Origin of the sequence: Streptomyces sp. SID14515, assembly GCF_010548505.1 — a bacterium.
Lineage (GTDB): Bacteria > Actinomycetota > Actinomycetes > Streptomycetales > Streptomycetaceae > Streptomyces > Streptomyces caviscabies.
In genome coordinates this window covers 1-55,332 of the sequence record NZ_JAAGMH010000013.1, presented here as the reverse complement: position 1 = coordinate 55,332, position 55,332 = coordinate 1, and the positions used below count along the sequence as shown (strand labels likewise).

Below are 55,332 nucleotides of genomic sequence, written 5' to 3'. Positions count from 1 at the left end.
ACGGTGTACGCGTTCGCCAAGGAGCACGGGATCGAGTCCGCCGAGCAGTTCGGCATCCACCTCGCCCGGCACTTCGTCTCCTCGCAGGAGCCGATCCACCGCGCCCGGATCCGGATCGAGGAGTACAGCTGGGAGCGCATCGCGACCTCCGACGGCAACTCCAGGTTCATCGGCGCCGACGAGGTCAAGCACTCCTTCGTCCGCAAGGGCCAGGAGACCCGCGTCTCCCAGATCACCTACGACGGTGAGAACTGGGAGGTCATCTCGGGCCTCAAGGACCTCACCGTGATGAACTCGACCAACTCCGAGTTCTGGGGCTACGTCAAGGACAGGTACACGACGCTGAAGGAGGCGTACGACCGCATCCTGGCGACGGACGTCTCCGCGCGCTGGCGCTACAACTGGACCAGCGACGAGCAGCGCATGCCGAACTGGGAGAAGTCCTACGAGCAGGCGCGCAAGCACATGCTCCACGCCTTCGCCGAGACGTACTCCCTCTCGCTCCAGCAGACCCTGTACCAGATGGGTTCGCGCATCATCAACAGCCGCAGCGAGATCGACGAGATCCGCTTCTCGCTGCCGAACAACCACCACTTCCTGGTGGACCTCGAACCGTTCGGCCTCAAGAACGACAATGAGGTCTACTTCGCGGCGGACCGTCCCTACGGTCTGATCGAGGCCACCGTGCTCCGGGACGGCGTCGAGCCGAAGATCCCGGTCGACATGACCAACCTCTGACGCGGCACTGAACCGGCCGCCGTCCGCCCACAGCCGGGCGGCGGCCGGTCATCCCGGAGGGAACACCCATGGCACAGCCTGCAACGGGGCCGGCAGAAGGCCCGTGTAAATCCTCACCGACCGCCGCCGACACGGAAGTTCACCCGGTCGACGAGAAGCTTCCGCCCGCGCGGCTCGTCCCCGCCGCGCTCCAGCACATCGCCGCCATGTACGCGGGCGTCGTCACCCCTCCGCTGATCATCGGCCAGGCCGTCGGCCTGGACACCGCCGGCATGACCCGGCTCATCGCGGCCAGCCTCCTGATCGCCGGACTCGCCACGATCCTGCAGACCGTCGGCCTCGGCCGCTTCGCCGGCAACCGGCTCCCCTTCGTCAACGCCGCCTCCTCCGCCGGGATCGCGCCTATGCTCGCCATCGCCGAGACCAGCGCACCGGGCCACCAACTCCCCGCGATCTACGGGGCGGTGCTCGTCGCCGGAGTCTTCTGCCTGGCCGTCGGCCCCTTCTTCGGCAGACTGCTGCGCTTCTTCCCGCCGCTCGTCACCGGCGTGGTCATCACCCTCATCGGCGTCACCCTCATGCCCGTGCCGGTCGCCTGGGCGCAGGGCGGCGACGCCACCGCCGCCGACTTCGGCGCCATGAAGTACCTGGCGCTGGCCGCCTTCACGCTCGTCGTCATCCTGCTCATCCAGCGATTCGGCCGCGGCTTCCTCAAGCAAGTGGCCCTGCTCATGGGCATGTTCGTCGGCACGCTGGCCGCGATCCCGTTCGGACTCGCCGACTTCTCCGCGCTGAAGTCCGCACCGCTCGCCGCCCTGCCGACCCCTTTCGCCTTCGGCGCCCCGGAGTTCCACCCCGCCGCCATCCTCTCGCTCTGCATCGTCATGCTCGTCCTGATGACGGAGTCCTCGGCCGGAATGCTCGCCCTCGGCGAGATCTGCGACCGCCGCACCGACGGCCGTACGATCACCCGCGGCCTGCGCACCGACGGCATCGCCACCCTCCTCGGCCCGGTCTTCGGCGGCTTCCCCACCAGCGCCTTCGCCCAGAACGTCGGCGTCGTCTCGCTGACCCGCGTCCGCAGCCGGTACGTCGTCGCCGCGGCCGGCGGCGCCCTACTGGTCCTCGGCGCCTTCCCGGTGCTCGGCGCGGTCGTCTCGCTCGTCCCGATGCCCGTCCTCGGCGGCGCGGGCATCGTCCTCTTCGGCTCCATCGCGGTCAGCGGCATCCGTACGCTCTCCGAGGCCGGCCTGGACGACAGCTCCAACATCATCCTGGTCGCGGTGGCGCTCGGAGCGGGCATCATCCCGCTCGCCGCGCCCACCTTCTACGCCGGATTCCCGGCCTGGGCGCAGACCGTCCTCGGCTCCGGAATCAGCGCGGGAGCACTGGTCGCGGTCGTGCTCAACCTGTTCTTCCACCATCTCGGCACCCACAGCCGCACCGCTGTGGCACTCAAATCCTCCTAGGGTCCTGCCGTGCCCACATCGCCACAGAAAGAAGAAGGAAGCACCATGGCAGCTTCGGCAGACCCTCAGCGCATCGTCATCGAGAACTGTTCGATCGCCACCGTCGACGCCCACGACACGGAGTACGCGTCCGGGTACATCGTCGTGGCGGACAACCGCATCGAGTCCGTCGGCGCGGGCAAGGCCCCGGAGGGCCTGACCGGAGTCGTCCGCCGCATCGACGGCACCGGGCACCTCGCGACGCCCGGCCTGGTCAACACCCACCACCACTTCTACCAGTGGATCACCCGCGGCCTGGCCACCGACCACAACCTCTTCAACTGGCTGGTCGCCCTCTACCCGACCTGGGCGCGCATCGACGAGCCGATGGCCCGCGCCGCCGCGCAGGGCTCGCTGGCCATGATGGCCCGCGGCGGCGTCACCACCGCCATGGACCACCACTACGTCTTCCCGAAGGACTCCGGCGACCTGTCCGGCGCGATCATCGGGGCCGCCCGCGAGATGGGCGTACGGTTCACCCTCGCCCGGGGCTCCATGGACCGCAGTGAGAAGGACGGCGGCCTGCCGCCGGACTTCGCCGTCGAGACCCTGGAAGGCGCGCTCGCCGCCACCGAGGCGACGATCGACGCCCACCACGACGCCTCCTTCGACGCGATGACCCAGGTCGCCGTCGCGCCCTGCTCGCCGTTCTCGGTCTCCACCGAACTGATGCGCCAGGGAGCCGAGTTGGCCCGCCGCAAGGGCGTACGGCTGCACACCCACGGCTCGGAGACCGTCGAGGAGGAGCAGTTCTGCAAGGAACTGTTCGGGATGGGCCCGACCGACTACTTCGAGTCCACCGGCTGGCTCGGCAGCGATGTGTGGATGGCGCACTGCGTCCACATGAACGACTCCGACATCGCCGCCTTCGCCCGTACGGGAACCGGCGTCGCCCACTGCCCGTCCTCCAACGCCCGCCTCGCCGCGGGCATCGCCCGGGTCCCCGACATGCTCGCCGCCGGTGTCCCGGTCGGCCTCGGCGTGGACGGCACCGCCTCCAACGAGTCCGGCGAACTCCACACCGAGCTGCGCAACGCCCTGCTCATCAACCGCCTCGGCGCCCACCGCGAGGCCGCCCTGAACGCCCGCCAGGCCCTGCGCCTCGGGACCTTCGGCGGAGCCCAGGTGCTGGGCCGCGCCGACCAGATCGGCTCCCTGGAGGCCGGCAAGCTCGCCGACCTCGTGCTCTGGAAGCTGGACACCCTGGCCCACTCCTCGATCGCCGACCCGGTGACCGCGCTCATCTTCGGCGCGGCCGCCCCGGTGACCCTCTCCCTCGTCGACGGCAAGCCGGTCGTCGAGGGCAACCACCTCACCACGGTGGACGAGGACGCCATCGCCCGCGTCACCCGCGACGAGGCCCGCCGCCTCGCGCAGATCGCCGCCGGAGCCTGACCCCGGCGGTATCCCCGAACCGCCGGAGAGCCACTGACCCCGGCGGTATCCCCGACCGGCCGGTCGAGGGGGACGGCCCGAGACCGGCCGCCGTGGACCCGAGCGGGGCCCACGGCAGCCGGTCCGGCGGACGCACGCATGGTGCGCGTCCGCCGGACCGGTGATGAACGCTGCCCGCACACACCCCCAGTGCGCGCCCGCAACCCCCTCTGCACGACCTGCACCACCTGAGAGAGCCGCAAGCACCGCCGCACCACTTACGCATCACCTCCCTGACACCCGCGTCGCCGACGACGCGTAACCGACCGGAGGAACCGCCGTGGCCGCTAAGCCCAGGTTTCGCAAAGACGCAGACGCAGCCGCCCTCGACGCGACGGCCGACACCGCCGCGGAGACGGGAGACGACCGGAAACACCCGGTCGACGAGACCCTTCCCCCGCTGAAGATGTTCACCAGCGGCCTCCAGCACGTGGCCGCCATGTACGCGGGCGTGGTGGCCCCGCCGCTCATCGTGGGGCCGGCCGTCGGCCTCACCGCCAAGGAGACCGCCTTCCTGATGGGGGCGAGCCTGTTCACCGCGGGGATCGCCACCCTGCTCCAGACCATCGGCTTCTGGAAGGTCGGCGCCCGGCTGCCCTTCGTCAACGGAGTCTCGTTCGCCGGTGTCGCCCCGATGATCGCGATAGGCAAGGACCGGGGGCACGACGGGATAGCCGTCATCTTCGGCGCGATCATCGTCGCGAGCCTGTTGGGGTTCGTCCTCGCCCCGTACTTCGGCAAACTGGTCCGCTTCTTCCCGCCCGTCGTCACCGGCACCGTGATCACCCTGATCGGCGTATCGCTCCTGCCGGTCGCCTTCAACTGGTCGCAGGGCGGCAACGCCACCGCGGACGACTACGGTTCGATGACCAACATCACCATGGCCGCCGTGACCCTGGTGATCGTGCTGGCCATGCGCAAACTGCTGCGCGGCTTCCTCCAGCAGATCGCGATCCTGCTCGGTCTGGTCATCGGCACCTTGATCGCCATCCCGGCCGGCATCACCGACTTCGGCGCCATCAAGAACGCCGACGTCGTCGGCTTCCCGACGCCGTTCGCCTTCGGCGCCCCGCAGTTCGAGATCGCCGCCATCATCTCCATGTGCATCGTGATGCTGGTCTGCATGACCGAGTCCACCGCGGACATGCTGGCCCTCGGCAAGATCGTCGGACGCCCCGCCGACGAGAAGATCATCGAGGGCGGTCTGCGCGCCGACACCCTCGGCAGCGCCATCAGCCCGCTCTTCAACGGGTTCATGTGCAGCGCCTTCGCCCAGAACGTCGGCCTGGTCGCCATGACCAAGATCCGCAGCCGCTTCGTCGTCGCGGTCGGCGGCGCGATCCTGATCGTCCTCGGCCTCGTCCCGGTCGCCGCCTCGGTCATCGCCCTCGTACCGCTGCCGGTGCTCGGCGGCGCGGGCATCGTCCTGTTCGGCACGGTGGCGGCCAGCGGCATCCAGACCCTGGCCACCGCCGCCCTGGAGAAGGGCGAGAACGCCCTGATCGTGGCGGCGGCCGTCGGCATCGGCCTGATCCCGATCGCCGCGCCGCAGTTCTACCACGCCTTCCCCGAGGACCTGTTGGTCGTCCTCGACTCGGGCATCTCCACCGGCTGTGTGGTGGCGATCGTGCTGAACCTCGCCTTCAACCACTTCGGCCGCAAGCCGGACGCGGAGGACGAGGAGACGGCGAACGGCGAGCATGTCGTGCCCGCTGCCGCGGGGGTCGGTGTCCACTGACGTATCCGCCCGCCCTCCGGTGAAGCCCCGTGCGCCGCACGGGGCTTCGGCCGTGTTCCGGCGACGTCAGCCCTGAGGCGTCTCCGGCGATCGGCGGCGGACGCTCCTAGTCGATCCGGTAGGCGTCTCCGTACACCTTCCACCGCAACGGCGTCTCCAGCCCGAGCTTCCCCTCCCGTACGAAGACCCGCTGGGCGGTCTCCACCCGACTGGTGTCGGTGTGCGAGGGCTCCCGGCCGATCGCGGCGACCCGGGCGTCGAGGAACGCGTTCAGATACGCCTTCTCGTCGCCGCCCCGCGCGGGCGTCCGGGCCGCCGCCATCGCCTCGCGGCGCATCGTGCGGAAGCCGACCGTGCCCTCCGTGTCGCCCTCGCCGTGCATCACGTACGCGTCGTAGTAGATGAACTGGCCGAGCGCCCCGAGCCCGTCCCGCTCGGCCTGCCGCACCGCCGGGCCGAAGTACAGGGCGTCGCGCTCCGCGTCCTGCGCCGCGCGGAAAGCCGGGTCCTCGGCCGCCTTCGCCCAGGCCCGGGTGAACGGCCCGCCGAGCCCGGTGTGCGCGTCGCTGCCCTCCACCGCGCGCAGCGCCGGAAGGAACCGCTCCAGCGCATTGCCGGGGCGCGCCTTCGCGTACCGCTCCACGACCTCAGTCATGTCACCGGTGCCGGAACAGAACCCGATGATGCCCGCGGTGTACCCCCGGCCGTCGCCGATGTCCTCGATGTACGGGTACTGCGCCTCCCAGTCCAGCGAGGAGTTCTCGGCGCTGGAGACCAGCCGCATCGCGATCCGCTTCTTCGCCGGGTCGTTCAGCCCCTCGTCCGGAGCCTTCGACGAGGAACCGGAACAGCCGGTGAGGGCGGCGGCCGTGAGGAGCGCGGCGGCGAGAGGCAGGCGCAGGGCCCGGACGAAGTGCTTCACCCGCCCAGCCTGCCAGGCCGGGGCCGGAGGCAGGGGCCAGGGCCGGGCCGGGGGCAGGGAGCCGACCGGCGCCCGTCGGCTGTAGCGTCAGGGGCATGGAAGATCAGTCTGTTGTGGATGTCGGCGATGTGCGCCTCGCTTACCGGACCTGGGGCGACGCGTTCGGCTCGCCCGTCGTGCTGCTGCACGGCCTCGGCGGTTCGGCCGCGAACTGGGAGGCGGCCGGCGCCCTGCTGGGCCAGGAGTGGCGGGTCTTCGCCCTGGACCTGCGCGGCCACGGCGAGAGCGACTGGCCCGACGACTACGACCTCGACCTGATGGCCGAGGACGTCGTCGGCTTCCTCGACGAACTGGAACTGGACCGGGTCGGCCTCGTCGGCCACGGCATGGGCGGTGTCGTCGCCCGGCTGCTGGCCCAGGAGCACTCCGACCGGGTCGAGCGGCTGGTGCTGGTGGAGACCCCGGCCCCGTTCCCCGGCGACCCGGGTCCGGCGGGGCGGGCCGAGGGCCCGGTGGACTACGACGAGAACGCGGTGCCCGCCGTACGGGACCAGCTCGCCGACCCCGGACCGGACGCGGACGAGGCCCTCGGCGACATCGTCTCCCCGACGCTGATCATCACCGGCGGCCCGGAGAGCACGATGGAGCAGCACCGCCAGGCCGATGTGGCCTCCCTGATCCCGGACTGCCGGCTGGTCACGGTCCCGGGCGGCCACCGGATGCACGAGACCCGGGCCGACCAGGTGGCCGCGCACATCACGGAGTTCTTCACCAGCTGAGCGGCGCTTCGGCCACGCGTGGTGGTCAGGCGCGGATGATCCTGCGGACCAGTTCGGGCGTCCACTCGACGTACTCGATCTCCGCCCCGTCGGCGTGGCGGGCGTAGAGGAACCGTCCCGTGGGGCCGGCGGTCTCGGGGGTGGTGATCGTGGCGTCGGCGGACTTCAGGGTGGCCTGCAGAGCGTCGAGATCGTCGACGACGACCGTCGCGGAGGCATGACCGTACCGCGCACGCTCCTCGGCCGGTCCCGCGATGACCAGGAAGTTCCCGATGGCGGCGAGGCCGATCTCGTGGAAGGCCAGCCGCAGGTGGGGCGGCTCGCCGGTGAGCTCCTCCAGCAGCGGCAGTGCCTGGTCGAGGTCGTCGGTCCAGAGGCGTGCGTATGTCTTGAGGATGGTCATGAGGGCGCTCCCAGCGGTCTCTTCCCGTGTCCTGGAAACCGTAGGCGGGCAGGTCGACCGACGGGAAGAACGCACTTTTCGGTGAGAGAGGCACCTGAACGAAACCGTCAGGCACGCCGAGGCACGCCGACTCGGACGGGCCCCCGCCTTCGCCGCCCTCAGCCGGCCGGGGCCGCTGCCTCGGCCACCTCAGCGGCCGCCGCCCTCACGCGCCCGGCGGCCGCCAGTCCGGACGGCGGCCGCTGAGGCCGATCACCCGGTCCAGCAGCGGTGCGCCGTCCGGCACCGGGACCGGCGGCCCGAAGATGCCACCTCGGTCCGGGTCGTCCTCGTCCGGAGCGAGCAGGGCCGCGCAGGACCGCAGCTCCGCCTCGCCCGCCGCGTACGGCTGCCCCGTCGACCGGGCCAGGTCCCAGCCGTGGACGACGAGTTCGTTGAGCGCGACCGCCCCGGCCACCTCGCCGGGCAGCTCCACCCCGCCCGCCCGGGTCATGCCCGTCCAGGCATCGGGCGAGCGCCAGGCCGCCGCCACCTCCTCCAGCCGCCGGGGCAGCACCTCGCGCCAGTCGTCGTCGAGAACGGGCAGGGCGGCGTCCGGGGAGACGGCGGTGCTCGCCCCGAGGTCCTTGCGGGCGGCGTCGCGGAAGGCGGCGGTCAGCCCGGTGAGATGACCGAGCAGTTCCCGTACGGCGTAGTCGGGGCAGGGGGTGGGGCGGTCCAGCCCGCTGTCGTCGACCGGACCGAGCAGCCCGGCGATCCGCCGGGCGGCCGGCTCCAGATCCAGCGGGACGGAGGCCGACGCGGAGGTCTCATGCGTATCCATACAGGGCAGACCCCTCCACCACCGAAAACTCATCGGCCGACGGACCGCCCCCGGATCGCGGGGCGGGCGGCGCAACCCGGCATATAGCGGAAGGTTCCCGGCCGGACTCTTGTCGGAGGGCCCCACGCCATGTCATACAGGTCTGGACCATTGCTGTCCGGATGGAAGGCACCCCCGTGCAACGCCCCCACATATCTGCCGCGTTGGCCTGTTCCGCCCTGCTTCTCGCTCCCCTCCTCTCCGCCTGCGGTGGTACCGCCGAAGCCGACACCCAGCCCCCCGGCACCCCCGAGGGCGTGACCGCCCAGGCCAGCAGCTCCACCTCGGTGCACGTCATGTGGAAGGCCGCCTCCGACGACGAGAAGGTCGCCGGTTACGAGATCTACCGGGGAAAGGTCAAGGTCAAGAGCGTCCCCGCGACCAAGACCATGATCGACGTCGACGGGCTGACGGCCTCGACGGACTACACCTTCAGCGTCCGGACCAAGGACTCGGCCGGGAACCTCTCCGCGCCCAGCAAGGCCGTCCCCGTCACCACCCAGGCCACCCCGCCCAAGGACGACACGCCCCCCACCGCCCCGGCGAAGCTGGCGGGCCGCGCCGACGGAAGCCGCGCCGCCACCCTCACCTGGGGCGCCGCCAAGGACGACGTCGGCGTCACCTCGTACGACATCTACCAGGAGGACTCCCGGATCCACAGCGTCGCGGGCACCGAGACCACGGCGAAGGTGACGGGCCTGCGCCCCGGGACCGTCTACACCTTCACCGTCCGGGCCCGCGACGCCTCCGACAAGTCCTCGGCCGACAGCAACGCGTTCGACCTCACCACCGAGTCCGCCCCCGGCGCGCCCGCGAGCACCGCCCCCACCGGTCTGCGCACCGAGATCGGCAAGGAGGGCGCCGAGTTCACCCTCGACCTGTCCTGGGACCAGCCCGAGACGGGCGGGGTGATCCCCGCCTACGAGCTCCACCTGAACGGCAAGCTGACCACCACGATCGTCTGGGGCGGCACACCCCCCAAGGGTCGGGCCACCTACCGCCTGAACCTCCCCGACCCGGCGGGCACCCGCTATTCGGTCAAGCTCAGGGCCAAGCTCCCGGACGGCAAGTGGGGCGACTTCTCGGCCCAGCGGACGGTGGTCCTGACGGACTGACACCGGTCGCGGCATCCGCCTCCCAGGCGTGCGCCCCCGCACACCCTGTGGTCCATTGATCCCGGAAGGGCCGGCGGACCGAAGGGGCTGAGCCATGGACCGGGGAGACGACCTGAGCACACGGGCCGATGCGCTGATGGACGGGCTGATCGCCGACCTGGAACGGCTGACGGCCATTCCCTCCATCGCCTTCCCGGGCTTCCCGCCCGAGCCCGTGCGGCAGGCCCACGACCTGCTCGTGGAGCTGCTGCACGGCGCCGGAGCGGAGCGCGTGGAGCGGCTCGACCTCCCCGACACCGCGCCGATCATCGTCGCGGAGGTCCCGCCCCCGGACCCGGGCGCGCCGACCGTCCTGCTCTACGGTCACTACGACGTACAGCCGCCGGGCGACGAGGCCCTGTGGCTCTCGCCGCCCTTCGAGCCCACCCCTGTCGAGGGCGGGCTGCGGGCCCGGGGCATCGCCGACGACAAGTCCAACATCATCGTCCACCTGGGGGTGCTCCGCGCCTATGAGGGACGTCCGCCGGTCGGGCTGAAGATCGTGCTGGAGGGTCAGGAGGAGTACGGGAGCGCCTTCGACGACTATCCGCCCACCGACCCGGAGCGCTTCGCCTGCGATGCGATGGTCATCGCCGACATGGGCAACCTCCGCCCCGGCAGCCCCACCCTCACCACCGGGCTGCGCGGCGCGTCGGAGGTCGTCGTCGAGGTCCGCACCCTCGCCGAACCCCGGCACAGCGGCGAGTTCGGCGGCGCGGCCCCCGATGCCCTGCTCGCCCTCCTCAAGGCCCTGGCCACCCTGCACGACGTCCACGGCGACGTCGCGGTCGAGGGCCTGCGCCGGGACGCGTGGACCGGCACCACCTATACGGAGGAGGAGTTCCGCTCCCTCGCCGGAGTCCGGGAGGGCATGCCCCTCATCGGCTCCGGGAGCCTCGGCGAACGGCTCTGGAGCGGACCGGCCGTCACCGTCATCGGCATCGACGCCCCGAGCGTCGATCACGCCGCCTCCGCCGTGGTCCCGTACGCCCGCGCCAAACTGAATCTGCGCTTCCACCCCGAGCAGGACCCGAGGGAGGCGCGGGACCTGCTCGTCACCCATCTGGAGTCACTGCGCCCGTTCGGAATCCCTCTCACCGTCACGCCCGGCGACACGGGCCCCGGATTCGAACCCGCGACCGACGGTCCGGCCTACCGCGCCGCCCTCACCGCACTCCGGGAGGGCTGGGGGAGCGAGCCGGCCTTCGTCGCGAGCGGCGGCTCGATCCCGCTGGTCAACGGCCTGGCAAAGGCGGTTCCGGACGCCGAGGTCCTGCTCTTCGGCGCGCAGGACGGCATGTGCAACCTGCACGCCCCGAACGAGCGGGTCCTCTTCTCGGAGCTGCGGTCGGCGGTGATCGCGGAGGCCGCGTTCCTGAGGGAGTACGCGAAGACGTACGGCGACACCGCGAAGGGCGCCGATTCCGCCGGGAACACCGATGCGGCGAAGGCCGCCGATTCCGCCGGGAACACCGATCCGGCGGAGCGCGCCGACTCCGCAGGGGGTGCCGCATGAGCAGCGCGGCGGACACGAAACCCGCACCGGAGGAAGAGCCCCCGGCCAAGAAGAAGTTCACTTTCCCCAGCGCCCTCACGATCCTCGCGGTCGTCACGCTGGCCGTCTGGGCGCTGGCCTTCCTGATCCCGCCCGGGGCCTACGACCGCAACGAGGACGGCGCGCCCGTCCAGGGCACCTACCACCGGGTCGACTCCGACCAGAGCTTCGTCGACCGCCTGAACGACCTCTTCCTCTCCCCGGTCAACGGGCTCTACGGCGTCCAGGACGCGGAGACGGGCGAGGTCGGCCCGGATCTGGCCGGCGAACTGTACGGCAGCGCGGGCGTGTTCCTCTTCGTGCTGGCCATCGGCGCGTTCATCACCGTGGTGTTCGCCACCGGCGCCCTGGACCGGGGCATCGGCCGCCTGGCGCACCGGCTGCGTGACCGCGGAGCGCTGCTCATCGCGGGCGTGATGCTGGTCTTCGCCCTCCTCGGTACGGTCGAGGGCTTCGCGGAGGAGACGCTCGGCTTCTACGGCCTGATCATTCCGCTGATGCTGGCCCTCGGCTACGACCGCATGGTGGCCATCGGCACGATCATCCTCGGCGCGGGCATCGGCGTGCTCTGCTCCACGGTCAACCCCTTCGCCACCGGAGTCGCGTCCTCCGCCGCCGACATCTCGCTCGGCGACGGCATCGTGCTGCGCGCGATCATGTGGGTGGTCCTGACGGCGGTGACGATCGCCTACGTCGTCCGGTACGCGAACCGCGTCCGCAAGAACCCCGACCGCTCGCTCTCCGGCTTCCTCCCCGGCGACCGCGAACACAACGCGGCGGACGCGGCGGAACCCCCGGAGCTGACCGGGCTCCACCAGATCATCCTCGTCCTGGTCGCCCTGGTCTTCGCCTTCATGATCTTCTCGGTCGTCCCCTGGTCCAGCGCGCTGACGGGCGACGCCGACGCGACCCCGTACGGTTTCGAACTCGGCTGGTCCTTCCCCCATCTGGCCGCCCTGTTCCTGGTCGCGGCGGTCCTGGTGGGCGTCGTCGCCCGGTTCGGCGAGCAGCGGCTCAGCGCGACGATCATCCAGGGCGCGGCCGACTTCATCTCCCCGGCCCTGGTCATCGTCCTGGCCCGCGGTGTCACGGTCATCATGAACAACTCGCAGATCACCGATACCGTGCTGCACTCGATCGAGGGCGTGGTCTCGGGCACCTCCTCGGCGCTCTTCGCGGTCTTCGTCTTCATCGTCAACCTGCCCCTCGCCTTCCTCATCCCCTCCACCTCCGGCCACGCCACCCTGGCGATGCCGATCCTGGCCCCGCTCGCCGACTTCGCCGGGGTCTCCCGCGCCGTGGTCGTGACCGCCTGGCAGGCGGCGAGCGGCTGGATGAACCTCTGGGTCCCGACGACGGCGGTCACCATCGGCGGGGTGGCCCTGGCGAAGGTCGGATACGACAAGTACCTGCGGTTCGTCTGGCCGTTGCTGGCCGTCCTGTTCGCCCTGATCTGCGGGTTCGTGGCGCTGGGGGCGGTGTGGACGTGAGGGGGGCAGGGCCGGTGAGCCGTCCGGCTCAGGTACGGCCCCGGCCCTCTTCTCCGGTCGGCAACGGGAACAACCTGGCGACCACGGCCACCGCCATGGTGTCCGCCGGACGCTCGGCGGGTTGCCGGTCGCGTTCGCGGTAGGGAGCCAGCAGGGCGCGGACGGACGCGGCCAGTTCGGCCATCTCCCGCGGGGTGAGGTGGACCACGGCGTCGAAGGACTCCTCGGAGGGTTCCGGCGGCTCCTGCCCGGAGGGCCGGTCCGACGACTCCCAGCGAAGCCGCCACGGCCTGCGGCGCCCCCCGCTGTGCGGAGCTTCCTCGACCAGGCCGTGCTTGGCGAGTTGACGCAGATGGAACGAGCAGAGACCGGAGCTGTGTCCGAGGCGGGCGGCGGCCTGGGTCGAGGTGACCGTGCCCAGCTCGGCGAGCAGATCGAGCAGCGCCACCCGCACGGGATGGTCGGGAAGCGGCCGGCGGGCGGATGTCAGTGGACGGTTCTCATTAATCACTTTGCAAAGAGTGCTACTTTGCAAAGAGTTCGGTCAAGTCGGTCCGCAACGGACCGGTGCCCGGCCCGGATCGGGCATACGCGCACGAAAGGCGTTGATATTCCATGGGTGTTCGGCACGACGACTCCTCGCAGGACCGTCGGGTGCGGGTGCAGGGCCGCCCCGTCGATTCCTTTCCGCGGTTCGTGCCGGAGGCCGAACGGGGCACGGTGCGCCGCATCACCGTGGTCGGCGAGGACATCCTGCGACGGCGGTGCCGGGAGGTCACCGAGTTCGGCACGCCGGAACTCGCCCGGCTGGTCGACGACATGTTCGCCACGAACAGGGTGGCCGAGGGCGCGGGGCTCGCCGCCAACCAGATCGGCGTGGACCTGCGGCTGTTCGTGTGGGACATCACGGACGACTGGGGGGTGCGCCACGTCGGACACATCGCCAACCCGGTCCTGGACGAGATCCCGGCCGAACACCGCAGGCTGGTCGACGAATCCGAGGGCTGTCTGTCCGTGCCCGGCCCCTACCGTGTGGTGCCCCGCCCGGACCGTGCCGTCGTGCGAGGCCGTGACAAGGACGGCGAACCGCTGATCATCGAGGGCCGGGGCTACTTCGCCCGGTGCCTCCAGCACGAGACGGACCACCTGCACGGGCGCCTCTACCTGGACCGGCTCGCCCAGCGGGAGCGTAAGGCCGCCCTGCGGGAAATGGCGGAGGCCAAGGACGGGGTCTTCGCCCGACGCGCCGAGCGGGCGGCGCGGTTGGGCGCGTGACCCCGGCCGGGAACACCACCGCCCCCGGCGCTGTGCGGTGCCGGGGGCGGTGTGCGTACGTCGTGACGGGTCAGCGCAGCTGCTCGTACGCCGGCAGCGTCAGGAAGTCCGCGTAGTCCTGGTCCAGGGAGACCTGGAGCAGGAGGTCGTGGGCCTGCTGCCACTTGCCGGCGGTGAAGGTCTCCTCGCCGATCTCCGCGCGGATCGCGGCCAGTTCCTCGGCGGCGACCTTGCGGGCCAGCTCGGCCGTGGCGTGCTCGCCGTTCTCGAAGACCACGTCCGCGTTGATCCACTGCCAGATCTGCGAGCGGGAGATCTCGGCGGTGGCCGCGTCCTCCATCAGGTTGAAGATGGCGACCGCGCCCAGGCCGCGCAGCCAGGCCTCGATGTAGCGGATGCCGACCGCGACGGCGTTGCGCAGGCCGTCGTAGGTGGGCTTGGCGTCCAGCGTGTCGATGGCGATCAGGTCGCCCGGCGCCACCGAGACGTCCTCGCGCAGCCGGTCCTTCTGGTTCGGCTTCTCGCCGAGGACCGCGTCGAAGGAGGCCAGCGCGATCGGGACCAGGTCGGGGTGGGCGACCCAGGAGCCGTCGAAGCCGTCGCCCGCCTCGCGGTCCTTGTCCGCCTTGACCTTCTCGAAGGCCACCTTGTTGACCTCGGCGTCGCGGCGCGAGGGGATGAAGGCGGCCATGCCGCCGATCGCGTGCGCGCCGCGCTTGTGGCAGGTGCGGACCAGGAGTTCGGTGTACGCGCGCATGAACGGGGCGGTCATCGTCACCGCGTTGCGGTCCGGCAGGACGAACTTGGCGCCGCCGTCACGGAAGTTCTTGACGATGGAGAAGAGGTAGTCCCAGCGGCCGGCGTTCAGCCCGGCGGCGTGGTCGCGCAGCTCGTAGAGGATCTCCTCCATCTCGTACGCGGCGGTGATCGTCTCGATCAGCACCGTCGCCCGGACCGTGCCCTGCGGGATGCCGACGTAGTCCTGGGCGAAGACGAAGATGTCGTTCCAGAGGCGGGCCTCCAGGTGCGACTCCGTCTTCGGGAGGTAGAAGTAGGGCCCCTTGCCGAGGTCGATCAGGCGCTGCGCGTTGTGGAAGAAGTAGAGGCCGAAGTCGACCAGCGCACCGGGCACGGAGACGCCGTCCAGCTGGAGGTGGCGCTCCTCCAGGTGCCAGCCGCGCGGGCGCATGACGACCGTGGCGAGGTCGTCGGCGGACTTCAGCGCGTACGACTTGCCGGACTTCGGGTCGGTGAAGTCGATGCGGCGCTCGTAGGCGTCGGTCAGGTTGAGCTGGCCGAGGACGACGTTCTCCCACGTGGGGGCGGACGCGTCCTCGAAGTCGGCGAGCCAGACCTTCGCGCCCGAGTTCAGGGCGTTGATGGTCATCTTGCGGTCGGTCGGACCGGTGATCTCCACCCGGCGGTCGTTCAGCGCGGCCGGAGCCGGTGCGACCTTCCAGGAGTCGTCCGCGCGGACCGCCGCCGTCTCCGGCAGGAAGTCCAGCGTGGAGGTGCGGGCGATCTCGGCGCGGCGCTCACCGCGCCGGGCGAGCAGCTCATTGCGTCGCGGGGTGAACTGCCGGTGCAGTTCCGCCACGAACGCGAGGGCCGCGTCGGTCAGGACCTCTTCCTGCCGGGGCAGGGGCTCGGCATCGACGATGGCCAGCGTGGACGGCGCTGGTGCGGACATGAGCTGTCACTCCTTCAGCGGGCGGCGGCGTCATGGCCGCCGGGTCGCCTGATACGGCACGGCGTGCCATGGCTCCGAGATACGGCCGTGGGCGCCGTCTGAGGTTCAGAGGGCTTCTGACCAGTGGATAGTAGTTTCCTCATGGTGGAAGTTCAATGGTTTGTTGATGTCGAGATTCTCCGGGTCGACAGAAACGGGCCGGTGGCGGCGCAGCGTGCCAGCGCGGCCACGGACTGTTCCCGCTCCATTCCGTCGTTGCCGTCGTTCCCGCGTCGCCGCCGTTCCTCCGTTCCCGGCGAGCGGTTCCGTCCGGTCACTCCAGATGCCGCAGATCCTGCGAGGTGTCGATGTCGTACGCCTCGGCCACATCCGAACACTCCACGAGCGTGATCGCATCGCGGTGCTCCCGCAGATACGCCCGCGCGCCCTGGTCGCCCACCGCCCCCGCGGCGATGTCCGTCCACCGGTCCGCGCCGAACAGCACCGGATGGCCCCGCTCCCCGTCGTACGAGGCGGCCGCCAGACTCGCCCGCGAGCGGTACGCGAGACGCACCCGCGCCACCGCCTCCGCCCCGATCCCCGGCTGATCGACCAGGAGGACGAGCGCCGCATCCGCGTCCGTCCCGCTCAGGGCGGCCAGGCCCAGGCGGAGCGAGGAGCCCATGCCCTCCTCCCAGTCCGGGTTCACCGTCACCGCGCAGCCCGCGAGATCCGCGCGGGCCCGCACCTCCTCGGCCGCCGCGCCGAGCACCACGTGCAGCGGACCGCAGCCGCCGTTGCGCAGGGAGCGCACCGCGTGCTCGATCAGCGGGCGGCCGCGGTGCTCCAGCAGCGCCTTGGGCCGGCCGCCGAGCCTGCGGCCCCCTCCGGCGGCCAGCAGCAACCCCGCGACCTTGGGGTTCTTCGCCCTGGGGAGCGTGTTCGTAGCCATGTCCGTAACCATGGGGTCTGGATACCACTGAGCCCTTCGCACACGCGACACGCATGTCACCCTCAGGGGTAACCCTGATTTCTTTCCGTGGGCTGGCGCGCACTGCCTGTCATGGCGTTAACTTGCGGGCGAACCCGGGGACTTGGCCACCGCCCGGGATCGGGGGTCACACCGGCACAAGGACGTGCGAGGGGGAGTGCTGTGTTGCGAAGCATGGGGCAGAAGCGGCTGACCGGCAGCGGCGAGGACCCGAGGGTGGCCGAGCTGCGGACCGCCGTTTCCCGGCTCCGTCGGGAGCTGGCCGGGCTCCGGACCGAATTCCCCGACCGGCCGATCGCCGAGGACGAGCTGGCGGCCCTGGACGCGATGGCCGTCAGCGGCGTGCCGGAGATCCCCCGGATGCGCCGTTCCCTGCTGCTGATCGCGGGGGCGATTGGCTCGGTGAGCGCGGTGGCCGCCGCCCTGCGCGAGGTCCGCAACGCGGTCGACCTCTTCGGAGAGCCCCCGCGCGGGTGACCCGCCGGGCGTGTCCCGTCAGCGGCGGATGAGCCGGCGGGCCGTGGCCGCCTCCAGGCGATGCGCCACCTCTCCGGCGGCCCGGCGCGCGGCGCCCGCCGCCGGGCCCTGGAGCTGCTGGACGCGGTCGGTCTGGCCGACCGCGCCGACCGGCGGCCGCTACCAGCTCTCGGGCGGCCAGCGCCGGCGGATCACCATCGCGCGGGCCCTGATGAACGATCCGGCGGTCCTGCTCGTCGACGAGCCGACCAGCGCCCTCGACCACGAACGCGGTGCGGCCGTGCTCGACCTGCTGGTCACCCTGACCCGGGAGCGCGGCACCGCCACGGTGCTGGTCACGCACGATCTGGCGCACCTGGACCGGATGGACCGCACGGCGACGATGGACGACGGGCGGCTGACCGTCCCGGCCCGGGTCTGAAACGAGGAGCGGCGGAACCCGGTGCTCCGGGTCCCGCCGCTCCTCGTTCCAGCGGTTCAGCGTTTCAACCGCTCAACCGCTCAGCGTTTCAGCCGCCGTTCGTGCCGCTGCTCGCCAGGGCCTCGGACAGCTCGCCCGCGACCTGCTGGAGGATCGGCACGATCCGCTCCGTGGCCGCCTCCGTCACACGTCCCGCCGGGCCCGAGATGGAGATCGCGGCGGAGGTGGGGGAGTTCGGCACGGAGACCGCGAGGCACCGCACCCCGATCTCCTGCTCGTTGTCGTCCACCGCGTATCCGGCGCGGCGCACCAGCTCCAGGGCGTCGAGGAAGCCCTCCGGCGTGGTGATCGTCTTCTCCGTGGCGGCCGGCATGCCCGTACGGGCCAGGAGCGCCCGGACCTCGTCGGCGGGGGTGTGCGCGAGGAGCGCCTTGCCCACCCCGGTGGAGTGGGGCAGGACCCGGCGGCCGACCTCGGTGAACATCCGCATGGAGTGCTTGGACGGCACCTGGGCGACGTACACGATCTCGTCCCCGTCCAGCAGCGCCATGTTCGCCGTCTCGCCGGTCTCCTCCACCAGTCGGCTGAGGTAGGGGCGGGCCCAGGTGCCCAGCAGCCGGGAGGCGGACTCGCCGAGCCGGATCAGGCGCGGGCCGAGCGCGTAACGACGGTTGGGCTGCTGGCGTACGTATCCGCAGACGACCAGGGTGCGCATCAGCCGGTGGATGGTCGGCAGGGGCAGACCGCTGCTCGCGGACAGCTCGCTCAGCCCGACCTCGCCCCCGGCGTCGGCCATCCGCTCCAGCAGATCGAAGGCGCGCTCAAGGGACTGCACCCCACCGCTGGAACCGGAGGGCTTGGAGTCGGCTGTGCTGGCGTGGGACGGCGGCACGTCAACGGTCCTTTCGAAGCGGAAGGCAAGGCAGCAGCCTACCGGGCGGTTCCGATACGGCCCACAGCTGCCCGGTCGGCGTCCGTGCCGGTCAGGGCCTGTTTTGTCCGGGTGCCGCCGGTCGGTGCGGACGGCTCGGCGCCGTCTCTCCTGGCCCATGCTACGTTCCGCAGTTCGAAATCGGACTTCTACTTTGTGGAAACCTCCAGTCGGGTGATCGAGGTGGTCCGGCGGGTCCCGGTGACGAAAGGTGGGTCTTGACGAGGGCGATTCCCGAGTGAAGACTCCATCGAAGCTTCAACAGTTCGTTGAATTCCTGTTATGGATCAGTGGATCATCTGTTGTGGATCATTTCTGGAGTGAAGGAGCACGGGTGTCCGGTCCGGACGTGAACCTGGTACTGCGCTCGACGCGCGTCGTCACCCCCGAGGGGACCCGCCCGGCGGCGGTCGCCGTCGCGGGCGGGACGATCGACGCGGTCCTGCCGTACGACACCGAAGCGCCCGCGGGCGCCCGCCTGGAGGACTTCGGCGACGACGTCCTGCTGCCCGGACTGGTCGACACCCACGTCCATGTGAACGACCCCGGCCGCACCGAGTGGGAGGGCTTCTGGACCGCCACCCGCGCGGCCGCCGCCGGTGGCATCACCACGCTCCTGGACATGCCGCTCAACTCCCTCCCGCCGACCACCACCGTCGAGAACCTGCACACCAAGCAGCGGGTCGCCGCCCCCAAGGCGCACGTCGACACCGGCTTCTGGGGCGGTGCGATCCCGTCCAACGTCAAGGACCTGCGCCCGCTGTACGACGCCGGGGTCTTCGGCTTCAAGTGCTTCCTGTCGCCCTCCGGCGTCGAGGAGTTCCCGGAGCTGGACCAGGAGCAGCTGGCCCGCTCCATGGCGGAGATCGCCGGATTCGGCGGACTGCTCATCGTGCACGCCGAGGACCCGCACCACCTCGCCGACGCCCCGCAGCGTCCCGGCCCCGCCTACGCCGACTTCCTCGCCTCCCGCCCGCGCGACGCCGAGAACACCGCGATCGAAGGGCTCATCGCCCACGCCAAGCGGCTGAACGCCCGCGTCCACGTCCTGCACCTCTCCTCCAGCGACGCGCTGCCGCTGATCGCCGCAGCGAAGCGTGAGGGCGTCCGCGTCACCGTCGAGTCCTGTCCGCACTTCCTCACCCTCACCGCCGAGGAAGTCCCGGACGGGGCCACCGAGTTCAAGTGCTGCCCGCCGATCCGCGAGGCCGCCAACCAGGACGCGCTGTGGGCCGGGCTCGCCGACGGCACCATCGACTGCATCGTCAGCGACCACTCGCCGTGCACCACGGACCTCAAGACCCCGGACTTCGCCTCCGCCTGGGGCGGCATCTCCTCCCTCCAGCTCGGCCTGCCCGCCATCTGGACCGAGGCCCGCAGGCGCGGCCACTCCCTCGACGACGTCGCCCGCTGGATGTCCGCCGCCCCCGCCGCGCTCGCCGGGCTGACCCGCAAGGGCGCCATCGAGGCCGGCCGCGACGCCGACTTCGCGGTCCTCGCCCCCGAGGCGACCTTCACCGTCGACCCCGCCGAGCTCTTCCACCGCAACCAGGTCACCGCCTACGCCGGAAAGACCCTGCACGGCGTGGTCCGCTCCAGCTGGCTGCGCGGTGTCCGCATCGCCTCCGACGGCGTCCTCGCCGAGCCCACCGGCCGCCTCCTCGAACGCGACCACTGACCGTTCCCGAAAGGACCCCCCGACCATGACGGACGCCGCGATACCCCGCTTCACCGGAGACGCCCGCCCCTACGCGGGCGGCGACCCGTACGCCGACCACCGCACCGCCGACTTCCCCTTCAGCCACCTCGTCGACCTGGCCGACCGCCGCCTCGGCGCGGGTGTCATCGCCGCCAACGACGAGTTCTTCGCCGAGCGCGAGAACCTGCTGAAGCCCGAGCCCGCCGTCTTCGACCCGGAGCACTTCGGGCACAAGGGCAAGATCATGGACGGCTGGGAGACCCGCCGCCGGCGCGGCGTCAGCGCCGCCGAACCGCACCCCACCGCCGACGACCACGACTGGGCCCTCGTCCGCCTCGGCGCGCCCGGCGTCATCCGGGGCATCGTCCTGGACACCGCCCACTTCCGCGGCAACTACCCGCAGGCCGTCTCCGTCGAGGCGGTGTCCCTGCCCGGCTCCCCGTCGCCCGAGGAGCTCCTCGCCCCCGACGTGAAGTGGACGGTGCTCGTCCCCCGTACCGCGGTCGGCGGCCACGCGGCCAACGGCTTCGCCGTCGACGCCGAGCAGCGCTTCACCCACCTGCGGGTCAACCAGCACCCGGACGGCGGGATCGCCCGGCTGCGCGTGTACGGAGAGGTCGCCCCGGACCCCGCCTGGCTCGCCGCGCTCGGTACGTTCGACCTCGCGGCGCTGGAGAACGGAGGCCAGGTCGAGGACGCCTCCGACCGCTTCTACTCCCCGGCCACCAACACCATCCAGCCCGGCCGCTCGCGCAAGATGGACGACGGCTGGGAGACCCGCCGCCGGCGCGACCGGGGCAACGACTGGATCCGCTACCGCCTCGCCGCGCAGTCCGGGATCCGGGCCGTCGAGATCGACACCGCCTACCTCAAGGGCAACTCCGCCGGCTGGGCGAGCCTCTCGGTGCAGGACGGCGAGGACGGCGACTGGACGGAGATCCTGCCCCGGACCCGCCTCCAGCCCGACACCAACCACCGCTTCGTCCTGGCCGGGACCGTCCGGGCCACCCAGGTGCGGATCGACATCTTCCCGGACGGCGGCATCTCACGGCTCCGGCTGTTCGGATCGCTCACCGAGGAGGGCGCCGCCGCCCTGGCCGCCCGTCACCGGGAGCTCGGCGGCTGACGCCCGAAGGCGGACGGGGCCGGACGCACCGCGGTCGCAGGGGGATCGCGGTGTGCCCGGCCGGCCCCGTTACGTGAGGGTGTGTCACCCTGGTCGGGGTGCGGCGAGCAGGCCCCTGGGGCTTGGCGAACCGCACCTTCCGACGTCCTCGACCAGGAGACCCCCATGATCTTCATCGCCGTCAAGTTCACCGCCCTCGTCGCCGAGCGCGACAACTGGCTCGCCCGGCTGGAGGACTTCACCGTCGCCACCCGCAGCGAGCCCGGCAACGTCTTCTTCGACTGGTCCTACAGCGTGGAGAACCCCAACGAGTTCGTCCTGCTGGAGGCCTTCGCCGACGCGGCGGCGGGCGAGGCGCACGTGAACTCCGACCACTTCAAGGCGGCGATCGAGACGATGTCGGAGATGGTGGCCGAGGTCCCCGAGATCATCAACGTCGAGGTGGAGGGCACCGGCTGGTCCCGGATGGCGGAGGTCACCCCGCGCAACCGGTGACCGGGGAGCCCCGCGGGCGACGGGAGCGGTCGGACACCCCCTAGAACTCCTCGTGCGAATCCGGGTCGCCGCCGAACCGCCGCTGCCGCCCGGACGCGATCGTCGTCAGCTCCTGCGCCGTCAGCTCGAACCCGAACAGATCGAGGTTCTCGCGCTGCCGGCCCGGGTCCGCCGACTTCGGGATCGGCACCGCGCCCAGCTGGGTGTGCCAGCGCAGCACCACCTGGCCGGGGCTGACCCCGTGGTCCTCGGCGATCGCCACGGTCGAGGGGTCCTCCAGCACCTCGCGGCCCCGGGCCAGCGGGCTCCAGCTCTCCGTGACGATGCCCTTCGCCGCGTGCACCGCCCGCAACTCCTCCTGCGGGAGCAGCGGATGCATCTCGATCTGGTTCACCGAGGGCAGCACGCCCGTCTCCCGCTCCAGCCGCTCCAGGTGCGCGGCGGTGAAGTTGGAGACGCCGATGGAGCGGACGAGACCGTCCTCGCGGAGCCGGATCATCGCCTTCCAGGTGTCCACGTACTTGTCGACGCGGGGGAGCGGCCAGTGGATCAGATAGAGGTCGACGTACTCCACGCCGAGCCGGGCCCGTGACTCCTCGAACGAGGCGAGCGTCTCCTCGTACCCCTGATGCCGGCCGGGCACCTTCGTGGTGACGAGGACCTCCTCGCGGGGGACGCCGCTGCGGGCGATGCCCCGGCCGGTGCCGGTCTCGTTGCCGTAGTTGAGGGCCGTGTCGACCAGCCGGTAGCCCAGCTCCAGGGCCCCGGCGACGGCCTCCTCGGCCGCCGCGTCGTCCAGCGGATAGGTGCCGAGCCCCACCGCCGGGAGCCGTGTGCCGTCGTTGAGCGTGTGAACCGGTGTGCCGGACATGTGCTGGTCCTGTCCTTCCCGTCGCTGCCCCGTCCCGGCCAGCGTAGGGGCGCGGCCGGTACGGGGCAGCCGGACGGGGCTGCCGGGGGAGCGCGCCCCGGCGTACGCCCGGGCGGCGGCGGTGTTCAGGCCGCGTGGCCGCCGTCCACGACGAGCTCCGTGCCCGTGATGAAGCCCGCCTCCGCGCTCACGAGGTACGCGACGAGCGAGGCGATCTCCTCCGTCGTGCCGAAGCGGCCTAGCGCGTTCGCCGCGCGCTGGCCCTCGGCGAAGGGCCCGTCGGCCGGGTTGAGATCGGTGTCCACGGCCCCCGGCTGGATCAGGTTGACCGTGATCTCGCGCGGTCCCAGCTCCCGGGCGAGCGGCTTGGTCAGCCCGACCAGGGCGGACTTGCCGAGCCCGTAGAGGGTGGAGCCGGGCCCGCCCGTGTACCGGCTCAGGGCGGAGCCCACGGAGACGATGCGGCCGCCGTCGGCCAGCCGCTCCGCCGCCGCCCGGCAGGCGAGGAAGACCGCCCGTACGTTCACCGCCAGCGTCCGGTCCACCTCCGGCCCGGCGAGTACGCCGATCGGGCCGAGGACGCCGATGCCCGCGTTGTTGACCAGGATGTCGAGCCGGCCGAGCGCGTCCGCCGCCCGGTGCACGGCGTCGGCGGCCGCGTCGGCGTCCGCCGCGTCGCAGCGCAGGGCGATGCCCCGGCGGCCGAAGCCCTCGATCTTCGCGACGACCGCACGGGCCGCCGCCTCGTCCTGTACGTAGGTGACGGCGACGTCCACGCCGTCCTGGGCGAGCCGCAGCGCGATCGCGGCGCCGATGCCCCGGCTGCCCCCGGTGACCAGGGCGGCCCGGTGCGGAAGTCCGGTGGGAGCGGCGGCGGAAGCGGTGCCGGAATGTGTGCCGGAAGAGGTGCTGGAAGCGGTACCGGAAGAGGTGCTGGACATGGCTGTTCCTCGCTGGTGGGGACGCCGTCGCTCCGACGGCATCCCCCAGCAAACGCGCGCCGGGGCCCGCGCACCGGCGGGTATCGGACGCCCACGGCAGCCCGGGGCCGCCTACCGTAACGGCAGCAGCGCGGGGTCCGTCGCCGCCGCCCGCAGGCGGACCAGGATGGCGCGGGCGGCCTTGTCGTAGCCGAGGTTGTTGTTCTGGAGCACCGATTCGGCGTTGGCCAGCTCCAGCAGGGCGATCACCTCGAACGCCAGCTGGCACACGTCGGTGTCCCCGGCCAGCTCCCCGATGGACCTGGCCTCCTCGATCGTCTCCTCCACGAAGGTGACCCAGCCCGTCTGCGCGGACGCCAGGGCATCGTGGACCTTGCCGCTGCGGGCGTCGAACTCGGCGGTGGCGGCGTAGAAGAAGCAGCCGCCCCGGAACACCCGCTCGCGGGAGTACGCGATCCACGCCTCGCACAGCCGCCAGACCCGCCCGAGCCCCGGCGGCGCCGACCGGGCGGGGCGCAGCACATGGTCGACATAGACGGCCACCGCCCCCCGTACGGTGGCCAGTTGGAGCCCTTCCTTCGAACCGAAGAGCGCGAACACCCCGCTCTTGCTCAGCCCCAGCTCGGTGGCCAGCCGTCCCAGCGACAGGCCCTCCAGTCCTTCGACCGAGGCGATCTGCACCGCCCGCCCCAGAATCAGCTGCCGGGTCTGGTTCCCCCGCTCGACCCGTCCGTCCGCTCTTACCGACGCCATGTGACCACTCCGTGTCTCAGAGTTATCGAGGCGTCAGTCTAGGGAGCGGCGGCGCGGCCGACGGACCCTCCGCCGGCCGCCGGAACGGCCCGACCGCCTCTGACCACGGGCGATGCCCGGGAGGGATCCGACCGTTGAGACAGGTGTTCCTTTCCCGGGAGTCCGCCGGGCAGCGTGATCGTTCCGCGTGCGAGCCGGTGAGGTCTCCACAACACATTCCGTGGAGCTCCAGGAGAACCAGGTGTCCGCTGTCGCCGTGCCCGCCCTCGCGCCTCCGCGCCGCGCCTGGGTCACCGATCTGCCCGTGCCGGCGGTCGCCGTCGTCCGGGGCGCCAGCTACCTCGCGGCCAAGGGCATCACCACCAGCCACACCGTCATCGCCGTGCTCGTCCTGGCGGGCACGGCGTGGGGCAGGCGGGGCGCGGGCCGGGAGCGCGCCGGGGCGTAGAGCCTGTCGTTCGGATCAGGCCCTACGCCCTCATCAGGTCGTGATCGTGCCCATCAGCTCTTGATCGAGTCCGCGGCGATCATCACGGCCGTGCCCGTCACGATCAGCACGATGTTGACGAACAGCATGCGGTCGCTGAGGAAGTCGATGTGCCGCACCACCGTCCACAGCCGGAACCAACCCGTCCACTCGTACAGCAGCCCGCCCACACCCTGGGCGAAGACGAGGAAGCCGATCGTTTCGACGATTTTCTTCATGGCCCGAGCCTCCCGCCCGGCCCCGGCCCGCCGCGTCGGCCACCGGTCCCGTCCGCCGCGCCGAAAGTAGCTGGTCGTACGACTTTGGTAGCCGCCTGGCCCCGTGACGCCCCGCCGCGGCGAGGTGCTGCGTAACTTTGTCGACATGACGCGCACCGAGTACCGCTGGCTGCTCCCCTCGGCGATGGCCGATCCCGAGCTGCCCGACGACCGGGCCCGGAGGCGGCGGACCGTGCGGGACTGGGCCGTCGACATCACGGCCTTCCTCATCGCCGCGGGCATCGGCATGCTCGCCATCGGCGCGATCGAGGCCGATGACACGACGCCGGACCTCGTCGTGTTCGTGGACTCGGTGGTCGGCGCGATGGCCTGCTGCGCGCTCTGGCTCCGGCGGCGCTGGCCCGTCGGACTCGCCGTCGGCCTGACCGCCCTGTCCATCGTCGAGCCCGTGGCCTCGGGGGCCCTGATGGTGGCTCTCTTCAGCCTGGCCGTCCACCGCCCCTTCAAGCCCGTGGCGATCGTCGGCCTCGGCGCCCTGGCCGTCACCTGCATCCAGCCCGCCCTGCGCCCCGACCCGGCGACCTCGTTCCTCGCCTCGGTCATCTTCGGGGTCCTGCTGGTCCTGCTGGTGCTCAGCTGGGGCATGGTCGTACGTTCCCGGCGCCACCTCGTCCTCACCCTCCGGGAGCGGGCCCGTCGCGCCGAGGCCGAGGCGGAGCTGCGCGCCGAGCAGGCCCAGCGCCTGGCCCGCGAGGCCATCGCCCGCGAGATGCACGACGTCCTGGCCCACCGGCTGACCCTCCTCAGCGTGCACGCCGGGGCCCTCGAATTCCGGCCCGACGCCCCCGCCGCCGAGGTGGGCCGGGCCGCCGGCGTCATCCGGGACAGCGCCCACGAGGCCCTCCAGGACCTCCGCGAGATCATCGGCGTCCTGCGCGGGCCCGGCGACACCGACGAGGGCGACCGGCCGCAGCCCACCCTCGCCACCCTGGACGCCCTCATCGCCGAGTCCCGGCTCGCGGGCATGAAGGTCACCGTCGACAACCGGGTCGCCGCCCCCCAGGACGCCCCCGCCGCCACCGGCCGCACCGTCTACCGGATCGTGCAGGAGTGCCTGACCAACGCCCGTAAGCACGCGCCCGGCGCCGAGGTCTCGCTCACCGTGACGGGCGGCCCGGGCGAGGGCCTCACCGTCGAGGTGGACAACCCCGCCCCCGTCGAACCCTTCGAACGGGTACCCGGCTCCGGCCAGGGGCTCATCGGCCTCACCGAACGCGCCACGCTGGCCGGCGGCGCGCTGGAGCACGGCCCGACGAAGGGCGGCGGCTTCGCGGTCCGGGCCCGGCTGCCGTGGCCCGCCGCGTGACGCCCGCGGCGGTGATGCCGACCCGGGCGCGCGCGGCCGTGATGCCGACCGGGGCGCCCGCTTCCGTGACGTCCGCCCGGACGCCCGCCCTGTGGGCCCCGCGCCCCGGCTGGTTACGGTGGCCGTCATGAACACCCCGGCGTCCCCCGCACCCTCGCCCGGCCCGCCCGTCCGGCTGCTGATCGTCGACGACGACCCGCTGGTCCGGGCCGGGCTGACCCTGATGCTCGGCGGCGACGAGGGCATCGACATCGTGGGGGAGGGCGCGGACGGCGGCGAGGTCGAGGAGCTCGTCGAGCGACTGCGCCCCGACGTCGTCCTGATGGACATCCGGATGCCGGTGATGGACGGCCTCACCGCGACCGAGCGCCTGCGTCGCCGGCCCGGGGCTCCCGAAGTCGTCGTCCTCACCACCTTCCACGCGGACGAACAGGTGCTCCGGGCCATCCGGGCCGGGGCGGCCGGATTCGTCCTGAAAGACACCCCGCCCGCCCGGATCGTCGACTCGGTGCGCCGGGTCGCCGCCGGGGATCCGGTGCTCTCGCCCGCCGTCACCCGCCAGTTGATGGCCCGTGCCGCAGGCGGCGGACCCGATGACCGGAGCGGCCGTACCGACCGCGCACGCAGGCGTTTCGACCAGCTCGCCGAGCGGGAGAAGGCCGTCGCCGTCGCCGTCGGGCGCGGCGGATCCAACGCGGAGATCGCGGGCTACCTCTACCTCAGCGTCGCGACCGTCAAAACGCATGTCTCACGGATTCTCGCCAAACTCGAACTCAACAACCGTGTCCAGATCGCGCTGTTGGTTCACGATGCGGGACTCCTCGACACGGACGAGGAAGGCGGGGGCGGCCTAGGCTGACCGGAGCGGCCCGGACCCGGTTCACCGCGCCTTTCGAGAGGCCACAACGCCGTGACGTGCCGTAACTCCTCGAGAAGGGAACCGTGTTGACCACCGAACCCCTGGTCGATCTCGCCGCCCTCGGCGAGCAGTTCACCCGTGACCCCTATCCCGCCTACGCCGACCTGCGCGAGATGGGCCCGGTCCACCGGGTGCGGATTCCCGAGGGCGCGGACGCCTGGCTCGTCGTCGGATACGAGGCGGGCCGCGCCCTCCTCGCCGACCAGCGGCTCTCCAAACACTGGAGCCGGGCCTCGCCCGCGCTCGGGGTCAGCAAGGTGTCCGCGGGCTCCTCGATGCTCGGCTCCGACGCCCCCGACCACACCCGGCTGCGCAAGCTGGTCGCCCGCGAGTTCACCCCGCGCCGCATGGAGCAACTGGCACCGCGGGTCCAGGAGATGACCGATGGGCTGCTGGACTCGATGCTCGCCGCGCCGGACCGTGCGGCGGATCTGGTCGAGGCGCTGTCCTTCCCGCTGCCCATGTCGGTGATCTGCGAACTGCTCGGCGTGCCGTTCCTGGACCGCGAGGACTTCCGTACCTGGTCGGGCCAGGCGGTCTCCTCCCTCGACCCGTCCCTGCGCGCCTCCTCCACGCAGGCGATGACCGCGTACATCGCCGGGCTGCTGGACGCCAAGCGGGGGAAGCCGGGCGACGATCTGCTGAGCGCGCTGATCCACACCGCCGACGAGGGCGGCGACCGGCTGTCCGGCGACGAACTGATCGGCATGGCCTGGCTGTTACTGGTCGCCGGTCACGAGACCACCGTCAATCTCATCACCAACGGCGTGCACAACCTCCTCGCCCATCCTGATCAACTGGCGGCTCTGCGAGCCGACTTCACGCTGATCGACAACGCGGTCGAGGAGATCCTGCGCTTCGAGGGGCCCGTGGAGACACCCACGTACCGCTTCACGACCGATCCGATCGAGGTCGGCGGGACGGTGATCCCCGGCGGCGGCGAGCTGGTCCTCGTCGCGATGTCGGACGCCAACCGCGACCCCGCCCGCTACCCCGACGGGTCCCGCTTCGACATCACGCGCGACGCCCGGGGCCATATCGCCTTCGGGCACGGCATCCACTACTGCCTGGGCGCGCCGCTGGCCCGCATCGAGGCCCGGATCGCCATCCGGTCGCTGCTGGAGCGCTGCCCGGACCTGCGGCTGACCGCCGATCCGGCGACGCTCGCCTGGCGCACCGGAATGCTGATGCGGGGGCCGCTGAGCCTTCCCGTCGCCTGGTAGCGGCGGGCCGGCTTCCGTTCAGCCGCCGGGGATCTCGGCCAACGCCACCGGCCGGCGTTCGCGGCGGGAGACCTCGCACGCCTCGGCGATCCGCAGGGCGTGCAGGGCCTCCCGCCCGTCGCACGGATTGGCCAGCTCGCCGCGGGCCACGCGCAGGAACGCGTCCAGCTCCGCCTCGTACGCGGGGGCGAACCGTTCCAGGAAGCCCGGCCAGGGCTTCGCCGGGGTGCCGGGGCCTCCGGGCTCGGCCGAGGCCAGCGGCGTACGGTCGTCCAGGCCGACGGCGATCTGGTCCAGCTCGCCGGCCAGCTCCATCCGTACGTCGTACCCGGCGCCGTTGCACCGGGTCGCGGTGGCGGTGGCGAGCGTCCCGTCGTCGAGGGTGAGCAGCGCGGCGGCCGTGTCCACGTCCCCGGCCTCCCGGAACATCGCGGGTCCGGCGTCCGAGCCGGTGGCGTACACCTCGGTCACCTCGCACCCCGTCACCCAGCGCAGGATGTCGAAGTCGTGGACCAGGCAGTCGCGGTACAGCCCGCCGGAGAGCGGGAGGTAAGCGGCGGGCGGCGGGGCCGGGTCGGAGGTGACCGCCCGCACGGTGTGCAGCCGGCCGAGCCTCCCCTCCCGTACGGCGGCCCTGGCCTCGCCGTACCCGGCGTCGAAGCGCCGCATGAAGCCGAGCTGGAGGACGCTGCCCGCCGCCTCGACCTCCGCGAGCGCGGCCAGCGTGCCGGGCAGGTCCAGGGCGATCGGCTTCTCGCAGAAGACGGGCAGCCCGGCGCGGGCGGCCCGGGCGATGAGTCCGGCGTGGGCCGAGGTCGCCGAGCAGACCACCACGGCGTCGGGCGGGCCCCCGGCCTCGCCCGCCCCGCTGAACAGCTCGTCCACCGCGACGGCGCGCGCTCCGGTCCGCGCGGCGGCCGCGGCCGCCCGTTCCGGGTCCGCGTCGGCCAGCAGCAGGGCGTCCACGGCGGGGTGACGGCTCAGCACCTCCGCATGGAATGTGCCGATCCGTCCCGTTCCGATCAGTCCGATGCGCATGGGCCCCAAGGTGACGTTCGCCCGGTCGTCATGTCAAGCGTTTGTCCTGACAAATGGCGGCCGCATCGATCGACGGTTCGCTCCCCGGCCGACCATGGCTTTGTCCGGACAAGCGAACTACGCTCGCCCCGTGACCGCACATGGAACCGACCGGCCGCTGCCGCTGAGCGTGGACCGCACCAGCCCGGTGCCGCTCTACTTCCAGCTGGCGCAGCAGCTGGAGGCCGCCGTGGAACAGGGCCGGCTGGCCCCCGGCGCCCTGCTCGGGAACGAGATCGACCTCGCCGCGCGCCTCGGCCTGTCCCGGCCGACCGTCCGCCAGGCCATCCAGTCGCTCGTGGACAAGGGGCTGATGGTGCGCCGCCGGGGTGTGGGGACCCAGGTCGTGCACAGCAAGGTCCGCCGTCCGCTGGAGCTCAGCTCGCTCTACGACGACCTGGAGGCGGCCGGCCAGCGCCCCGCCACCGGCGTCCTGCGCAACACCGTGGAACCGGCCACCGCCGAGGTCGCCGCGGCGCTCGGTGTCGCCGAGGGCAGCGAGGTCCACCTGGTGGAGCGGCTGCGCAGCGCCCACGGTGAACCGGTGGCCCTCCTGCGCAACCATCTGCCCCCGGCTCTGCTGCCGCTGCTCACCGAGGAGCTGGAGGCCACCGGCCTCTACCGCCTGATGCGGGCCTCGGGCATCACACTGCACAGCGCCCGCCAGTCGGTGGGCGCCTGCGCGGCGGACGAGCGTCAGGCGCGGGCGCTGGGGGAGCCGGTGGGGGCGCCGCTGCTCACGATGGAGCGCACCACGTACGACGACACCGGCCGGGTGGTCGAATTCGGCTCGCACGTCTACCGGGCGGACCGGTACGCCTTCGAGTTCCAGCTCCTGGTACGCCCGTAGCGACCCGGCGCGCTCTCCAGTCCGTTCCTGGGCGCCCCATCCAGCCCGTCCGGCGTTTGAGGACGGAACCGTCGACGTGGACGAAGGCCGCCCTCGACGGGTCACCCGCGCCCTGGGTTCCTCTGTCCGCGGGCCCACCCGGGCAAGGGTTCCGTCCTCAAGCGCTGGACGGGCTGGGAAGGTGCGGGCCCACCAGCCCCGAGGGTTCCGTCATCAAGCGCCGGACGGGCCGGGGAGGGGGCGGGCCTCGAAGACCGGGTGGGCTGAAAACGTGTCGCACACGGGTTGCGCCGGCCGGGTCCCGTGCCCCAGGCTCCTGTGTCCTCGGCCCACCCGCGCAAGGCTCCCGGGCGGGGCTCGGGGATACTTGGGCAGCTGGGTCGGGGCCGTACACTCCGCGGCCCGGTCAAGCGCACAGCGAGCAGCAGTAGAAGGGCACGGCGTCGTGGCAAGGGTTCGGACAGGGGTACGCGCGATGGGCGCCGTGCTGGCAGTGGTGCTGGGCGCCTCCCTCGCGGGATGCAGCAGCACCGGCGGCAAGCGCGCCGAGGAGCGCGCGGCCGCCGCGGCTGAAGGGCGGGCCGCGGTGAACACACCGCGCTGGACCTTCGCCATGGTCACCCACTCGGGCGACGGCGACACGTTCTGGGACATCGTCCAGAAGGGCGCCGAACAGGCGGCCCTCAAGGACAACATCAACTTCCTCTACTCGCACAACGACGAGGCCAACCAGCAGGCCCAGCTCGTCCAGACCGCGATCGACAAGAAGGTCGACGGGCTGATCGTCTCGCTGGCCAAGCCGGACGCGATGAAGGCCGTGGTCGCCAAGGCCGTCAAGGCGGGCATCCCGGTCGTCACCGTGAACTCCGGCTCCGCGGAGTCCAAGGAGTTCGGCGCCCTGACCCACATCGGCCAGGACGAGTCGATCGCCGGTGAGGCCGTCGGCGACGAGCTGAACGGCCGCGACCGCAAGAAGGCCCTGTGCGTCCTGCACGAGCAGGGCAACGTGGGCCACGAGCAGCGCTGCGCCGGAGCGAAGAAGACCTTCGACGGCACGATGCAGAACCTCTACGTCGACGGCACCAACATGCCCGACGTCACGGCGTCCATCGAGGCCAAGCTCCAGTCCGACAAGAGCATCGACGCGGTCGTCACCCTCGGCGCCCCCTTCGCCGACGCCGCCGTCCAGGCCAAGCAGACGGCGGGCAGCAAGGCCGAGATCGACACCTTCGACCTGAACGCGAAGGTCGCCACCGGCCTCCAGACCGACAAGCTCGGCTTCGCCGTCGACCAGCAGCCCTACCTCCAGGGCTACGAGGCCGTCGACCTGCTCTGGCTCTACCGCTACAACCGCAACGTCCTCGGCGGCGGCCTCCCCGTCCTCACCGGCCCGCAGATCATCACCAAGGACGACGCCGACGCCCTGGCCGACTACACCAAGCGGGGAACCCGATGAGCGGCTCCACCGCCGCGCCGGAGACGCCGGCGAAGGTGGACGAGCGCCTCGTGCGTACCTCACCGCTGCGCAAGCTGCTCGGCCGCCCCGAGCTCGGCTCGGTCGTCGGCGCCGCAGCCGTCTTCCTGTTCTTCGCGATCGTCGCCGACAGCTTCCTCCAGGCCTCCAGCTTCGGCACCGTGCTGTACGCGGCCTCGGTCCTCGGCATCATGGCCGCACCGGTCGCGCTGCTGATGATCGGCGGCGAGTTCGACCTCTCCGCCGGGGTCATGGTGACCAGCTCCGCGCTGATCTCCTCGATGTTCAGCTACCAGATGACGGCCAACGTCTGGGTCGGCGTCTTCGTGTCGCTGCTGGTCACGCTCGCCATCGGCGCGTTCAACGGCTTCATGCTGACCCGCACCAAACTGCCGAGCTTCATCATCACGCTCGGCACCTTCCTGATGCTGACCGGTCTGAACCTCGGCTTCACCAAGCTGATCAGCGGCACCGTCTCCACCAAGGCCATCGGCGACATGGAGGGCTTCGAGTCCGCCCGCGCCCTGTTCGCCTCGACGCTCACCCTCGGCGGCGTCGAGTTCAAGGTGACGATCCTGTGGTGGGCGGCGCTCGTCGGCGTCGCCACCTGGATCCTGCTCCGTACCCGCTTCGGCAACTGGATCTTCGCGGTCGGCGGCGAGGCCGACGCGGCCCGCGCGGTCGGCGTCCCGGTCATCCGCACCAAGATCGGGCTCTACCTCGGCGTCGCCTTCGCCGCCTGGATCTCCGGCCAGCACCTGCTGTTCAGCTACGACGTCGTCCAGTCCGGCGAGGGCGTCGGCAACGAGCTGACGTACATCATCGCGGCCGTCATCGGCGGCTGCCTGATCACCGGCGGCTACGGCTCCGCGATCGGCTCGGCGGTCGGCGCCTTCATCTTCGGCATGACCAGCAAGGGCATCGTGTACGCCGAGTGGAACCCGGACTGGTTCAAATTCTTCCTGGGAGCGATGCTGCTCCTGGCCACCCTGCTCAACGCGTGGGTGCGCAAGCGCGCGGAGGCGACGTCATGACGGCCACCCCTGAAGACACCGCGGGAACGACCGGGGGAGCGACCGCCGGACCGCTCGTCGAGCTGGACGACGTGTCCAAGTTCTACGGCAACATCAAGGCCCTGGAACACGTCTCGCTGGAGGTCCACGCGGGCGAGATCACCTGCGTCCTCGGCGACAACGGCGCCGGCAAGTCCACCCTCATCAAGATCATCGCGGGGCTGCACCGGCACGACGCCGGACGCTTCCTGATCGACGGTGCGGAGACCACCCTCGCCAACCCGCGCGACGCCCTGGACCGGGGCATCGCCACCGTCTACCAGGACCTCGCGGTCGTCCCGCTGATGCCGGTCTGGCGGAACTTCTTCCTCGGCTCCGAGCCCACCGTCGGCTTCGGCCCCTTCAAGCGCCTCGACGTCCGGAAGATGCGCGAGACGACCCGTACCGAACTGCTCCGCATGGGCATCGATCTGCGCGACGTCGACCAGCCCATCGGCACCCTGTCCGGCGGCGAGCGCCAGTGCGTGGCCATCGCCCGCGCCGTCTACTTCGGCGCGAAGGTCCTGGTCCTGGACGAGCCGACCGCCGCGCTCGGCGTCAAGCAGTCCGGTGTGGTCCTCAAGTACGTGGCGGCCGCCCGCGACGCGGGCCTCGGCGTGGTCCTCATCACGCACAACCCGCACCACGCCCACCTCGTCGGCGACCGGTTCGTCCTCCTCAAGCGCGGCGCGATGTCCGGCAGCCACACCAAGGACGACGTCACGCTGGACGAACTGACCCGGCAGATGGCGGGCGGCAGCGAGCTGGAGGAGCTCAGCCACGAGCTGGAACGCACCCCGACGCCCACCCTCCCGGGCAGCCACGGCCCGGCCGACGGCACCCCCTGACCGCCGACCCGCCCCGGCGCGGCCGACCCCGACCGACGGCCCCCGGGGCCCGGCAGTGGCAGAATCGAGCGCGGCGGGCGCCGTCCGCCGCCGGCCGTGACAGCGGCCCGGCCCCACAGACCCCGCAGGGACGATGAGCACGTACCGCGACTTCGCACACCGCGGCTCCGCCCGCGCCACCGTCCTCAAGACCGTCGGCACCAAGGAACGCCGCTCGCACCTCACCGCGCCCCGGGTCCCCACGGTCGGGATCGACATCGGCGGTACGAAGGTGATGGCGGGCGTCGTCGACGCCGACGGCAACATCCTGGAACAGCTGCGGACCGAGACGCCCGACAAGTCCAAGAGCCCCAAGGTCGTCGAGGACACCATCGTCGAGCTGGTCCTGGACCTCTCCGACCGGCACGACGTCCACGCGGTGGGCATCGGCGCGGCGGGCTGGGTGGACGCCGACCGCTCCAAGGTCCTGTTCGCCCCGCACCTCGCCTGGCGCGACGAACCCCTGCGCGACGCCATCGCCTCCCGCCTCGTCGTCCCCGTCATGGTCGACAACGACGCCAACACCGCCGCCTGGGCGGAATGGCGCTTCGGCGCGGGCCGCGGCGAGGACCACCTCGTCATGATCACCCTCGGTACGGGCATCGGCGGCGCGATCCTGGAGGACGGCCAGGTCAAGCGCGGCAAGTACGGGGTGGCCGGTGAGTTCGGCCACATGCAGGTCGTGCCCTCGGGTCACCGCTGCCCGTGCGGCAACCGGGGCTGCTGGGAGCAGTACAGCTCCGGCAACGCCCTGGTCCGCGAGGCCAAGGAGCTGGCCGCCGCCGACTCCCCGGTCGCGCACTATCTGCTGGACCGGGTCAAGGGCAACATCCCCGACATCACCGGGCCGCTCATCACCGAACTGGCCCGCGAGGGCGATGCGATGTGCATCGAGCTCCTCCAGGACATCGGCCAGTGGCTCGGCGTCGGCATCGCCAATCTGGCCGCCGCGCTCGACCCCTCCTGCTTCGTCATCGGAGGCGGCGTCAGCGCCGCCGACGACCTCCTGATCAACCCCGCCCGCGATGCCTTCAAGCGCCACCTCACCGGCCGCGGCTACCGCCCCGAGGCCCGGATCGCGAAGGCGCAGCTCGGCCCCGAGGCGGGTATGGTCGGCGCCGCGGATCTGGCCCGGCTGGTCGCCCGCCGATTCCGCCGGGCCAACCGGCGGCGCGTCGAGCGGTACGAGCGGTACGCCCAGATCTACGACCAGGCGGCGAGCACCATCCGCAACACGCGGTCGACCCGTACCGCCGACTGAACCGCAGCCGCCCTCTTCGGCGTCCACCTTTCAGTACGCCGTCACCGCAGCACCTTAGGGACCACCTGATCATGATCGCAGCCGAGCACCCCGTGGTGCCGCACCAGTCGGAGTCTCCGGGCGACGGCGAGGGCAAACCGCCCGAGGGCCGCCGACGGGTGTTCAAGCGGCGCTTCATCACCGCCACGATCATCGTGTTGCTGATCGGCATCCCGGCCGGCTACCTGCTGATCTCGGCCGGCCAGAGCCGCCGCTCGGGCAAGGACAAGGAGACCGAGGCGGCCGCCCAGGGCCTCCGCGAGGGCTGGCCCTCCAAGATGCAGCGCCGGATCTTCGAGATCCCGATCCCCGGCAACGGCCAGGGCGTCCAGTACTACGAGACGAACAACTGGAAAGCCAGCCGGATGTACGCGAAGTTCCGGACGACCTCCGCCGGCCTCGACCGCTTCCTGACCGGAGTGGGCACGGGACGCGCGGCGCTGGAGCCCGGCGAGATCGACATCAGCCAGCGGGACATCAAGATCACCGGCTGGTCCTTCGGCCCGGGCGAGTACTGGGCCAGCACCACGCACAGCAACAAGAAGCCGCGCCCCACGCTGAACATCACGGTCAATATGACCGATCCGGCCAGCCCTGTCGTCTATGTCGTATCGGCGGCGACCCCCTGACCGGGAGCCGGAGGGGCGCTCAGTAACCTGGAGCGAGTGAGCGAAGTGAGCGAGACGACCCCGCAGCCCGTGCAGGCCCCCCACCCCGGTGGGCCCGCCCCGCACCCCGGAGCGCCTCACCAGGCGGTTCCGGCCCCGCATCAGGGACCGGACGCCGTGCCCCTGTCGGCCGCCCCGGAGCCCTTCCCGGCCTCCTACGCGGCTCCCGGCGGCCACGGAGCGCCCGGGTTCCCGCAAGCACCCGGGTCCGCGCAGCCGGACCGGACCCCGCTCGCCCCGCAGCCGCCGCAGGGCCCGTTCGCCCCGCAGGCCCCGCACGGTCCGCAGGCAGCTCCGGCCACTCCGGGCCCACACGCTCCGCAAGCCCCGCACGGCCCCCAGGTCACCTCCGTACCGCAGGCGCCTCCAGCCGCTCCGGGCCCGCAGGCCACCCCCGTACCGCCGGCCACCTCCGTACCGCCGGCCGCTTCCGCTCCGCAGCCCACCCCCGCCTCGCAGCCGCCGCAGACCCCCACCGGCGCCCTGCGGACGCTTCAGTACCGCTTCGACGGGCCCGAGGACGCCCCGGTCCTGGTCATCGGTCCTTCGCTCGGGACGACGTGGCACATGTGGGATCGCCAGATTCCCGAGCTGTCCCAGCACTGGCGGATCTTCCGCTACGACCTGCCCGGCCACGGCGGCGCGCCCGCCCACGCCGCCCCCTCCGTCGCCGAGCTGGCCGACCGGCTGCTCGCCACGCTGGACGGGCTCGGCGTCCAGCGCTTCGGCTACGCGGGCTGCTCGATCGGCGGCGCGGTCGGCGCGGACCTGGCTCTGCGTCACCCGCACCGGGTGGCCTCGCTGGCGCTCGTCGCCTCCTCGCCCCGGTTCGGCACGGCCGACGAGTTCCGCCAGCGCGGCGTGATCGTCCGCACCAACGGCCTGGAACCGATGGCCCGCACCGCGCCGGAGCGCTGGTTCACCCCCGGCTTCGCCGCCGCCCAGCCCGCCATCGTGGAATGGGCCGTCCAGATGGTCCGCACCACCGACCCCGGCTGCTACATCGCCGCCTGCGAGGCGCTCGCGGCGTTCGACATCCGTGGCGCGCTGGGCCGGATCGGCGTCCCCACGCTGGTCCTGGTCGGGGCGGAGGACCAGGTCACCGGGCCCGCCGAGGCCCGCACCCTGGTCGCCGGGATACCGGACGCCCGCCTGGCGCTCGTGCCCGGCGCCTCGCACCTCGCGCCGGTCGAGCAGCCCGCCGCCGTCAGCGACCTGCTGCTGATGCACTTCTCCACCGCCTGGCAGCAGGACACCTCGGCCGCGATCCCCGTGCTGCCGCACGTCCCCGGGCCCGCGACCCCGGCCGCCTCGTTCGCCCCGGTGGCCGAGATCGCCCCGGCCGCCGCGGCCGCCGAAGCCCCCGCGCCGACCCCGGACGACCGGCACGAACAGGGCACGAAGGTACGCCGCGAGGTGCTGGGCGACGCCCACGTCGACGCGGTGAACGCCTCGGCCGACGCCTTCACCGAGGACTTCCAGGAGCTGGTCACCCGGTACGCCTGGGGCGAGGTCTGGAGCCGGGACGGCCTCGACCGCCGCACCCGCAGCTGCATCACGCTCACCGCGCTCGTCGCCTCCGGCCACCTGGAGGGCCTGGCCGCGCACACCCGCGCCGCCCTGCGCAACGGCCTGACGCCCGCCGAGATCAAGGAAGTTCTGCTCCAGACCGCCGTCTACTGCGGCGTCCCGGCCGCCGGGGCCGCCTTCGCCGTCGCGCAGAAGGTGATCCAGGAGGAAACCACGCCGCCCGCGTAGCAGGATGGGGCCATGAACGCATCGCCTCGGGCACTCACCCTCACCAAGAAGACCCACTCCTGCGTCCGGATCGAGAAGGAGGGGCGGGTCCTGGTCATCGACCCCGGAGGCTTCTCCGAGGACGACGCGGCGCTCGGCGCGGACGTCATGCTGGTGACGCACGAGCACCCGGACCACTTCAACGAGGCGCGGCTGCGAGCGGGCCTGGAGGCGAATCCGGCGGCCGAGGTCTGGACGCTGCGCAGCGTCGCCGAGCAGCTCTCGGCGGCCTTCCCGGGGCGGGTGCACACCGTGGGCGACGGGGACGCGTTCTCCGCCGCCGGATTCGACGTCACCGTGCACGGCGAGCTGCACGCGGTGATCCACCCGGACATCCCGAGGATCACCAACGTCGGCTTCCTCGTCGACGGTTCGGTCTTCCACCCCGGCGACGCGCTCACCGTGCCCGACCGCCCCGTGGACACCCTGCTGCTGCCGGTCATGGCCCCCTGGAGCAAGATCTCCGAGGTCATCGACTACGTACGCGAGGTCGAGCCGCGCCGCGCCATCGACGTCCACGACGCCCTGCTGACCGATCTGGCACGGCCGATCTACGACAACCAGATCGGGGCGCTGGGCGGCACGGACCACGGGCGGCTGGCCCCGGGCGGCGTCACCGAGCTGTGAGCCCACCGGCGGCTGTCAGTGGGAGCCGCTAGGTTGGCTGCCATGCGCATCGCCACCTATAACGTCAATTCGATCACCGCCCGGCTGCCGAGGCTTCTGGCCTGGCTGGAGAGCAGCGGCACCGATGTGCTGTGCGTCCAGGAGACCAAGTGCACGGCGGAGCAGTTCCCCGCCGAAGCCCTGCGCGAGCTGGGGTACGAGTCCGCGGTCAACGCCACCGGCCGGTGGAACGGGGTCGCGCTGCTCTCCCGTGTCGGTCTCACCGACGTCGTCTCCGGGCTGCCCGGCGGCCCGGAGTACGACGGGGTGCAGGAGCCCCGCGCGATCTCGGCGACCTGCGGCCCGCTGCGCCTCTGGTCGGTCTATGTGCCCAACGGCCGCGAGGTCGAGCACGAGCACTACGCGTACAAGCTGCGCTGGCTGGAGGCCCTGCGGAAGGCCGTGGCGGCGGACGCCGCGGGGAGCCTGCCGTTCGCGGTCCTGGGCGACTTCAACGTGGCCCCGACCGACGAGGACGTCTGGGACCCGGCGCTGTTCGCGGGCGCCACGCATGTGACGCCCGCCGAGCGCGCCGCCCTCGCGGCCCTGGAGGCGGAGGGCCTGAGCGAGGTCCACCCCCGCCCCCTCAAGTACGACCGCGCCTACACCTTCTGGGACTACCGCGAGCTGCGGTTCCCCAAGAACAAGGGCATGCGGATCGACCTCACCTTCGGCAACGCCCCGTTCACCGCCGCCGTCAAGGACAGTTACGTCGACCGCGAGGAGCGCAAGGGCAAGGGCGCTTCCGACCACGCCCCGGTCGTCGTCGACCTCGATCTCTGAGCGGGGTCGGGCGAGGGCGGGCGGAAGCGGGCGAGAGGCCGCGGACCACGTGACAACCCGAGGTTGACACTCCCTGAGTGTCAACCTACGGTTGTCACATGACGCAGCCTCTTCCCGTCACTCCTTCCGTACGCCTCGACGATCTGATCGAGGCCATCAAGAAGACCAACGACGACGCCCTGGAGCAGCTATCGGGCGCGGTGCTCGCCGCCGACCACCTCGGAGACGTGGCTGACCACCTCATCGGCCACTTCGTGGACCAGGCCCGCCGGTCCGGCGCCTCCTGGACCGACATCGGCCGGAGCATGGGGGTCACCCGCCAGGCCGCCCAGAAGCGCTTCGTGCCCAAGAAGGGCGAAGGATCCTCGGACCTGGACCCGAACGAGGGCTTCAACCGCTTCACCCCGCGCGCCCGCAATGTGGTGGTCGCCTCCCACAACGAGGCCCAGGCCGCCCGGCACGCCGAGATCGTCCCCGCCCATCTGATCCTCGGCCTGCTCGCCGAGCCCGAGGCGATCGCCGCCCGCGTTCTCGCCGGCCAGGAGGTGACGCCCGACGCGGTGCGGGCTGCGGCGACCGCGGTACTGCCCGCGCCCGTCGACGGGGCGCCCGAGCTGATCCCGTACGACGCGGACGCCAAGAAGGTCCTGGAGCTGACCTTCCGCGAGGCCCTGCGCCTCGGCCACAACTACATCGGCACCGAGCACATCCTGCTGGCCCTGCTGGAGTTCGAGGACGGCTCCGGCGTGCTCACCGGACTCGGCCTGGAGAAGGAGGCCGTGTCCGCCGCGGTGGAGCGGGCGGTGGGCGAGGCGGCCCAGGCCGCCCGGCAGCAGAACCCCTGAAGCCCCACGGCGACCCCTTGTCGCGTGGACGGCGGCCTCAGTGCACCGAGAACCCGCCGTCCACGCACACCGACTGCCCCGTGACGTACGCCGAGGAGCGCCCCGCCAGGAACACCGCGGCTCCCGCGAAGTCCTCCGCGAGACCGTTGCGGCCCACCATCGTGCGGGCGGCCAGCGCCGCCACCTTCTCCGGGTCCGACTGGAGGCGCGCGTTGAGCGGGGTCAGCACGAACCCGGGCACCAGGCTGTTCACGGTCACGCCGTGCGGCGACCACGCCTCGGCCTGTGAACGGGTCAGCGACTCCAGGCCGCCCTTGGACACCCCGTAGGCGCCGCTGTTCACGAAGGCCCGGTGCGCCTGCTGCGAGGTGACATGGATGATCCGCCCGTGACCGCGCTCGGCCATGCCCGGTCCGAAGCGCTGCCCCAGCAGGAACGGCGCCTTCAGGTTCACCGCCATCGTGGTGTCCCAGACGTCCTCGCCGAGCTCGGTCATCGGCGGGCGCAGATTGATCCCGGCGCAGTTCACCAGGATGTCCGGCTCGCCGAACGGCACCACAGCCTCCTCCGCCCCCGTACGGACCCCCTCGGGGGTGCTCAGGTCCGCGCTCACCCAGGCCGCCCGGCAGCCCTCGGCGGTCAGCTCGTCCACGGTCTTCCTCAGTTCCGCCTCCCGGCGGGCCACGACCACGACGCTCGCCCCGGCCCGGGCCAGGGCGCCGGTGATCGCCCGGCCGATGCCGGAGCTGCCGCCGGTGATCACCGCCACCCGGCCTTCCAGCGAGAACAGTTCCGCGACGTACGCCTGTGCACTCATGTACGTACCTTAGATATCCGCTCGGTTACCGGGCCGGGGCGGGTGGGGGAACGGTGAACGCCGCGCGCCCTGTGGTGCGGAACCTGGCCGGGATGGGACCCTAGTGGTATGAACATCCCTTTCTTGGACAACTGGCGTAAGCGTCAGGGTGGTACGCATTCAGGCGCACTCGCCGCCGCCGTCGAGACGGACCCCGACGGCGTGGCCGAGCTGCTCGCCGAATGCGAACTGCTGCGCGTCCGGGCGGGGCAGCACGGACTCGAACTCGACGACACCCCCGCCTCGTTGGCCGCGCTCGACCAACTGCCGCCCCGCTGGCGCGACGATCCCGAGGAACTTCCCTGGCTCGGTAACGACGCCGGTCTCTACCTCGGCACGGTGATCGTGCGGACCGTCCCGGGCGCCGCGTGGGACGTCTGGCCGAGCGGCCAGCCCGTGGTGCGGCTGGAGTCCGGGCGGGAGATCGACGTCGTCGCGGCCGGTCTCGACTGGGCGATGGCGGGCAGCCCGGAGCTCTCCCAGGTCTACGCGGAGTCCGCGGAGAACTGACCCCGGAGCCGGTCGGCCCCCGCTCTCCTCGCCTAATCCAGTTAAAAAGCCTTTTGCGCCATTTACGCGTGTCGGGTGCGAAGTCCCTTTTCGGGATGGATAGTTTGCGCTGACCTCGACACAGCGACAAGTGGGTAGGGCAGCGCATGGCCGTCGATCCTTTGATCGAACTGAGGGACGTCAACAAACACTTCGGGGAGTTGCACGTACTTCAGGACATCAATCTCACCGTCGGCCGCGGGGAGGTGGTGGTGGTCATCGGCCCCTCCGGCTCCGGGAAATCCACCCTCTGCCGGGCGATCAACCGGCTGGAGACGATCGAGTCCGGCAGCATCACGATCGACGGCAGACCCCTCCCCGAGGAGGGCAAGGGTCTGGCCCAGCTCCGTGCCGAAGTCGGCATGGTCTTCCAGTCGTTCAACCTCTTCGCCCACAAGACCGTGCTGGACAACGTCTCGCTGGCACAGCTCAAGGTCCGCAAGCGCAAGAAGGACGAGGCCGACCGGCGCTCCCGCGAGCTGCTGGAGCGGGTCGGTCTGGCCGCGCACGCCGACAAGTTCCCCGCCCAGCTCTCCGGCGGCCAGCAGCAGCGCGTGGCCATCGCCCGCGCCCTGGCCATGGACCCCAAGGCGCTCCTCTTCGACGAGCCGACCTCGGCGCTCGACCCGGAGATGATCAACGAGGTGCTGGAGGTCATGCAGCAGCTCGCCCGGGACGGCATGACGATGGTCGTGGTCACGCACGAGATGGGCTTCGCCCGCTCCGCCGCCAACCGCGTCGTGTTCATGTCCGACGGCTGCGTTGTCGAGGACCGCACCCCGGAGGACTTCTTCACGAACCCCGAGAGCGACCGCGCCAAGGACTTCCTGTCCAAGATCCTCAAGCACTGAGGGGAGGCATTCCATGTTGCGCACGAGGAACACGCGTACGGGCAGGGCGGCCGCCCTCGTGGCCGGTCTCCTGCTCGCCGCACTCGCGGCGGGCTGCGGCAAGGACGGCAGCCCGCCGGTCAAGGGCCCCAAGGCCGAGGCCCTGCCGACGTACCAGGTCGACACCGGCTTCGAACTGCCCGACTCCCGGACCTGGACCAAGGCGAAGAAGCGCGGCCATCTGGTGGTCGGCGCCAAGGAGGACCAGCCGTACCTGGGGGAGAAGGACCCGGCGACCGGGATCTACTCCGGGTTCGACATCGAGATCGCCCGGATGGTGGCGGCCTCGCTCGGCTTCGAACCGAAGACGATCCGCTTCCGCACGATCGCCTCCGCCAACCGCGAGACGGCCCTGCAGAACGGCCAGATCGACTACTACGTCGGCACCTACACCATCAACGACATGCGCAAGAAGCTCGTCGGCTTCGCCGGCCCGTACTACATGGCGGGCCAGGGGCTGCTGGTGCGCACCGACGAGAACGACATCAACGGGCCGCAGGACCTGGCGGGCAAGACCGTCTGTTCGGCGGCCGGCTCCACCCCCTACCAGCGCATCGCCGCCGACTACCCCAAGGCGACGCTCGTCGCGTACGACACGTACTCGATCTGCGTCGACAACCTCCTTACCTACCAGGTCGACGCCGTCACCACCGACGACGCGATCCTGCTGGGCTTCGCGGCCAAGGCGCCCGACGAGATGAAGGTCGTCGGCAAGCCCTTCTCGGAGGAGCCGTACGGCATTGGCGTACCGCGGAGCGACAACGCCCTGCGCGACGCGATCAACGACGCGCTGGAGGCCAACGAGAGAAACGGCAACTGGAAAAAGGCGTACGAAGCGACGCTCGGCCTCTCCGGAGCGCCCGCGCCGACCCCGCCGCCCATCGACCGCTACCCGGCGAACTGAGGGGACGGCCCCACCCATGGATGTACTGACAGAGAACTTCTCCCTCTACGGCAAGGGCTTCCTCGGCACCGTCGAGCTGACCGTCTACGCCTCCGCGCTGGCGCTCGTCCTCGGCTTCCTGATGGCGTCCTTCCGGGTCGCGCCCGTCGGCTCCTTCCGGGTGCTGGGCACGGTCTGGGTCACCGTGCTCCGCAACACCCCGCTGACGCTGCTGTTCTTCGCGGTCCTGCTCGGCCTGCCCCGCTTCGGGCTCGTCCTGCCGTTCCAGGTCTTCGCCGTCATCGCGCTCGGCTGCTACACCTCCGCCTTCATCTGCGAGGTGCTGCGCTCCGGCATCAACACCGTGCCCAAGGGCCAGGGCGAGGCCGCCCGCAGCCTCGGCATGAACTTCGGCCAGACCCTCAGCACCGTGGTGCTGCCACAGGCGTTCCGGTCGGTGATCCCACCGGTCGGCTCGACCCTGATCGCGCTGGCGAAGAACTCAGCGATCGCCGGGGCGTTCAGCGTCACCGAACTCCTCGGCACCTACAAGACGCTCAACGAACTGGGATACAGCATCATCTGGTCCTTCATCTGGATCGCCGTCGGCTACCTGATCATCACCCTGACCATCAGCGCGGTGTTCAACGTGATGGAGAAGCGCTGGGGAGTGGCACGATGACCAAGACCCTCACCCGCAGGCCGTCGCTGCCCGCGGCCACCGCGCTCTACGACATCCCCGGACCGGTGACCCGCAAACGGCACCTGATGTACGGGATCGCCTCGACGGTGGTGATCGTGGCGCTGTTCGGCTGGATCGTCTATCTGCTCTTCGACACCGACCAGTTCACCGCGCAGAAGTGGACGCCCTTCGAGTACAAGGGCATCCAGGAGCTGCTGCTGCGCGGGCTCGGCAACACCCTCAAGGCGTTCGCGTACGCCGCGGTCCTCTCGCTCGCGCTCGGCGCGGTCCTCGCGGTCGGCCGGCTCTCCGAACACCGGGTGCTGCGCTGGATCTCCACCCTGCTGGTCGAGTTCTTCCGGGCCATGCCGGTACTGGTGATGATCTTCTTCATCTTCGTGGCGCTGAAGGTCCAGCCGCTGCCCGCCCTGGTCGCCGGGCTGACGCTCTACAACGGCTCCGTCCTCGCGGAGGTGTTCCGCACCGGGATCAACTCCGTGGACCGGGGCCAGCGCGAGGCCGCGTACGCGCTCGGGATGCGCAAGACGCAGGTCACCACGTTCGTCCTGGCACCCCAGGCCGTACGTGCGATGCTGCCGACCATCATCAGTCAGCTGGTGGTCGCGCTCAAGGACACCTCACTGGGCTATCTGATCACCTACGAGGAATTCCTCCACGCCGGAAAGCTGATCGCGTCGAATCTCGACTACGATCTTCCCTTCATCCCCGTCGTGATGGTGATCTCCCCGATCTACATCGGGATGTGCATGCTGCTCTCGTGGTTCGCCACCTGGGTGGCCCGTCGTCAACGGCGCAATCCGAAGACGGAGGCGGTGGGGGTGGCCCCGGCCGAACCGGGGACGCTGCTGCCGGGAGGGCAGTAGCCGGGCAGTGCCCGCCCGGCAGCAGTCGGTGATCACTTCTCGCGCAGCGGGACCGAGAGATGACTCGGGTCCGTGCCGGGCGAGGAGAAGGTCAGCTGCGCGCCGGTCGGGTTGTGCTCGATGTACAGCGGATCGACGGTGTCGATCACCAGGGCGAGCCGGTGACCGGCCGGGACGTCGTAGGCCGTGGAGTACAGCTCCAGGTCCACGGGGAACGGCCGGCCCGGCGTCTGCCCGTGGAAGGTGTACGGAGCATTGCTGACCAGTTTGCCGACGCCGAGCGGCCCCACGTCGTAGAGATACGCGACGAGGGTGCCGCTCGGCTTCGTGCTGGTGACCGTGGTGTGCAGCGCGGACGTGCCCCGGATCCGCTGCTCGATGGCGTACCGCTCCGACTGCCACACGCTCGCGAAGGTGCGCGGCAGCAGGGGTACGGAGACCATCGGCGGCAGCTTCAGGAACTGGTCCAGCGCGTTGGACAGGATCGCGATGCCGCCGTTGGCGCCCGAATCGACGTTCGCGTATACCTTCTTGGTGCCGTCCAGCGGGATCCGGTTCTTCACCGCGCCGACCGACTTCCAGTCCGGATAGCCCTCGTAGCCCTTGTCGGTACGGGACTTGAGCTGGACGGGCTGCTCGGTGTCGATGCCGTTGCGCTCGCCCTTGAGATAGCGGTCGAACCAGCGGCGGGTGCTCGTCCAGGTGTCGTTCGGCAGCCCGAGCAGTCCGGTGGCCTCGGCGGTGGCGTGGTCGCCGGGGCGGAACTCCAGCCGCTTGGGGCCGGTGAGCTTGTCGTAGAACGAGGCGTACTGATTGGGCGGGAAGATCGTGTCGCCCCAGGCGTTGCCCATCATGATCGCCGCGCCGTTGGCGTTGATCCGGTCCAGATACGTCACCGGGGAGCGCTTCTTCCCCCAGGCGATCATCTCCGGCTCCTTGTCCAGCTTGGAGCCGAGGAAGTCCTTCAGCGTCTGCGTCAGTTCGTCGCTGGGGCGGCCGGTGACCAGGCCCGCGCCGCCGAGCAGGGCGGCGGCCTGGAGGTGCTGGGTGCGCCCGCTGTAGATCGAGTCGATCAGGTCGGCCCAGCCGCTGAGCGCGGCGACCGCCTTGATACGCGGGTCGTGCCCGGCCGCCAGCAGGCTGATGCCGGCCCCGTAGGAGACGCCGCCCATGCCGATGCGGTCCGGGTCGGCGGAGGTGTGCTCCAGCGCCCAGTCGATGACGGCGGAGGCGTCCGCGACGTCCGGCGGTCCTGCCACCTCGATCTTCCCGCCGGAGAGCCAGAAGCCGCGCGAGGTGTAACTCACCACGACATAGCCGGAGTCGGCGAGCTTCTGGGCCTGCGCGAGATACTCGATCTGCGGCATGGCCCAGCTCGTCGGGAAGACGATCAGCGGATGCTTCGCCCCGGCCGCCGCCCCGGCCGGGGTGAAGACATTGCCCTTGAGTGTGATGCCCCCGGAACCGGGGATGTCGTGGAACGTCAGGCCCTGGGCCGTCGTGCTCGCGGGCGCGACGACGGGGGCGGCGGTCGCCGCCGGGGCGGCGACGATCGCGCCCCCGGCGAGCAGGGCGACGGCGGTGGTGATCGAAGCGGTGGTGCGCAGTGCCGGTTTCGGACGTGCCACGGGTCACTCCTCACGCGTGTCAGTGCAAAGTGACCCGACGGTAACCCCGGCTGTTTACCGCTGGTAACTACCGGGTGTGTTGCGTGAAGGTAACGATTGTTGGACGTCGTGTCAGCAGTAGCTCGCTACAGCGCGCTCTTCGTCTGCCAGTCGGCCCACGACACGTTCCACGCGCCGTAGCCGTTGCCCTCGGCCACCGGGCCCTTGGCCTCCGCGCCGGTCATCTCGAACGGGTCGCCCACCCGCACCTGCCCGTACAGCGCGGCGGCGTCTGTGTCGCTCATGCCGACGCAGCCCGAACTCCGGTTGGCCTGGCCGAAATAGCCCGCGTTCCACGGAGCCGCGTGCGCGTACATCCCCGACCAGGTCAGCCGCATCGAGTAGTCGACCATCTTGTCGTAGGCGTCGCCGAGGCCCACCGTCTCGGAGCGCATGTTGATCGTGCCCTCCTTCGACATCAGGACCGCCGTGCCCCGCCAGGAAGCCTTCTCGCCGCCCGGAGTGCCCGCCGACATCGGGATGTCCAGGACCTGCTTCCCGTCCCGGTGCAGGGCGAGCCGGTGCCCGTCGAGGTCGACCTTGACCACCTGGGCCGCGCCGATCGTGAACGTCGTCGTGTAGTCGCGGACGAACCAGCCGCCGTCCGCGCCCGTGTCGACGCCGTTCAGCCGCGCGTCCAGGGTGACCTTCGTGCCGGGCTTCCAGTACTCCTTGGGCCGCCAGTCGACGCGGTCCTTGCCCGAGTAGTCCTGGAGCCAGCCCCAGGAGCCCTCGGTGTCGTTGGACGTCGAGACCTTCAGGGCCTTCTCGACGGCCGCCTTGTCCTTCACCGGGTGGTCGAAGACGACGGACAGCGGCTGCGCGATGCCCACGGTCGTGTTCTTGCCCGGCGCCAGTGACAGCTTGTTGACCTTCTCGGCCGCGGCGGTGGTGAACGACGCCCGGTCGCTGCCGCCGTCCGCGTCCTTCGCCTCGACCGTGTACGCGGTGCCCGGCGCGGCGACCCGCTCGGATGTCCAGGTCCGGCCGTCGGCGGATATCTTCCCCGCCAGCTCACCGCCCTTGCCCGCCGCCACCGACACGGTCTTGAGCTTTCCGTGCGCCAGCGTCACCTTCACGGGCCCGCCGGGCTGCGCGGCCTCGCCCGTGAGATTCACCGAGACGCTGGTGTCGGGCGCCTTGCCGTCCCCGCCCGCATCGGCGGAGCCCGAGGAGCCGCCCGAGCACGCGGTGAGCGCGGCGGCGAGCAGCGCCGCGGGCCCGGTCAGGGCGAGCCGGGTCCTCCGGCCGGCCGGGGCGGTACGACGGATGCGCGGGCGTGCGGAACTCAACGGAAAAACCTCCAGGGCAGGGGCACTCAGCAGGGGAGAGGCATTTCGCCCATGTCGGGTTCCGTCCAGCCCCCGGAGAAACCTCACTCCTCGTCCGGAGTACGCTCCACCGTCGGCCAGAACCTCGGAGCACGGGAGACAACCAGTGGGCGCGAACGCTGCCGAGACGCCTGGCCGGACCGAGGTGGCCGAGGTGCCCGAGGTGCCCGAGGAGAGCCGACAGCCCGCCGGGGCTCCGGCCAAGCCCGCCTCGGTGCTGCGCAGCGGGGCCGTGATGGCGGCCGGCTCCGTCGTCTCGCGCGCCACCGGCTTCGTCCGCTCGGCCGTCGTCGTCGCCGCACTCGGCACCGGCCTGACCGCCGACGGCTACGCGGTCGCCAACACCGTGCCCAACATCCTCTACATCCTGCTCATCGGCGGCGCGCTCAACGCGGTCTTCGTCCCCGAACTGGTGCGGGCCGCCAAGGAGCACGCCGACGGGGGAGCGGCGTACACCGACCGGCTGCTCACCCTGTGCACCGTCGGCCTCCTGGCGCTCACCGCGCTCGCCGTGGCGGCGGCGCCCCTCATCGTCGGCGTCTACACCGACTACGAGGGCCGCCAGGCCGAACTGACCATCGCGCTGGCCCGCTACTGCCTGCCGCAGATCCTCTTCTACGGGCTCTTCACCCTGCTCGGCCAGGTCCTCAACGCCCGCGGCCGGTTCGGCGCGATGATGTGGACCCCGGTCCTCAACAACGTAGTGATCATCGGGGTGTTCGGCCTCTACATCGCCGTCGCCGCGAGCTCGGACGGCGCCCTCTCCGACACCGACGCCCACCTCCTGGGCTGGGGCACCACCGCCGGGATAGCCGTCCAGACCCTCGCCCTGATACCCGCCCTGCGCGCCGCGAAGTTCCGCTGGCGGCCCCGGTTCGACTGGCGCGGCAGCGGACTGACCCGGCCCGTGCGCGCGGCCGGCTGGCTGGTGCTGCTGGTCCTCACCAACCAGCTCGCGTACTGGGTCGTCACCCGGCTCTCCACCGCCGCCGGACAGCACGCCGCCGACCAGAACGTGGCGGGCGGCGCGGGCTACACCGCGTACAGCTACGCCTATCAGCTCTGGGTCGTCCCGCAGGGCATCATCACCGTCTCGCTGGTCACCGCCCTGATGCCCCGGATGAGCCGGGCCGCGGCCGACGGCGACCTCGCCGGAGTGCGGCGCGACGTCGCGTACGCCCTGCGCACCAGCGCCGCCGCCGTGGTGCCCGCGGCCACCGCCCTGCTGGTGCTCGCGCCGTGGGTGATCGGTTCGGTCTTCGGCTACGGGCGTGCCACCGACGCCGATGTCACGGTGATGGCCGGGATGATGGCGGCGTTCGCCCCCGGGCTGCTCGCCTTCTCCGGGCAGTACGTCCTCTCCCGCGGCTTCTACGCGATGAGCGACACCCGTACGCCGTTTCTTCTCAACCTGGTGATCGCCGCCGTCCAGGCGGGCCTCTCGGTCGCCGCGTACGTCCTGCTGCCGGCGCGCTGGGCGGTGACCGGGATGGCCGGGGCGAGCACCGTGGCCTTCTTCGCCGGGTTCGCCGTCACCGGGTACGTCCTGTCGAGGCGGCTCTCGGGGCCCGGGGCCGCTTCCCTGCTGCGGTCGCCGACCCTCGGCGCGCACGCCCGCCTGATCGCCGCCTGTCTGCCCGCCGGTGCGCTGGCGTACGGCGCGGCCCGCGCGGCGGAGGGCGCCGGGGACGTGGCCGCCGCCGGCGCCGGAACGCTCACGCTGCTGCTCGGAGTGGTGCTGCTGGCCCGGCCGTTCGGGATCGGCGAGATCACCACGATGGTGGCGGCCGGCCGGGCACGGCTGCGCCGCCGATAGCGGGCCCGGTCAGCTGCCCGCCCGGTGCGAGGCGGGCGTGCTGGGCACCGGGGCCTGCGCCTCGCGCGTCACATCGCCGACGAGCTCGACCACATCGGGGCCGTACGCCTGGGAGTTGACGACCTTCAGCAGCAGGCAGAACGACTTGTTGCCGTGCTTACGGAGCAGCTTCTCGTAGTTCCGCGCCACATAACGGGTCGCCGCCTGGTTGGTGATGGCCCGCTGGCCGCAGAACAGGAAGACCGGGCGCGCCTCCTGACCTCCCGTCAGGCGGACGAGCAGAACGTACTCGGAGGTGCCGGGCTCCAGCCGGTAGCGTTCCGATCCGACCTGGAACGCCACCCGGTCCGGGCCCGGATCCTGCTCGACGTTGATCCGCACACCGGGCAGCAGGGTCCGCAGGTGGGCCGCCATCCGCTGATTGGACATCGGACCGCCGACGCAGAACTCCGTACGCTCCCCGAACCCCTGCTGGGCCGTGTCGTGCGTGACGATCTGCGCGTGCGCCGCGCAGTCCTTGATCAGCGCGGAGAGTTCGAGCAGCGCGAAGGCGTCGTAGCGGTGCACGGACCCGTCGGCGCCCGCGTACCGGTTGACCACCAGCAGGCATTCGGAGTTCGCCGGCAGTCCGAAGAAGACCTGCTTGCGGCGGAGCTTGCGCCGCCAGAGATAGGTCCGGGCCAGCCAGCCCAGCGAGGCGCTGATGCCGGCGGCTATCACGCCCAGCACGATGTTGCGTACGTCGTCGGTCATGGGCGCGCATGGTATCGGTCATTCGGGTAACCGTTCGAGGCGGTCCTGACGATCCGGGTCCGCCGGGGCTACCCTGCGGCGGAGATCCGTTGACTGGAGGTACGTATGCGCCGTTCCGTCGGTCGGAACACGTCGCTGTTGGCCATCCTCGCCGTGGTCGCCTCGGTCGGAGCCGTCGCCCCGGCGACCTCCGCGGGGTCCACCGCGCCGAGGCCCGCGCCGCCCAAGTCCCCGGTGGCGGTGGGCCACGGGGGAGCGGTGGCGAGCGTCGACCCGGACGCGTCGGCCGCCGGGATCGAGGTGCTGCGCAAGGGCGGCAACGCGGTGGACGCGGCCGTGGCCACCGCGGCGGCGCTCGGCGTGACGGAGCCCTATTCGGCGGGCATCGGCGGCGGAGGCTACTTCGTCCACTACGACGCGAAGACGCGCCAGGTGCGGACCATCGACGGCCGCGAGACCGCCCCGCGCAGCGCGGACGCCTCCCTCTTCCTGGAGAACGGCAAGCCGATCCCCTTCGAGGAGGGAGTGACCAGCGGCCTCGGCGTCGGCACGCCCGGCACCCCGGCCACCTGGGAGCGGGCGCTGGACGCGTGGGGCTCCAAGTCCCTGCGTACGCTGCTGAAACCGGCCGAACGCCTGGCCCGGGACGGCTTCGTCGTGGACGGCACCTTCCGTTCGCAGACCGCCGCCAACCAGGCCCGGTTCGCCGACTTCCCGGCCTCCGCGAAGCTGTTCCTGCCCGGCGGCGAACTGCCCGTCGTCGGCTCGGTGTTCAAGAACCCGGACCTGGCCCGTACGTACGAGAAGCTCGGCCGCAAGGGCGTCGGCGAGCTGTACCGGGGCGAGTTGGCCGACGACATCGTGCGTACCGTGCGCAAGCCGCCCGTCGACCCGGACGCCACCCGGGTCGTCCGTCCCGGCGATCTGACCCGCAAGGACCTGGCCTCCTACCGGACCCTGCGCCAGGACCCGACCAAGGTGAACTACCGGGGCCTGGACGTCTACGGCATGGCCCCCTCCTCCTCCGGCGGCACCAGCGTCGGCGAGGCCCTCAACATCCTGGAGTCCACCGACCTCTCCCGGGCCGACCGGACCCGGTATCTGCACCGGCTCATCGAGGCGAGCCGGATCGCGTTCGCCGACCGGGGCCGCTGGGTCGGCGACCCGGCGTTCGAGGACGTGCCCACGAAGGAACTGCTGAGCCAGCGGTTCGCGGACGCGCGCGAGTGCCTGATCCGCGACGACAAGGCGCTGACCAGCCCGCTGCCGCCGGGCGACCCGCGCAACCCCGAGCGGTGCGGCAGTGGCGGCACCGCCGCGCCCACCACGTTCGAGGGCGAGAACACCACGCACCTCACCGCGGCCGACAAGTGGGGCAATGTCGTCGCCTACACCCTGACGATCGAGTCCACCGGCGGCAGCGCCATCACCGTGCCCGGGCGCGGCTTCCTGCTCAACAACGAACTGACCGACTTCTCCTTCGCCCCCGCCAACCCGGCCGTGCACGACCCGAATCTGCCGGGTCCGGGCAAGCGGCCGCGCTCGTCGATCTCGCCGACCATCGTGCTGAAGCACGGCAAGCCGGTGCTCGCGCTCGGCTCGCCGGGCGGGGCCACGATCATCACGACGGTGCTCCAGTCGCTCACCGGACATCTGGACCGGGGGCTCCCGCTGGTCGACGCCATCGCCGCGCCGCGCGCCAGCCAGCGCAACGCGCCGACGACGGAGATCGAGCCGGACCTGTGGAACAGCCCGGTCCGCGCGGAGCTGGAGAAGCTCGGCCACGCCTTCAAGCAGAACCCGGAGATCGGAGCCGCCACCGGAGTCCAGCGGCTGCCCGACGGCCGCTGGCTGGCGGCGGCGGAAAAGGTGCGCCGGGGCGGCGGCTCGGCCATGGTGGTGCATCCGGGCGGCGGTCACTGAGCCGGCTGGACGAAGCAGGGGCGGCGGGGCCGGTATCACGCGACACAGCGCGCGGTACCGGCCCCGCGGCCTTGGAGCACCGCCAAGGGAACCCGTAAGGGCGTCCCCAGGTCCGAGGAAAGGGTTCTTCCGCACGATGCGCACCCGCATGCTCGCCCTGAAATCCGCCGCCTGCGGCGCCGCGCTCCTCGGAGCGGCGGCCCTGCCCGCGTCCGCCACCGGACCCGGAGCCGGCCCCGGCCGGGAGCCGGAAACGGCCACCGGGGCCACCGCCGCCGAACTGCTGGCCGAGGTCCGCGCCTGCGCCCGGATCTCGAAGGGCAGGTACCGCACCGACAGCGGCGGTGCGAAGGCCACGGTCCCCGTCTGCGGCACCACGGACGCCGTCTTCTGGAAGGCGGACATGGACATCGACTGCGACGGCCGGAAGACGAAGGCCTGCAACACGAAGACCGATCCGTACTTCCAGCCGGAGACCGCGTTCCAGAGCTCCCGCGGCGAACCCCTGGACTCGGCCGCGCTCCCCTATGTGGTGGTACCGGGCCCGAGCAAGGTGTGGGACTACCGGAAGTCGGGGCTCACCGGCGGCAGCGTGGTGGCCGTCGTGTACCGCGACCGGGTGCGGTACGGCGTGATCGGCGACACCGGCCCCACGGGCATCATCGGCGAGGCGTCGTACGCCATGGCGAAGGCCCTGGGCATCGACCCCGACCCCTCGACCGGAGGCGCGGCGTCCGGCGTCACGTACATCGCGTTCAAGAACTCCCGCGTCTCCCCGATCGAGAGCCGCGCACGGGCGCGGAGCCGGGGAGCGGCACTGGCCAAGGAGTTCGTCGGGCGCTCCTAGCGGGCTGACCGTACGGCGGAGGGCCTGCCGTACGGCGTGCTCACAGCGCGGTCAGGATGCGCGGGCCGTCGTTCGTGATCGCCACCGTGTGCTCGGCGTGCGAGGCCCGGCTGCCGTCGGTCGTCCGCAGCGTCCAGCCGTCCGCGTCGTGGCGGAACTCGTCGCCGCCGCCGGCGATGAGCATGGGCTCGATCGCCAGGACCATGCCGTGCCGCAGCGGCATGCCGCGCCCGCGGCGTCCCTCGTTCGGCACGGACGGGTCCTCGTGCATGGTCCGGCCGATGCCGTGCCCGCCGTAGCCCTCCATGATTCCGTAGCCCGCCTCGCGGCAGACCGTGCCGATCGCGTGGGCGATGTCCCCGATCCGGTTGCCCACCACGGCCGCGCCGATCCCGGCCTCCAGGGCCCGGTTCGCGGTGGCGATGAGGCGGGTGTCGGCGGGGCGGGCCTCGCCCACGGTGAAGCTGATCGCCGAGTCGCCGGCCCAGCCGTCGAGGAGCGCGCCCGCGTCCACGCTGACCAGGTCGCCGTCGCGCAGCGGCTCGGCCGAGGGGATGCCGTGCACGATCGCGTCGTTGACCGAGACGCAGATGACGGCCGGGAACGGGGTGGGCGCGAAGTGCGGCTTGTAGTCCAGGAAGGGCGAGGAGGCTCCGGCCTTGCTCAGCACCTCGCGGGCGGCCTCGTCCAGCTGGCGGGGCGTCACGCCGGCCGCCGCGACCTCCCGTGCCCGGGTCAGGATCTGCGCGACGACCCGTCCGGCCTCGCGCATCGCTTCGAGCTGTGTGTCTGTCTTGATGTGCACCATGCCCATTACTATACCGGTCGAAGCGGTATAGTAATGACGGTATAGAAATGGCATTCCGTAGTACGATGGGCGCATGGTCCGTACCCCTCTGACACCCGAAGAGCGCCTGCGCGGCGAACGGCTCGGCGCGCTGCTCCGTGCGGCGCGCGGGGAGCGCAGCATGGCCGCCGTCGCGGCGAGCGCCGGAATCTCCGCGGAGACCCTCCGGAAGATCGAGACCGGCCGCGCCCCCACGCCCGCCTTCTTCACCGTCGCCGCCCTCGCCGGTGCGCTGGGCCTCTCCATGGACGAGATCCTCGGCCGCTGCGCGCCGGAACCGGCCGCGGTGCCGTTGATCGCGTAAGTGGATCTGTTCGTCGCCCGGGAGGCCCTCACCCATGCGGGCGGCCCTGACCGGCAGGACGGCCACCGGGGCGCGTAGGGTCGCGCCGTGACTCTCCAGGACTTCGCACGCAGCGAATACGTCAGCCTGACCACCTACCGGAAGAACGGCACACCCGTCGCCACGCCCGTCTGGGCCGCCGCCGAAGGTGAAGTGCTGTACATCTGGACCCGCTCCGACTCGTGGAAGGTCAAGCGGCTGCGCAACAACGGCAAGGTCGTCGTCACCGTCTGCGACGTACGCGGCAGGATCGCCGACGGAGCCCCCAGCGCGGAGGGCACGGCGACCCTCCTCGACGAGGACGGCACCCGCGCGGCGCGCAAGCTGCTGGCCCGCAAGTACACCTGGAAGTTCTGGCTCGTCGACTGGCCGGCGACCATCGCCCGGCTCGGCAAGCGTCCGCACACCGGGATCGCCGTCACCTTCTGAGCCCGCCGCGGTCACCGGAGCGCGCGCGGGGCGCGTGGCCGGGCGCCGTGCTCCCGCCGCAGCGTGCCCGAAAGCTGCGCGTAGTCGTCCTGTAACACGTCTGCGGTCGAATGCCTCCGGACTGGAAGGCTCCAGTCGACAGTCGGCGAGGGCGACGATGACGGTGCATCAACAGGCTTACGAAGTAGGGGCGTTCGCGCAGTACCTGCGGGACCTGGTGGCCCGGCTGGACCCCGGACGCGGTTGGTACGGGGTCTTCAGCCGGCGTGATCCGGCAGGCATGCGGTCCTGCCTCGACGGAGTCGAGATCCCGCCCTGGGATGTGGTGGAGTCGCTGCTCGCGGACCTCGCCGCACTCCACGGCGCCCGGTTCGCCGAACAGGTCTCGGTCCGGGCCGCCGCGCTCTACTCCGCGTCCGCCGCCACCCACGACCGGCGCCCCGGTGGACGCCAGGAGCTCGTCCACCGGCTGGAGTTGATGGTTCGCGAGCAGCACCGGGCGGCGGAACGGCTGCGCGGCGCGGGGCCCGGCGGCCCGGACCCGGCCGAACCGGAGGCGCTGGCCTGGGCCCGCGACGACCACGAACGGGCCACCGCCCGGTGCGCCGAACTGCGCAAGCGGCTGGCGGCCGTGACGGTGCCCGAGGGCTGGTTCCGGGCGGAGCACTCCGAGGAGCCGCCCGCCGGTACGGCCGCGACGGGCAGGGTTCCGCAGCCGCGCGCCGAGGTCCGGGACCCGGCGGCCGGGCGCCCGCGCCCCGGGCGGCTCGCGGGCGACGACGGAACCG

The 55,332-nt window shown here is 71.6% G+C and carries 53 protein-coding genes and 3 pseudogenes (1 of these 56 only partly in view); 39 read left to right on the top strand and 17 right to left on the bottom strand.

Going from position 1 to position 55,332, the window contains the following annotated elements; all coding sequences use genetic code 11:
- The 4 genes from pucL to G3I54_RS01940 all read left to right on the top strand — a co-directional run.
- Nucleotides 1-738, top strand: the 3' portion of a protein-coding gene (gene pucL / locus G3I54_RS01955) for a factor-independent urate hydroxylase (protein ID WP_164610410.1). 186 nt of this gene lie to the left of the window's left edge; the window shows 738 of its 924 coding nt (coding positions 187-924); the start codon falls outside the window, past its left edge; its stop codon occupies nucleotides 736-738.
- 68 nt (nucleotides 739-806) lie between these two features.
- Entirely contained in the window at nucleotides 807-2,207 is a 1,401-nt protein-coding gene (locus G3I54_RS01950) for a nucleobase:cation symporter-2 family protein (protein ID WP_164610408.1), read from the top strand.
- A gap of 45 nt (nucleotides 2,208-2,252) precedes the next feature.
- Nucleotides 2,253-3,641, top strand: a complete 1,389-nt coding sequence (locus tag G3I54_RS01945; RefSeq protein ID WP_164610406.1) for an 8-oxoguanine deaminase — start codon at nucleotides 2,253-2,255, stop codon at nucleotides 3,639-3,641.
- Nucleotides 3,642-3,960: 319 nt separating this feature from the next.
- A complete protein-coding gene (locus G3I54_RS01940; RefSeq protein WP_164610404.1) occupies nucleotides 3,961-5,418 on the top strand; it encodes a nucleobase:cation symporter-2 family protein in 1,458 nt (485 codons plus the stop codon).
- Nucleotides 5,419-5,524: 106 nt separating this feature from the next.
- Here G3I54_RS01940 and G3I54_RS01935 read toward each other — a convergent pair whose 3' ends face one another.
- Nucleotides 5,525-6,340 carry a chitosanase gene (locus tag G3I54_RS01935; protein ID WP_164610402.1) on the bottom strand — a complete coding sequence of 272 codons (816 nt, stop codon included), beginning with the start codon at nucleotides 6,338-6,340 and terminating at the stop codon, nucleotides 5,525-5,527.
- A gap of 95 nt (nucleotides 6,341-6,435) precedes the next feature.
- On the opposite strand from G3I54_RS01935, the gene G3I54_RS01930 reads away from it, so the two are divergent.
- Nucleotides 6,436-7,119 carry an alpha/beta hydrolase gene (locus tag G3I54_RS01930; RefSeq protein WP_164610400.1) on the top strand — a complete coding sequence of 228 codons (684 nt, stop codon included), beginning with the start codon at nucleotides 6,436-6,438 and terminating at the stop codon, nucleotides 7,117-7,119.
- Between the two features lie 25 nt (nucleotides 7,120-7,144).
- On the opposite strand, the gene G3I54_RS01925 is transcribed toward G3I54_RS01930, so the two are convergent.
- On the bottom strand, nucleotides 7,145-7,522 hold the full coding sequence (locus G3I54_RS01925; protein WP_164610398.1) for a VOC family protein: 378 nt from the start codon (nucleotides 7,520-7,522) through the stop codon (nucleotides 7,145-7,147).
- A 205-nt stretch (nucleotides 7,523-7,727) separates the two neighbouring features.
- Nucleotides 7,728-8,345, bottom strand: a complete 618-nt coding sequence (locus G3I54_RS01920; protein WP_164610396.1) for a TIGR03086 family metal-binding protein — start codon at nucleotides 8,343-8,345, stop codon at nucleotides 7,728-7,730.
- A 161-nt stretch (nucleotides 8,346-8,506) separates the two neighbouring features.
- Between G3I54_RS01920 and G3I54_RS01915 the strand changes: the two genes are divergently transcribed.
- The 3 genes from G3I54_RS01915 to G3I54_RS01905 all read left to right on the top strand — a co-directional run bounded on the left by G3I54_RS01915 (nucleotide 8,507) and on the right by G3I54_RS01905 (nucleotide 12,583).
- Nucleotides 8,507-9,499 carry a fibronectin type III domain-containing protein gene (locus G3I54_RS01915; RefSeq protein WP_164610394.1) on the top strand — a complete coding sequence of 331 codons (993 nt, stop codon included), beginning with the start codon at nucleotides 8,507-8,509 and terminating at the stop codon, nucleotides 9,497-9,499.
- Nucleotides 9,500-9,593: 94 nt separating this feature from the next.
- On the top strand, nucleotides 9,594-11,054 hold the full coding sequence (locus G3I54_RS01910; RefSeq protein ID WP_239144186.1) for a M20/M25/M40 family metallo-hydrolase: 1,461 nt from the start codon (nucleotides 9,594-9,596) through the stop codon (nucleotides 11,052-11,054).
- Entirely contained in the window at nucleotides 11,051-12,583 is a 1,533-nt protein-coding gene (locus G3I54_RS01905) for a YfcC family protein (RefSeq protein WP_164610392.1), read from the top strand. The genes G3I54_RS01910 and G3I54_RS01905 overlap by 4 nt, the downstream gene beginning before the upstream one ends.
- Nucleotides 12,584-12,611: 28 nt before the next feature.
- Here the strand turns inward: G3I54_RS01905 and G3I54_RS01900 are convergent, their stop codons facing one another.
- Nucleotides 12,612-13,094, bottom strand: a complete 483-nt coding sequence (locus G3I54_RS01900; protein WP_343240247.1) for a helix-turn-helix domain-containing protein — start codon at nucleotides 13,092-13,094, stop codon at nucleotides 12,612-12,614.
- Between the two features lie 104 nt (nucleotides 13,095-13,198).
- On the opposite strand from G3I54_RS01900, the gene def reads away from it, so the two are divergent.
- Nucleotides 13,199-13,858: a peptide deformylase gene (gene def / locus G3I54_RS01895; protein WP_164610388.1), complete on the top strand. Its 660-nt coding sequence runs from the start codon at nucleotides 13,199-13,201 to the stop codon at nucleotides 13,856-13,858.
- A 70-nt stretch (nucleotides 13,859-13,928) separates the two neighbouring features.
- On the opposite strand, the gene aceB is transcribed toward def, so the two are convergent.
- Nucleotides 13,929-15,548, bottom strand: a complete 1,620-nt coding sequence (aceB, locus tag G3I54_RS01890; RefSeq protein ID WP_164610386.1) for a malate synthase A — start codon at nucleotides 15,546-15,548, stop codon at nucleotides 13,929-13,931.
- 313 nt (nucleotides 15,549-15,861) lie between these two features.
- Entirely contained in the window at nucleotides 15,862-16,479 is a 618-nt protein-coding gene (locus G3I54_RS01885) for a nucleotidyltransferase family protein (RefSeq protein WP_239144185.1), read from the bottom strand.
- 213 nt (nucleotides 16,480-16,692) lie between these two features.
- On the opposite strand from G3I54_RS01885, the gene G3I54_RS01880 reads away from it, so the two are divergent.
- Nucleotides 16,693-16,995 carry a DUF5955 family protein gene (locus tag G3I54_RS01880; protein ID WP_164610382.1) on the top strand — a complete coding sequence of 101 codons (303 nt, stop codon included), beginning with the start codon at nucleotides 16,693-16,695 and terminating at the stop codon, nucleotides 16,993-16,995.
- A 51-nt stretch (nucleotides 16,996-17,046) separates the two neighbouring features.
- Nucleotides 17,047-17,416 (top strand): annotated as a pseudogene (locus G3I54_RS01875) (ATP-binding cassette domain-containing protein); the annotation flags it as partial.
- 88 nt (nucleotides 17,417-17,504) lie between these two features.
- Here the strand turns inward: G3I54_RS01875 and G3I54_RS01870 are convergent.
- Nucleotides 17,505-18,308, bottom strand: coding sequence for an IclR family transcriptional regulator (locus G3I54_RS01870; protein ID WP_030592152.1), 804 nt, complete (start codon nucleotides 18,306-18,308; stop codon nucleotides 17,505-17,507).
- Between the two features lie 373 nt (nucleotides 18,309-18,681).
- On the opposite strand from G3I54_RS01870, the gene allB reads away from it, so the two are divergent.
- The 3 genes from allB (at nucleotide 18,682) to G3I54_RS01855 (ending at nucleotide 21,667) form a co-directional block, all read left to right on the top strand.
- Nucleotides 18,682-20,025 (top strand): allantoinase AllB, encoded by a 1,344-nt coding sequence (allB, locus tag G3I54_RS01865; RefSeq protein ID WP_164610380.1) that lies wholly within the window; start codon nucleotides 18,682-18,684, stop codon nucleotides 20,023-20,025.
- Between the two features lie 25 nt (nucleotides 20,026-20,050).
- On the top strand, nucleotides 20,051-21,172 hold the full coding sequence (alc, locus tag G3I54_RS01860; protein ID WP_164610378.1) for an allantoicase: 1,122 nt from the start codon (nucleotides 20,051-20,053) through the stop codon (nucleotides 21,170-21,172).
- A gap of 165 nt (nucleotides 21,173-21,337) precedes the next feature.
- A complete protein-coding gene (locus tag G3I54_RS01855; protein ID WP_164610376.1) occupies nucleotides 21,338-21,667 on the top strand; it encodes a putative quinol monooxygenase in 330 nt (109 codons plus the stop codon).
- A gap of 40 nt (nucleotides 21,668-21,707) precedes the next feature.
- Here G3I54_RS01855 and G3I54_RS01850 read toward each other — a convergent pair whose 3' ends face one another.
- The 3 genes from G3I54_RS01850 to G3I54_RS01840 all read right to left on the bottom strand — a co-directional run bounded on the left by G3I54_RS01850 (nucleotide 21,708) and on the right by G3I54_RS01840 (nucleotide 24,232).
- On the bottom strand, nucleotides 21,708-22,538 hold the full coding sequence (locus G3I54_RS01850; protein ID WP_164610374.1) for an aldo/keto reductase: 831 nt from the start codon (nucleotides 22,536-22,538) through the stop codon (nucleotides 21,708-21,710).
- Between the two features lie 125 nt (nucleotides 22,539-22,663).
- Nucleotides 22,664-23,479: an SDR family oxidoreductase gene (locus G3I54_RS01845; protein ID WP_239144184.1), complete on the bottom strand. Its 816-nt coding sequence runs from the start codon at nucleotides 23,477-23,479 to the stop codon at nucleotides 22,664-22,666.
- 111 nt (nucleotides 23,480-23,590) lie between these two features.
- Nucleotides 23,591-24,232: a TetR/AcrR family transcriptional regulator gene (locus G3I54_RS01840; protein WP_164610372.1), complete on the bottom strand. Its 642-nt coding sequence runs from the start codon at nucleotides 24,230-24,232 to the stop codon at nucleotides 23,591-23,593.
- Nucleotides 24,233-24,473: 241 nt separating this feature from the next.
- Here G3I54_RS01840 and G3I54_RS01835 point away from each other — a divergent pair.
- A pseudogene (locus G3I54_RS01835) lies at nucleotides 24,474-24,620 on the top strand (EamA family transporter); the annotation flags it as partial.
- A gap of 113 nt (nucleotides 24,621-24,733) precedes the next feature.
- Here the strand turns inward: G3I54_RS01835 and G3I54_RS01830 are convergent.
- Nucleotides 24,734-24,937 (bottom strand): hypothetical protein, encoded by a 204-nt coding sequence (locus G3I54_RS01830; RefSeq protein WP_103508750.1) that lies wholly within the window; start codon nucleotides 24,935-24,937, stop codon nucleotides 24,734-24,736.
- A 145-nt stretch (nucleotides 24,938-25,082) separates the two neighbouring features.
- On the opposite strand from G3I54_RS01830, the gene G3I54_RS01825 reads away from it, so the two are divergent.
- The 3 genes from G3I54_RS01825 to G3I54_RS01815 all read left to right on the top strand — a co-directional run bounded on the left by G3I54_RS01825 (nucleotide 25,083) and on the right by G3I54_RS01815 (nucleotide 28,445).
- A complete protein-coding gene (locus tag G3I54_RS01825; RefSeq protein ID WP_164610370.1) occupies nucleotides 25,083-26,303 on the top strand; it encodes a histidine kinase in 1,221 nt (406 codons plus the stop codon).
- A gap of 127 nt (nucleotides 26,304-26,430) precedes the next feature.
- Nucleotides 26,431-27,162 (top strand): response regulator transcription factor, encoded by a 732-nt coding sequence (locus tag G3I54_RS01820; protein WP_164610368.1) that lies wholly within the window; start codon nucleotides 26,431-26,433, stop codon nucleotides 27,160-27,162.
- An 86-nt stretch (nucleotides 27,163-27,248) separates the two neighbouring features.
- Complete coding sequence (locus G3I54_RS01815) at nucleotides 27,249-28,445, top strand: cytochrome P450 (RefSeq protein ID WP_164610366.1); 1,197 nt, start codon at nucleotides 27,249-27,251, stop codon at nucleotides 28,443-28,445.
- Nucleotides 28,446-28,463: 18 nt separating this feature from the next.
- Here the strand turns inward: G3I54_RS01815 and G3I54_RS01810 are convergent, their stop codons facing one another.
- Nucleotides 28,464-29,483 (bottom strand): Gfo/Idh/MocA family oxidoreductase, encoded by a 1,020-nt coding sequence (locus G3I54_RS01810; RefSeq protein WP_164610364.1) that lies wholly within the window; start codon nucleotides 29,481-29,483, stop codon nucleotides 28,464-28,466.
- 130 nt (nucleotides 29,484-29,613) lie between these two features.
- On the opposite strand from G3I54_RS01810, the gene G3I54_RS01805 reads away from it, so the two are divergent.
- From G3I54_RS01805 to G3I54_RS01760, 10 genes are all read left to right on the top strand, one after another.
- On the top strand, nucleotides 29,614-30,372 hold the full coding sequence (locus G3I54_RS01805; protein ID WP_164610362.1) for a GntR family transcriptional regulator: 759 nt from the start codon (nucleotides 29,614-29,616) through the stop codon (nucleotides 30,370-30,372).
- Between the two features lie 475 nt (nucleotides 30,373-30,847).
- The gene (locus tag G3I54_RS01800; RefSeq protein WP_164610360.1) at nucleotides 30,848-31,828 is read left to right on the top strand and encodes a sugar ABC transporter substrate-binding protein; all 981 of its coding nucleotides are present in this window, start codon (nucleotides 30,848-30,850) and stop codon (nucleotides 31,826-31,828) included.
- The gene (locus G3I54_RS01795; protein WP_164610358.1) at nucleotides 31,825-32,880 is read left to right on the top strand and encodes an ABC transporter permease; all 1,056 of its coding nucleotides are present in this window, start codon (nucleotides 31,825-31,827) and stop codon (nucleotides 32,878-32,880) included. Before G3I54_RS01800 ends, G3I54_RS01795 begins: the two co-directional genes overlap by 4 nt.
- Nucleotides 32,877-33,746: an ATP-binding cassette domain-containing protein gene (locus G3I54_RS01790; RefSeq protein WP_164610356.1), complete on the top strand. Its 870-nt coding sequence runs from the start codon at nucleotides 32,877-32,879 to the stop codon at nucleotides 33,744-33,746. The genes G3I54_RS01795 and G3I54_RS01790 overlap by 4 nt, the downstream gene beginning before the upstream one ends.
- A gap of 133 nt (nucleotides 33,747-33,879) precedes the next feature.
- The gene (locus tag G3I54_RS01785) at nucleotides 33,880-35,046 is read left to right on the top strand and encodes an ROK family glucokinase (protein ID WP_103508757.1); all 1,167 of its coding nucleotides are present in this window, start codon (nucleotides 33,880-33,882) and stop codon (nucleotides 35,044-35,046) included.
- A gap of 71 nt (nucleotides 35,047-35,117) precedes the next feature.
- Complete coding sequence (locus G3I54_RS01780) at nucleotides 35,118-35,714, top strand: hypothetical protein (RefSeq protein ID WP_164610354.1); 597 nt, start codon at nucleotides 35,118-35,120, stop codon at nucleotides 35,712-35,714.
- Nucleotides 35,715-36,236: 522 nt separating this feature from the next.
- Nucleotides 36,237-37,511, top strand: a complete 1,275-nt coding sequence (locus G3I54_RS01775) for an alpha/beta fold hydrolase (RefSeq protein WP_164610422.1) — start codon at nucleotides 36,237-36,239, stop codon at nucleotides 37,509-37,511.
- 12 nt (nucleotides 37,512-37,523) lie between these two features.
- Nucleotides 37,524-38,177, top strand: coding sequence for an MBL fold metallo-hydrolase (locus G3I54_RS01770; RefSeq protein WP_164610352.1), 654 nt, complete (start codon nucleotides 37,524-37,526; stop codon nucleotides 38,175-38,177).
- Between the two features lie 42 nt (nucleotides 38,178-38,219).
- Complete coding sequence (locus tag G3I54_RS01765; RefSeq protein WP_164610350.1) at nucleotides 38,220-38,999, top strand: exodeoxyribonuclease III; 780 nt, start codon at nucleotides 38,220-38,222, stop codon at nucleotides 38,997-38,999.
- Between the two features lie 98 nt (nucleotides 39,000-39,097).
- The gene (locus G3I54_RS01760) at nucleotides 39,098-39,844 is read left to right on the top strand and encodes a Clp protease N-terminal domain-containing protein (protein ID WP_164610348.1); all 747 of its coding nucleotides are present in this window, start codon (nucleotides 39,098-39,100) and stop codon (nucleotides 39,842-39,844) included.
- A 37-nt stretch (nucleotides 39,845-39,881) separates the two neighbouring features.
- On the opposite strand, the gene G3I54_RS01755 is transcribed toward G3I54_RS01760, so the two are convergent.
- Complete coding sequence (locus tag G3I54_RS01755) at nucleotides 39,882-40,661, bottom strand: SDR family oxidoreductase (RefSeq protein ID WP_164610346.1); 780 nt, start codon at nucleotides 40,659-40,661, stop codon at nucleotides 39,882-39,884.
- Nucleotides 40,662-40,769: 108 nt separating this feature from the next.
- On the opposite strand from G3I54_RS01755, the gene G3I54_RS01750 reads away from it, so the two are divergent.
- The 5 genes from G3I54_RS01750 (at nucleotide 40,770) to G3I54_RS01730 (ending at nucleotide 44,588) form a co-directional block, all read left to right on the top strand.
- Entirely contained in the window at nucleotides 40,770-41,210 is a 441-nt protein-coding gene (locus tag G3I54_RS01750) for a DUF6278 family protein (protein WP_097866760.1), read from the top strand.
- A gap of 146 nt (nucleotides 41,211-41,356) precedes the next feature.
- Entirely contained in the window at nucleotides 41,357-42,100 is a 744-nt protein-coding gene (locus G3I54_RS01745) for an amino acid ABC transporter ATP-binding protein (RefSeq protein WP_030084156.1), read from the top strand.
- Nucleotides 42,101-42,113: 13 nt separating this feature from the next.
- Entirely contained in the window at nucleotides 42,114-43,043 is a 930-nt protein-coding gene (locus tag G3I54_RS01740; protein ID WP_164610344.1) for a glutamate ABC transporter substrate-binding protein, read from the top strand.
- Between the two features lie 16 nt (nucleotides 43,044-43,059).
- Nucleotides 43,060-43,704: an amino acid ABC transporter permease gene (locus tag G3I54_RS01735; RefSeq protein ID WP_164610341.1), complete on the top strand. Its 645-nt coding sequence runs from the start codon at nucleotides 43,060-43,062 to the stop codon at nucleotides 43,702-43,704.
- On the top strand, nucleotides 43,701-44,588 hold the full coding sequence (locus G3I54_RS01730; protein ID WP_164610339.1) for an amino acid ABC transporter permease: 888 nt from the start codon (nucleotides 43,701-43,703) through the stop codon (nucleotides 44,586-44,588). The genes G3I54_RS01735 and G3I54_RS01730 overlap by 4 nt, the downstream gene beginning before the upstream one ends.
- 32 nt (nucleotides 44,589-44,620) lie before the next feature.
- Here G3I54_RS01730 and G3I54_RS01725 read toward each other — a convergent pair whose 3' ends face one another.
- Together G3I54_RS01725 and G3I54_RS01720 are read right to left on the bottom strand one after the other, a co-directional pair.
- Nucleotides 44,621-46,216 carry a CocE/NonD family hydrolase gene (locus tag G3I54_RS01725; RefSeq protein WP_164610337.1) on the bottom strand — a complete coding sequence of 532 codons (1,596 nt, stop codon included), beginning with the start codon at nucleotides 46,214-46,216 and terminating at the stop codon, nucleotides 44,621-44,623.
- Between the two features lie 125 nt (nucleotides 46,217-46,341).
- Nucleotides 46,342-47,547: an Ig-like domain-containing protein gene (locus G3I54_RS01720; protein ID WP_164610335.1), complete on the bottom strand. Its 1,206-nt coding sequence runs from the start codon at nucleotides 47,545-47,547 to the stop codon at nucleotides 46,342-46,344.
- Here G3I54_RS01720 and murJ point away from each other — a divergent pair.
- Nucleotides 47,525-49,402 carry a murein biosynthesis integral membrane protein MurJ gene (gene murJ, locus G3I54_RS01715; RefSeq protein WP_239144182.1) on the top strand — a complete coding sequence of 626 codons (1,878 nt, stop codon included), beginning with the start codon at nucleotides 47,525-47,527 and terminating at the stop codon, nucleotides 49,400-49,402. The genes G3I54_RS01720 and murJ overlap by 23 nt on opposite strands.
- A 9-nt stretch (nucleotides 49,403-49,411) precedes the next feature.
- Here the strand turns inward: murJ and G3I54_RS01710 are convergent, their stop codons facing one another.
- Nucleotides 49,412-50,155, bottom strand: a complete 744-nt coding sequence (locus tag G3I54_RS01710) for a hypothetical protein (protein ID WP_164610333.1) — start codon at nucleotides 50,153-50,155, stop codon at nucleotides 49,412-49,414.
- A 105-nt stretch (nucleotides 50,156-50,260) separates the two neighbouring features.
- On the opposite strand from G3I54_RS01710, the gene ggt reads away from it, so the two are divergent.
- Nucleotides 50,261-52,078, top strand: a complete 1,818-nt coding sequence (gene ggt / locus G3I54_RS01705; protein ID WP_164610331.1) for a gamma-glutamyltransferase — start codon at nucleotides 50,261-50,263, stop codon at nucleotides 52,076-52,078.
- 136 nt (nucleotides 52,079-52,214) lie between these two features.
- Nucleotides 52,215-52,925, top strand: a complete 711-nt coding sequence (locus tag G3I54_RS01700) for a glycoside hydrolase family 75 protein (protein ID WP_164610329.1) — start codon at nucleotides 52,215-52,217, stop codon at nucleotides 52,923-52,925.
- A gap of 40 nt (nucleotides 52,926-52,965) precedes the next feature.
- Here the strand turns inward: G3I54_RS01700 and map are convergent, their stop codons facing one another.
- Nucleotides 52,966-53,733: a type I methionyl aminopeptidase gene (gene map / locus G3I54_RS01695; protein WP_164610327.1), complete on the bottom strand. Its 768-nt coding sequence runs from the start codon at nucleotides 53,731-53,733 to the stop codon at nucleotides 52,966-52,968.
- 73 nt (nucleotides 53,734-53,806) lie between these two features.
- On the opposite strand from map, the gene G3I54_RS01690 reads away from it, so the two are divergent.
- From G3I54_RS01690 to G3I54_RS01680, 3 genes and pseudogenes are all read left to right on the top strand, one after another.
- Nucleotides 53,807-54,076 (top strand): helix-turn-helix transcriptional regulator, encoded by a 270-nt coding sequence (locus tag G3I54_RS01690; protein WP_018961443.1) that lies wholly within the window; start codon nucleotides 53,807-53,809, stop codon nucleotides 54,074-54,076.
- Between the two features lie 87 nt (nucleotides 54,077-54,163).
- Nucleotides 54,164-54,544: a PPOX class F420-dependent oxidoreductase gene (locus tag G3I54_RS01685; protein WP_164610325.1), complete on the top strand. Its 381-nt coding sequence runs from the start codon at nucleotides 54,164-54,166 to the stop codon at nucleotides 54,542-54,544.
- Nucleotides 54,545-54,701: 157 nt separating this feature from the next.
- A pseudogene (locus tag G3I54_RS01680) lies at nucleotides 54,702-55,332 on the top strand (hypothetical protein); the annotation flags it as partial.

Bases quoted from the DNA above. Each gene is read 5' to 3' on its own strand.
- G3I54_RS01950 (WP_164610408.1), top strand. From the start codon at position 807: ATGGCACAGCCTGCAACGGGGCCGGCAGAAGGCCCGTGTAAATCCTCA.
- G3I54_RS01945 (WP_164610406.1), top strand. From the start codon at position 2,253: ATGGCAGCTTCGGCAGACCCTCAGCGCATCGTCATCGAGAACTGTTCG.
- G3I54_RS01930 (WP_164610400.1), top strand. From the start codon at position 6,436: ATGGAAGATCAGTCTGTTGTGGATGTCGGCGATGTGCGCCTCGCTTAC.
- G3I54_RS01925 (WP_164610398.1), bottom strand. From the start codon at position 7,522: ATGACCATCCTCAAGACATACGCACGCCTCTGGACCGACGACCTCGAC.
- G3I54_RS01920 (WP_164610396.1), bottom strand. From the start codon at position 8,345: ATGGATACGCATGAGACCTCCGCGTCGGCCTCCGTCCCGCTGGATCTG.
- G3I54_RS01915 (WP_164610394.1), top strand. From the start codon at position 8,507: ATGGAAGGCACCCCCGTGCAACGCCCCCACATATCTGCCGCGTTGGCC.
- G3I54_RS01910 (WP_239144186.1), top strand. From the start codon at position 9,594: ATGGACCGGGGAGACGACCTGAGCACACGGGCCGATGCGCTGATGGAC.
- G3I54_RS01905 (WP_164610392.1), top strand. From the start codon at position 11,051: ATGAGCAGCGCGGCGGACACGAAACCCGCACCGGAGGAAGAGCCCCCG.
- def (WP_164610388.1), top strand. From the start codon at position 13,199: ATGGGTGTTCGGCACGACGACTCCTCGCAGGACCGTCGGGTGCGGGTG.
- aceB (WP_164610386.1), bottom strand. From the start codon at position 15,548: ATGTCCGCACCAGCGCCGTCCACGCTGGCCATCGTCGATGCCGAGCCC.
- G3I54_RS01885 (WP_239144185.1), bottom strand. From the start codon at position 16,479: ATGGCTACGAACACGCTCCCCAGGGCGAAGAACCCCAAGGTCGCGGGG.
- G3I54_RS01880 (WP_164610382.1), top strand. From the start codon at position 16,693: ATGGGGCAGAAGCGGCTGACCGGCAGCGGCGAGGACCCGAGGGTGGCC.
- alc (WP_164610378.1), top strand. From the start codon at position 20,051: ATGACGGACGCCGCGATACCCCGCTTCACCGGAGACGCCCGCCCCTAC.
- G3I54_RS01855 (WP_164610376.1), top strand. From the start codon at position 21,338: ATGATCTTCATCGCCGTCAAGTTCACCGCCCTCGTCGCCGAGCGCGAC.
- G3I54_RS01850 (WP_164610374.1), bottom strand. From the start codon at position 22,538: ATGTCCGGCACACCGGTTCACACGCTCAACGACGGCACACGGCTCCCG.
- G3I54_RS01845 (WP_239144184.1), bottom strand. From the start codon at position 23,479: ATGTCCAGCACCTCTTCCGGTACCGCTTCCAGCACCTCTTCCGGCACA.
- G3I54_RS01840 (WP_164610372.1), bottom strand. From the start codon at position 24,232: ATGGCGTCGGTAAGAGCGGACGGACGGGTCGAGCGGGGGAACCAGACC.
- G3I54_RS01830 (WP_103508750.1), bottom strand. From the start codon at position 24,937: ATGAAGAAAATCGTCGAAACGATCGGCTTCCTCGTCTTCGCCCAGGGT.
- G3I54_RS01825 (WP_164610370.1), top strand. From the start codon at position 25,083: ATGACGCGCACCGAGTACCGCTGGCTGCTCCCCTCGGCGATGGCCGAT.
- G3I54_RS01820 (WP_164610368.1), top strand. From the start codon at position 26,431: ATGAACACCCCGGCGTCCCCCGCACCCTCGCCCGGCCCGCCCGTCCGG.
- G3I54_RS01810 (WP_164610364.1), bottom strand. From the start codon at position 29,483: ATGCGCATCGGACTGATCGGAACGGGACGGATCGGCACATTCCATGCG.
- G3I54_RS01800 (WP_164610360.1), top strand. From the start codon at position 30,848: ATGGGCGCCGTGCTGGCAGTGGTGCTGGGCGCCTCCCTCGCGGGATGC.
- G3I54_RS01795 (WP_164610358.1), top strand. From the start codon at position 31,825: ATGAGCGGCTCCACCGCCGCGCCGGAGACGCCGGCGAAGGTGGACGAG.
- G3I54_RS01790 (WP_164610356.1), top strand. From the start codon at position 32,877: ATGACGGCCACCCCTGAAGACACCGCGGGAACGACCGGGGGAGCGACC.
- G3I54_RS01785 (WP_103508757.1), top strand. From the start codon at position 33,880: ATGAGCACGTACCGCGACTTCGCACACCGCGGCTCCGCCCGCGCCACC.
- G3I54_RS01780 (WP_164610354.1), top strand. From the start codon at position 35,118: ATGATCGCAGCCGAGCACCCCGTGGTGCCGCACCAGTCGGAGTCTCCG.
- G3I54_RS01770 (WP_164610352.1), top strand. From the start codon at position 37,524: ATGAACGCATCGCCTCGGGCACTCACCCTCACCAAGAAGACCCACTCC.
- G3I54_RS01765 (WP_164610350.1), top strand. From the start codon at position 38,220: ATGCGCATCGCCACCTATAACGTCAATTCGATCACCGCCCGGCTGCCG.
- G3I54_RS01760 (WP_164610348.1), top strand. From the start codon at position 39,098: ATGACGCAGCCTCTTCCCGTCACTCCTTCCGTACGCCTCGACGATCTG.
- G3I54_RS01755 (WP_164610346.1), bottom strand. From the start codon at position 40,661: ATGAGTGCACAGGCGTACGTCGCGGAACTGTTCTCGCTGGAAGGCCGG.
- G3I54_RS01750 (WP_097866760.1), top strand. From the start codon at position 40,770: ATGAACATCCCTTTCTTGGACAACTGGCGTAAGCGTCAGGGTGGTACG.
- G3I54_RS01745 (WP_030084156.1), top strand. From the start codon at position 41,357: ATGGCCGTCGATCCTTTGATCGAACTGAGGGACGTCAACAAACACTTC.
- G3I54_RS01740 (WP_164610344.1), top strand. From the start codon at position 42,114: ATGTTGCGCACGAGGAACACGCGTACGGGCAGGGCGGCCGCCCTCGTG.
- G3I54_RS01735 (WP_164610341.1), top strand. From the start codon at position 43,060: ATGGATGTACTGACAGAGAACTTCTCCCTCTACGGCAAGGGCTTCCTC.
- G3I54_RS01730 (WP_164610339.1), top strand. From the start codon at position 43,701: ATGACCAAGACCCTCACCCGCAGGCCGTCGCTGCCCGCGGCCACCGCG.
- murJ (WP_239144182.1), top strand. From the start codon at position 47,525: ATGCGCGGGCGTGCGGAACTCAACGGAAAAACCTCCAGGGCAGGGGCA.
- G3I54_RS01710 (WP_164610333.1), bottom strand. From the start codon at position 50,155: ATGACCGACGACGTACGCAACATCGTGCTGGGCGTGATAGCCGCCGGC.
- ggt (WP_164610331.1), top strand. From the start codon at position 50,261: ATGCGCCGTTCCGTCGGTCGGAACACGTCGCTGTTGGCCATCCTCGCC.
- G3I54_RS01700 (WP_164610329.1), top strand. From the start codon at position 52,215: ATGCGCACCCGCATGCTCGCCCTGAAATCCGCCGCCTGCGGCGCCGCG.
- map (WP_164610327.1), bottom strand. From the start codon at position 53,733: ATGGTGCACATCAAGACAGACACACAGCTCGAAGCGATGCGCGAGGCC.
- G3I54_RS01690 (WP_018961443.1), top strand. From the start codon at position 53,807: ATGGTCCGTACCCCTCTGACACCCGAAGAGCGCCTGCGCGGCGAACGG.